At 61.1% G+C, this 42,750-nt stretch carries 39 protein-coding genes and 2 pseudogenes; 17 read left to right on the forward strand and 24 right to left on the reverse strand.

All coding sequences use genetic code 11. The features are described 5' to 3' along the window. The first annotated feature begins 937 nt into the window (after window positions 1-937). Window positions 938-3,127: a calcium-binding protein gene (locus AC0L2X_RS28535; RefSeq protein WP_473600782.1), complete on the forward strand. Its 2,190-nt coding sequence runs from the start codon at window positions 938-940 to the stop codon at window positions 3,125-3,127. Window positions 3,128-3,643: 516 nt separating this feature from the next. Beyond that, complete coding sequence (locus AC0L2X_RS28540; RefSeq protein WP_473600783.1) at window positions 3,644-4,531, forward strand: LysR family transcriptional regulator; 888 nt, start codon at window positions 3,644-3,646, stop codon at window positions 4,529-4,531. An 83-nt stretch (window positions 4,532-4,614) separates the two neighbouring features. On the opposite strand, the pseudogene AC0L2X_RS28545 reads toward AC0L2X_RS28540, so the two are convergent. Together AC0L2X_RS28545 and AC0L2X_RS28550 are read right to left on the reverse strand one after the other, a co-directional pair. Continuing rightward, a pseudogene (locus AC0L2X_RS28545) lies at window positions 4,615-4,674 on the reverse strand (DUF2274 domain-containing protein); the annotation flags it as partial. A gap of 12 nt (window positions 4,675-4,686) precedes the next feature. Continuing rightward, the gene (locus AC0L2X_RS28550; RefSeq protein WP_473600784.1) at window positions 4,687-5,394 is read right to left on the reverse strand and encodes a hypothetical protein; all 708 of its coding nucleotides are present in this window, start codon (window positions 5,392-5,394) and stop codon (window positions 4,687-4,689) included. A 202-nt stretch (window positions 5,395-5,596) separates the two neighbouring features. Between AC0L2X_RS28550 and AC0L2X_RS28555 the strand changes: the two genes are divergently transcribed. From AC0L2X_RS28555 to AC0L2X_RS28575, 5 genes are all read left to right on the forward strand, one after another. After that, entirely contained in the window at window positions 5,597-5,845 is a 249-nt protein-coding gene (locus AC0L2X_RS28555) for a helix-turn-helix domain-containing protein (protein WP_352507667.1), read from the forward strand. A 722-nt stretch (window positions 5,846-6,567) separates the two neighbouring features. Further along, the gene (locus AC0L2X_RS28560) at window positions 6,568-7,755 is read left to right on the forward strand and encodes a magnesium transporter (RefSeq protein ID WP_473600785.1); all 1,188 of its coding nucleotides are present in this window, start codon (window positions 6,568-6,570) and stop codon (window positions 7,753-7,755) included. 488 nt (window positions 7,756-8,243) lie between these two features. Then, a complete protein-coding gene (locus AC0L2X_RS28565) occupies window positions 8,244-9,515 on the forward strand; it encodes a tetratricopeptide repeat protein (RefSeq protein WP_473600786.1) in 1,272 nt (423 codons plus the stop codon). An 11-nt stretch (window positions 9,516-9,526) separates the two neighbouring features. After that, window positions 9,527-10,348 carry a FecR family protein gene (locus AC0L2X_RS28570; RefSeq protein WP_473600787.1) on the forward strand — a complete coding sequence of 274 codons (822 nt, stop codon included), beginning with the start codon at window positions 9,527-9,529 and terminating at the stop codon, window positions 10,346-10,348. Between the two features lie 15 nt (window positions 10,349-10,363). Further along, a complete protein-coding gene (locus AC0L2X_RS28575; protein ID WP_473600788.1) occupies window positions 10,364-12,301 on the forward strand; it encodes a CHASE2 domain-containing protein in 1,938 nt (645 codons plus the stop codon). A gap of 182 nt (window positions 12,302-12,483) precedes the next feature. Here the strand turns inward: AC0L2X_RS28575 and AC0L2X_RS28580 are convergent, their stop codons facing one another. The 3 genes from AC0L2X_RS28580 to AC0L2X_RS28590 are packed head-to-tail and all read right to left on the reverse strand — an operon-like array spanning window position 12,484 to window position 14,954. Continuing rightward, the gene (locus tag AC0L2X_RS28580; protein ID WP_473600789.1) at window positions 12,484-13,275 is read right to left on the reverse strand and encodes a sugar isomerase domain-containing protein; all 792 of its coding nucleotides are present in this window, start codon (window positions 13,273-13,275) and stop codon (window positions 12,484-12,486) included. A 36-nt stretch (window positions 13,276-13,311) separates the two neighbouring features. Next, a complete protein-coding gene (locus tag AC0L2X_RS28585; RefSeq protein WP_473600790.1) occupies window positions 13,312-14,082 on the reverse strand; it encodes a GntR family transcriptional regulator in 771 nt (256 codons plus the stop codon). Continuing rightward, window positions 14,079-14,954 carry an ROK family protein gene (locus AC0L2X_RS28590; protein ID WP_473600791.1) on the reverse strand — a complete coding sequence of 292 codons (876 nt, stop codon included), beginning with the start codon at window positions 14,952-14,954 and terminating at the stop codon, window positions 14,079-14,081. Before AC0L2X_RS28590 ends, AC0L2X_RS28585 begins: the two co-directional genes overlap by 4 nt. Before the next feature lie 448 nt (window positions 14,955-15,402). Between AC0L2X_RS28590 and AC0L2X_RS28595 the strand changes: the two genes are divergently transcribed. From AC0L2X_RS28595 to AC0L2X_RS28605, 3 genes are read left to right on the forward strand one after another with little or no spacing between them, the layout of a single operon-like run. Beyond that, window positions 15,403-16,695 (forward strand): ABC transporter substrate-binding protein, encoded by a 1,293-nt coding sequence (locus tag AC0L2X_RS28595; RefSeq protein ID WP_473600792.1) that lies wholly within the window; start codon window positions 15,403-15,405, stop codon window positions 16,693-16,695. A 43-nt stretch (window positions 16,696-16,738) separates the two neighbouring features. Continuing rightward, window positions 16,739-17,629: a carbohydrate ABC transporter permease gene (locus AC0L2X_RS28600; protein ID WP_473600793.1), complete on the forward strand. Its 891-nt coding sequence runs from the start codon at window positions 16,739-16,741 to the stop codon at window positions 17,627-17,629. Continuing rightward, a complete protein-coding gene (locus AC0L2X_RS28605; RefSeq protein ID WP_473600794.1) occupies window positions 17,626-18,498 on the forward strand; it encodes a carbohydrate ABC transporter permease in 873 nt (290 codons plus the stop codon). Before AC0L2X_RS28600 ends, AC0L2X_RS28605 begins: the two co-directional genes overlap by 4 nt. Before the next feature lie 454 nt (window positions 18,499-18,952). Here AC0L2X_RS28605 and AC0L2X_RS28610 read toward each other — a convergent pair whose 3' ends face one another. Then, on the reverse strand, window positions 18,953-19,189 hold the full coding sequence (locus AC0L2X_RS28610; RefSeq protein WP_473561622.1) for a DUF982 domain-containing protein: 237 nt from the start codon (window positions 19,187-19,189) through the stop codon (window positions 18,953-18,955). A gap of 605 nt (window positions 19,190-19,794) precedes the next feature. On the opposite strand from AC0L2X_RS28610, the gene AC0L2X_RS28615 reads away from it, so the two are divergent. Continuing rightward, entirely contained in the window at window positions 19,795-19,992 is a 198-nt protein-coding gene (locus AC0L2X_RS28615) for a hypothetical protein (protein ID WP_473600795.1), read from the forward strand. A gap of 423 nt (window positions 19,993-20,415) precedes the next feature. On the opposite strand, the gene AC0L2X_RS28620 is transcribed toward AC0L2X_RS28615, so the two are convergent. Beyond that, window positions 20,416-21,288 carry a ferritin-like domain-containing protein gene (locus AC0L2X_RS28620; protein ID WP_473600815.1) on the reverse strand — a complete coding sequence of 291 codons (873 nt, stop codon included), beginning with the start codon at window positions 21,286-21,288 and terminating at the stop codon, window positions 20,416-20,418. Between the two features lie 253 nt (window positions 21,289-21,541). After that, a complete protein-coding gene (locus AC0L2X_RS28625) occupies window positions 21,542-21,841 on the reverse strand; it encodes a DUF1236 domain-containing protein (protein WP_473600796.1) in 300 nt (99 codons plus the stop codon). A gap of 450 nt (window positions 21,842-22,291) precedes the next feature. Between AC0L2X_RS28625 and AC0L2X_RS28630 the strand changes: the two genes are divergently transcribed. Continuing rightward, window positions 22,292-22,483: a DUF3606 domain-containing protein gene (locus AC0L2X_RS28630; RefSeq protein ID WP_473561614.1), complete on the forward strand. Its 192-nt coding sequence runs from the start codon at window positions 22,292-22,294 to the stop codon at window positions 22,481-22,483. 304 nt (window positions 22,484-22,787) lie between these two features. Here the strand turns inward: AC0L2X_RS28630 and AC0L2X_RS28635 are convergent, their stop codons facing one another. The 3 genes from AC0L2X_RS28635 to AC0L2X_RS28645 form a co-directional block, all read right to left on the reverse strand. Continuing rightward, the gene (locus tag AC0L2X_RS28635) at window positions 22,788-22,994 is read right to left on the reverse strand and encodes a hypothetical protein (protein ID WP_473600797.1); all 207 of its coding nucleotides are present in this window, start codon (window positions 22,992-22,994) and stop codon (window positions 22,788-22,790) included. 356 nt (window positions 22,995-23,350) lie between these two features. Next, window positions 23,351-23,677, reverse strand: a complete 327-nt coding sequence (locus AC0L2X_RS28640; RefSeq protein WP_473600798.1) for a HigA family addiction module antitoxin — start codon at window positions 23,675-23,677, stop codon at window positions 23,351-23,353. A 9-nt stretch (window positions 23,678-23,686) separates the two neighbouring features. Further along, window positions 23,687-23,971: a type II toxin-antitoxin system RelE/ParE family toxin gene (locus AC0L2X_RS28645; protein WP_473600799.1), complete on the reverse strand. Its 285-nt coding sequence runs from the start codon at window positions 23,969-23,971 to the stop codon at window positions 23,687-23,689. A 450-nt stretch (window positions 23,972-24,421) separates the two neighbouring features. On the opposite strand from AC0L2X_RS28645, the gene AC0L2X_RS28650 reads away from it, so the two are divergent. Next, window positions 24,422-26,446, forward strand: coding sequence for an adenylate/guanylate cyclase domain-containing protein (locus AC0L2X_RS28650; RefSeq protein ID WP_473600816.1), 2,025 nt, complete (start codon window positions 24,422-24,424; stop codon window positions 26,444-26,446). A 20-nt stretch (window positions 26,447-26,466) separates the two neighbouring features. Here AC0L2X_RS28650 and AC0L2X_RS28655 read toward each other — a convergent pair. The 9 genes and pseudogenes from AC0L2X_RS28655 to AC0L2X_RS28695 all read right to left on the reverse strand — a co-directional run bounded on the left by AC0L2X_RS28655 (window position 26,467) and on the right by AC0L2X_RS28695 (window position 36,439). After that, window positions 26,467-26,899, reverse strand: a pseudogene (locus tag AC0L2X_RS28655) (plasmid maintenance toxin (PemK-like)). 8 nt (window positions 26,900-26,907) lie between these two features. Further along, window positions 26,908-27,207: a type II toxin-antitoxin system Phd/YefM family antitoxin gene (locus AC0L2X_RS28660; RefSeq protein WP_473600800.1), complete on the reverse strand. Its 300-nt coding sequence runs from the start codon at window positions 27,205-27,207 to the stop codon at window positions 26,908-26,910. Window positions 27,208-27,976: 769 nt separating this feature from the next. Next, window positions 27,977-28,855 (reverse strand): SMP-30/gluconolactonase/LRE family protein, encoded by an 879-nt coding sequence (locus AC0L2X_RS28665; RefSeq protein ID WP_473600801.1) that lies wholly within the window; start codon window positions 28,853-28,855, stop codon window positions 27,977-27,979. Between the two features lie 35 nt (window positions 28,856-28,890). Continuing rightward, complete coding sequence (gene kce, locus AC0L2X_RS28670) at window positions 28,891-29,853, reverse strand: 3,5-dioxohexanoate:acetyl-CoA acetone transferase (protein ID WP_473600802.1); 963 nt, start codon at window positions 29,851-29,853, stop codon at window positions 28,891-28,893. Continuing rightward, on the reverse strand, window positions 29,850-30,797 hold the full coding sequence (locus AC0L2X_RS28675) for a 3-hydroxyacyl-CoA dehydrogenase (protein ID WP_473600803.1): 948 nt from the start codon (window positions 30,795-30,797) through the stop codon (window positions 29,850-29,852). Before AC0L2X_RS28675 ends, kce begins: the two co-directional genes overlap by 4 nt. Before the next feature lie 11 nt (window positions 30,798-30,808). Further along, window positions 30,809-31,615, reverse strand: a complete 807-nt coding sequence (locus tag AC0L2X_RS28680) for an SDR family oxidoreductase (protein ID WP_473600804.1) — start codon at window positions 31,613-31,615, stop codon at window positions 30,809-30,811. A gap of 17 nt (window positions 31,616-31,632) precedes the next feature. Continuing rightward, entirely contained in the window at window positions 31,633-33,702 is a 2,070-nt protein-coding gene (locus AC0L2X_RS28685; RefSeq protein WP_473600805.1) for an ABC transporter permease subunit, read from the reverse strand. Then, entirely contained in the window at window positions 33,699-35,237 is a 1,539-nt protein-coding gene (locus AC0L2X_RS28690) for a sugar ABC transporter ATP-binding protein (RefSeq protein ID WP_473600806.1), read from the reverse strand. Before AC0L2X_RS28690 ends, AC0L2X_RS28685 begins: the two co-directional genes overlap by 4 nt. Window positions 35,238-35,311: 74 nt before the next feature. Then, entirely contained in the window at window positions 35,312-36,439 is a 1,128-nt protein-coding gene (locus tag AC0L2X_RS28695) for a sugar ABC transporter substrate-binding protein (RefSeq protein ID WP_473600807.1), read from the reverse strand. 223 nt (window positions 36,440-36,662) lie between these two features. Here AC0L2X_RS28695 and AC0L2X_RS28700 point away from each other — a divergent pair, with 223 nt between their 5' ends. After that, window positions 36,663-37,343 carry a GntR family transcriptional regulator gene (locus tag AC0L2X_RS28700; protein ID WP_473600808.1) on the forward strand — a complete coding sequence of 227 codons (681 nt, stop codon included), beginning with the start codon at window positions 36,663-36,665 and terminating at the stop codon, window positions 37,341-37,343. A gap of 218 nt (window positions 37,344-37,561) precedes the next feature. Here the strand turns inward: AC0L2X_RS28700 and AC0L2X_RS28705 are convergent, their stop codons facing one another. Together AC0L2X_RS28705 and AC0L2X_RS28710 are read right to left on the reverse strand one after the other, a co-directional pair. After that, a complete protein-coding gene (locus tag AC0L2X_RS28705; protein ID WP_473600809.1) occupies window positions 37,562-37,819 on the reverse strand; it encodes a ribbon-helix-helix protein, CopG family in 258 nt (85 codons plus the stop codon). Between the two features lie 71 nt (window positions 37,820-37,890). Beyond that, window positions 37,891-38,130 carry a hypothetical protein gene (locus AC0L2X_RS28710; RefSeq protein WP_473561588.1) on the reverse strand — a complete coding sequence of 80 codons (240 nt, stop codon included), beginning with the start codon at window positions 38,128-38,130 and terminating at the stop codon, window positions 37,891-37,893. A gap of 466 nt (window positions 38,131-38,596) precedes the next feature. On the opposite strand from AC0L2X_RS28710, the gene AC0L2X_RS28715 reads away from it, so the two are divergent. Continuing rightward, window positions 38,597-38,986 (forward strand): VOC family protein, encoded by a 390-nt coding sequence (locus AC0L2X_RS28715; protein WP_473600810.1) that lies wholly within the window; start codon window positions 38,597-38,599, stop codon window positions 38,984-38,986. 231 nt (window positions 38,987-39,217) lie between these two features. Here the strand turns inward: AC0L2X_RS28715 and AC0L2X_RS28720 are convergent, their stop codons facing one another. Beyond that, window positions 39,218-39,517: a DUF1236 domain-containing protein gene (locus tag AC0L2X_RS28720; RefSeq protein WP_473600811.1), complete on the reverse strand. Its 300-nt coding sequence runs from the start codon at window positions 39,515-39,517 to the stop codon at window positions 39,218-39,220. Window positions 39,518-39,801: 284 nt separating this feature from the next. Further along, window positions 39,802-40,005: a hypothetical protein gene (locus tag AC0L2X_RS28725; protein ID WP_473600812.1), complete on the reverse strand. Its 204-nt coding sequence runs from the start codon at window positions 40,003-40,005 to the stop codon at window positions 39,802-39,804. A 146-nt stretch (window positions 40,006-40,151) separates the two neighbouring features. On the opposite strand from AC0L2X_RS28725, the gene AC0L2X_RS28730 reads away from it, so the two are divergent. Then, a complete protein-coding gene (locus AC0L2X_RS28730; protein ID WP_473600813.1) occupies window positions 40,152-40,334 on the forward strand; it encodes a hypothetical protein in 183 nt (60 codons plus the stop codon). Window positions 40,335-41,898: 1,564 nt separating this feature from the next. Then, window positions 41,899-42,423: a helix-turn-helix transcriptional regulator gene (locus AC0L2X_RS28735; protein ID WP_473600814.1), complete on the forward strand. Its 525-nt coding sequence runs from the start codon at window positions 41,899-41,901 to the stop codon at window positions 42,421-42,423. The last annotated feature ends 327 nt before the right edge of the window (window positions 42,424-42,750 follow it).

Genomic DNA, 42,750 nt, shown 5'->3' on the forward strand with positions numbered 1-42,750 from the left:
CTCCCGTTGCAGCATCACTCTTTGATCTGAAAACCAGAGCGGCGGACCTTCAACTCGAGCGTGTCCGCCGCTCCGTCAGTGGCTCGTCTTAGATTGGAACCGGTGAAATGGTTGCTCTTGCCGCTCCGAAGACGCAGCCATTTTTGCTAAAATCCGCGGTGGCGGGACGAACGTCCAATGTCTCTGGATGACGACAGGATCGTGAACTGAAAAACCAGAGCGGCGCCACCGTTAACGCGGGTTGTGACGCTGCTCTGTCCAGTTTTCCGACAGCCCTGCGGGCTGGAAAGATGTTGACGACCAGGGAGCGCCGCTTGATCTCCTAGTTTAGCCGCTTCAGCATGTTTGTCGACCTCATGTGCTTGTGGTGGGCAAACGGCAGGCCCCGGATTTCCTAAAGCTCCCCGGGTCAAATTTCGCGCCTCAGCTTGTCGCGTTTTGCCGGTCGGCCGCAGGCCGCGCAACCTGCCTCTTTGTGACCAACAGAACAGCCGATTCGACGCTTTCGATGTCGCCAACCTGATCTGCCGACCGCGCAGTCGCCTACGAATTGTCCACAACTAATTGCTCGCGACAGTCAGACTGTGGAGGGACGAGAACCTTAGATTAAGGTCAGGCAGGATACCATCTACGAGCGCTATGCTAAATAAAAACACAATAATTAAAATTGTAAACGGCGACGCTAAACGCTTTTTTGAAATTTGTAACCTGCATAAAATCATACTTAACCGATACAGCCGAAGGGATTCGGGCAATCAATAAGGTATTCTTCTCCTTCGTCGTTCTATATGTCACCTGGTTTTGTTATTCATTTTAGAATTCCTATTGAATATCACCCATTCTATCAGGGCGTGCAGGTATGTGATTTGGCGCTAATATACACCTTCTAGTAGGCAGACATCCGCGGGGCGCTATCGAATCAAAAGAGGGATTATGGATGGCGACTCTCCATTACACGTCGGGCGGATCCGGCACGGACATTGCAAAAGCCGGATTCAATCTGGCTAGCGTGCAATATGTTGAGCAGGTCAACGAGCTGCCGGAAGGCATGAAAGGCTTGGTGTACCTCGACGAGGCCAACGGCGTGACCCAGTCCTTTATTGACAAGGTTACTCCTTTCCTCGGCAATCCGAACGTATTTGGATTCTTCCTCGTCGACGAGCCGGATCCCACCGGTCAATGGGGCACTTACGCTTCCGCTGCAAATCTGAAGGCAGAATCCGACTGGATCCATGAGCATTTTCCGGGCGCCAAGACCTACATCACGATGATGAGCTTGGGAACGTCGGCGAATCCGGATTTTTCGGGCACGTACAATCCCGCCAATACGGGTATCGATTACTACGGCGTGGATGTCTATCCGGTCCGCACGGATGGCCCGGTCGACTACAACATGATCGACAAATTCGTCGCTGCCGCTCAGGCATCGGGCATCCCGACGAGCCAGATCGTTCCAGGCTACCAGGCGTTTGGAGGTGGCGAGTATAACACCGACATGGGCGGCAAATATGTCGTGCCCACCGCCGCCCAGATGGAAATCATGATGGAGCACTGGGCCAAGCTGGTTCCGTCACCCGCCTTCGACTACGCGTACGCCTGGGGTTCGCAGCGAGGCGACACAGCGTTGGAGAGCTCTTCGGAACTGCAGGCCGTTTTCCGGGAGCACAACCTCGCTACCACCGGGACCGAACCGCCTCCCGTCGACACAAGCGACACCTTGTACGGCACCAGCGGCGACGATGTGTTCCACGGCGCCGGCGGCCACACGATGATCGGCTATGGCGGCAATGATACCTATTATGTCGAAGATGTCCGCGACAAGGAGATTGAGGCAGCAGGCGGCGGTACCGACAAAGTGTTCGCGTCAGTAAGTCATGCGCTTGCGGCCGGATCGGAGATCGAGTTTCTCGCCACTAATAGCCCCACCGGCACGACGGCGATCAACCTGACCGGCAATGCGTTCGCCCAGACCATCAAGGGCAATGCCGGCGCCAATGTCATCAACGGCCTGGGGGGCGCCGACACGATGACTGGCTATGGTGGAAACGACACCTACTATGTCGACAATGCCGGAGACAACGTGCGCGAAGTGGTCGGCGGCGGTACAGACAGGGTGTTCGCTGCTGTAAGCCATACGCTTTCGGCCGGCTCGCAGATTGAGCTTCTTGCCACCAACGGCCCGTCCGGCACATCATCAATCAATCTCACGGGCAATGAGTTCGCCCAGAGCATCGAGGGCAATGCTGCCGCCAATGTCATCAATGGCCTTGGCGGTGCCGACATGATGACCGGCTATGGTGGCAACGACACCTACTATGTCGATAATGCCGGCGATAAGGTCATCGAGGCGGTTGGCGGCGGCTCCGACAAAGTGCTCGCTTCGGTCACCCATGCCCTTGCGTCCGGCTCGGAGCTCGAGTTTCTTGCCACCGCCAATCCGTCCGGCAAGACGGCAATCAATCTTACCGGTAACGAGTTCGCTCAGACCATCCAGGGCAATGCCGGCTCTAACATCATCAATGGAGGCGGGGGTGCCGACACAATGGTCGGCTACGGTGGCAGCGACACCTACTATGTCGACAATGCCGGCGACAGGGTGGTTGAGGCGGCGGTCCCCGGCCACGACAGGGTATTCGCCTCGGTGAGCTATGCGCTTTCGGGCGGCTCGTCGATCGGCCTTCTCGCCGCCACAAACCCGGCAGGCACGACGGCAATTAATCTTACCGGCAACGAGATCGGCCAGACCATTCGTGGCAATGCCGGCGCCAATGTCATCAACGGGGCAGGCGGTGCAGACATCCTAACTGGTAACCGCGGCAACGACGCTTTCGTGTTCAACAGCGCTCTTGGAGCCGGCAATATCGACAGGATCACCGACTTCAACAAGGTCCAGGACAAGATCCAGCTCGACCACGCCATTTTTGCCGGCCTTAAGCTAGGAGGCCTTTCATCCGAAGCTTTCTTTGGTGGCACAGCAGCGCATGATAGCTCCGACCATATAATCTACAACAGCTCGACCGGGGCGCTCTCTTTTGACAGCGACGGGATCGGTGGCGCAGCTCAAATACAGTTCGCCACTCTCTCTCCAGGTCTGTCGCTTGCAGCAGGTTCGTTTCTTGTGATCTGAATGACCCAACGGTGGACCTTCTGCTCGAGCCGGTCCGCCGTTCCGTCTTTGTTCAAGCTCCGGATTTTCCAGCCGGGGCGTCAGGTTTGGCAGGCAATACAGGTGGGCGGGAAAACTGAGTGGCATCGTTTAGTGAGCGTCTTCCGGGATTTCACTACGATCAGCCGCCGTCGAGCTCACCCGGTCAAGTTCGTATGGGCCCTTCTTATCTGCGGTACTCACCGGCGCGGGGCAGCATGAATCACGTCGAGCAGCTGTGGCTGACCACGAGGCCCGCCCTGGGCTGAAAGCTCTCCTCGGATAAGGCAAACCTAAAGAGATATCAGGTTCGTCTACTCCGATGTATATTCTGGGGCAGTTCGGTTGTCGCGAGGGGCTGTGCTGTATAGTCTTCATTATTGTTCTTGTAAGGAGGGTCGGACTGCTCACCTCGTGTCAATACTGAGATTTGGCGATAGCCGGCAGCGGCCAAAAGCGCTCAAATGCGTCTTGTCGCCAACTTGACCTTGAGCAGAGATGTGGAGCTCCATCCAACTTGCGACCCTCAATTATGCACTTGTGGTCGCGGAAGAGGGCAGCTTTCTTCGCGCCTCGCGACGCACCGGGATCGATCACTCCGCGCTCAGCCGGCGCATTCGCGATCTGGAATACGCGGTGGGTACGAGGATATTTCATCGCCATGCCCGCGGCGTCGGCCCAACCCCGGCCGGCGAGCGCTTCCTGGAGCGTCTGCGCTCCGTGCTGCTCGAGCTCGACAACACGCTCACTCTGGCCAGGTCCGGCATCAAAGATGAACACCAAAAGCTTTGCATCGGCTCCAACGGGATCATCCTCGCCGGGCGAGCCTTGGATGCAATCATCGAGTTCGGGCAATCTCATCCCAATGTGACCGTCAGCTTGACAGAGAGTCCTTACCCTTCGCCTGAGGCTGCTCTGGGTGCCACCCAGGTCGACGTGGTCGTGACCTCCTCCTCTCGGTTTACCGGCGGCGCGTTCGAATTGACGCTGTGGAAAGACACTCTGGCTGTCGTTCTTGCCTCAAATCATTCCCTCGCCAGCCGTTCCGTGATCGAGTGGCACGAGTTGCACCAGGAGACGTTGCTGGTGCGCAGGGGCGAAGCATGTCAGCTCGCCGACGCTGTCGGACGCGGCGTGCAACTTCCTGCAATTGTCGAACATCACGTCAGTGCGGGCATCCTTTTGCGCCTTGTCGGAAACGGGCTTGGAGTCGCTCTGATCCACGATCGAGATGCCGACAGTGTTCCTCAGGATGCGGTCTGTCGCAAGCTGCGGATCGGCGGCAAACCAATCCAGATCTCCAGTTTGGCCCGTTGGCGCCCCGACAACGCCAATCCGGCCTTACCGACCTTCATCTCATTCTTGCGCGATCGGTATTCGTGCTGACAGTGATCCGGCATGACCCGAACAGTCACAGCATCGGCAGTGAGCTGTGCCGGATCGGCGACTATCTGTCCGATCTCGTGGCCGAGCAATTCAGCATAGGCGACGAGATCACGATGAACGGCGGCGTGCAGTTCGACCGTAATCTTGACCGACGGTCATCGGGAATTGCGGAGAGCTTCAGCTTGCCCATGATGGGTTCCTCGACGCCGCACTCGGTGAGCACCAAAGCCTTCGGCGATGCGCACCAGATCGCTGAGCGCTGAGCGGATTTGCGGCCAAGGAAACTCAGAGCATTCCTCCCAGGCTTCGCCCTCGCGCAACACCGCATCGAGCTTGCCCGCCACGCCGGCGAGAGTCGTAGCGGGGGTGATTGAGAAGGCGTCCAGAAGATCCTTGGTTCGCTCGCCAGCTTCGCGTTCGGCTCTGAGCGCCGCAATGTAACCGGATTTCTCGGCAGCCGCTTCCCAGCGTGCCTGATGAGCAGCAAACTCAGTTTCGGCCTTCTCTTGGAGAGTGGCGGTATCCGGCCTGTTGCCGAGTACCTGTTTGACTGCCTCGATTGAGTAGAGTGTTAATTTCTCGCCATCGGGCAGGTGGACGTCTACACAAGGAAAACCGACAGATTCGGCAAGCTTGGTCTCCAGGCGCTGCTGCTTGCGGCAAAGCCGATCGGTCAACTTGCGGGCTGTCTCCCATTCCCGCCGAAGCGCTAGCGCTGAGTCAAAAGGCACATTGGTACTCCCGGCGTCGCCTGCGGACGCGTTACCTTTAGCCGTCCACGCGGTGGTAGCCACCACTGTTGCCGCAAGCACTCGCCTGCGCGTGACGAATAGCAGACTCATGATATTGTCGGAATCAGTCATGATCCGAGCTCCTTAGAAGCTTAGGTTGTGGTTAGGCCGGGTAAGGTGTTGCACCACCTTATTCGGCCGTTTCACACGGGCTCGTTTGCCACCAGTCGAGGGTTGTGGGGCTGAGCGAGCGCAAGATCCACTCTACAGTCTTAAACGAAATCGTCGGCACAAACAAGACTTTTGGCATCAAATGATGCGTCAGGTATAAAATATGATAACGAGTGAGCAGTTGCGAGCAGCCCGCGCACTTTTGCAATGGGATCAAAAGATCCTCGCCGCGAAGTCAAAAGTGTCAGTCGCGACCATTAAGCGGCTTGAGCCACCCGCTGGCATGTTGAAGGCCAACCAAGTGACGATCGAAGCCCTGAAGCGCGCATTGGAGGCAGGCGGCGTCGAGTTCATTCCCGAAAATGGCGGCGGGCCTGGCGTTCGGCTGGCACGCCCTCTGGAAAGCAAATGACTTTCAGCAAACGGGTGGTAAAGGCTTCATCCATCCATGTAAGGCCCAGTGTTTCGATGCTCGCTGAGCTAACGGGCGGTTGGCTGGCCCCTTCCCGCACTCGACAGCTTGCCGAACCGGGCCTACTCTCGAAACGAGTCTTCGTTTGCCCCCAGACGCGATCGAGCGGTCTGTCGCTGCGATCAGTGAGCCTACATTAACTCGGATCGGACCGCAACGACCTCGAGTCTCACAAGCAGACTGCCTGCCCCCACCTGCAAGCTCTCATGCGCACCTCTAGCTCCGGACAGACCTCATATAAAGAATCCGTTTCTCAGGCTAAACTATTACGGTTCGAGCAAATCACCTTGCTATCCTGGCGAATTCATCAGCTTCAGAGCTGGTTTAACTGGCAAAACGCGCCGCCTGAGGCAAATCGATTCGAGCGGCAGAGGCCCCGCCTCCGCGGAATTTCCGGGGTTAAGTTTCATTGCTGCGACGTGCTCGCAGATCCTAAGAAAAGGCCGGTGAAGTTCGCAACACGTTAAGATCTCGGCGACACGCAGACGTTACAGCCTGCCTTTATGTACCCGCAAGGGCTCAGATCTGTCTGGGTTCGGTCCACTCGGCGAGAGGCGAAGATTTCGGGATCGAGGCGCTTGGGCGACTGCGCGCCAGACAGAACGATCCGATCCGTGTCATACTGTCAGAGGCAAGACACTAGCAATTGGGGGCGGCGGCAGATGAAAGAAGAGAACCACGTTCAGAAGTTGGTGCGCACGCTGCGTGCTCGAGCACCTGATGACGCGGCGGAATTGCTTGTCCGAGAGTCTCCCGAGTTCATCCGAGACACACTTAAATTGTTGCCGGACAGGCACGCCCGTAAGGTGGCGGAGCATTTGCCGCTGCATATGCGGCCTGTCAAGCCTGATGCCGGTGGCAAGGACCCCGCGATCCCCGAGTCGCTCGTCGAACTGATGGACCCGGTTCCCGCGAGCGTTCCTGTCGGAACGACGGTTGCCGCCGCCGTGGAGGCCGTCAGACGCACCCAGGTGCCGACCGAGCTCACTTATCTCTACGTCACGGAGGGCGGCGACAAGCTGGTTGGCCTGGTGGTCCTGCGCGATCTGATGCTGAGCGAAGCGGACGCGACGGTCGATCAGATCATGCTGCCGAGGCCCTTCGCCCTTAATGTGGGTCTCTCTTTGAGCGACGCATGCAAGGCGGCAGTACGGCGTCACTACCCTGTCTATCCCGTTGTCGACGAGGAGCTCCGGTTGCTCGGGCAGGTTCGCGGCTGGCGATTATTTGAGCAACAAATCATCGAAATTTCGGCCCAGTCTGGCCAGATGGTGGGTGTGCAGAAGGAGGAGCGTTCTTTTACGCCGCTGTTTTCAGCCTTCTTGAAGCGTCATCCGTGGCTGCAGCTGAACCTGTTGACGGCCTTCATGGCCGCTTTCGTGGTCAGTTCGTTCACAGGCACGATCGAGAAGATCGTCGCCCTGGCGGCGTTCCTCCCGGTCTTGGCCGGGCAGAGCGGAAACACCGGCTGCCAGGCTCTGGCTATGACGCTGCGTGGCCTTGCCCTGGGCGATGTGGACAAACGACCGAAGCTGAACCTGGTGATGAGGGAGGGCGCGCTCGGGATCGCCAACGGCGTGCTCGTCGGTCTTGTGGCGGCTGCGGCGATGTGGTTCTACGCCTCGCGGCAACCGGAGTCGGCGGCCCAGGCGCCCATGCTGGCACTTGTGATCCTGCTCGCCATGACCGGATCATGCCTCATGTCGGGAATCTCCGGCGTGCTGATCCCGCTGGGCCTACGCCGGGTCGGCGCCGATCCGGCGGTCGCTTCGGCGATCTTCCTCACCACCGTGACCGATATCGTAGGCATGGGCCTGATGCTGGGGCTGGCCACCATGCTCGTGCTGTAGCAAGCGCTTCCGGTGACGCACCATGGAGAGATAGGTTCCTATAAGCTGACCTCGTCGCGTTCGACGAAATAGCAAGAGCTGCTGCGCGTCCCGTAGACGTGGTGAGAAGCGCCTCGTGGCAGCTCTCCGATCGCTTGCGCGGTGCCACGAAAGACCCTTGGATGAGCTGCGGGGTGAACTTGATGGCTCATTCAGTGACCAGATACGCGCAGAATCGCGCAAACAATATTAATCTTGCCGGCTGTGCGATCCACGACTGGTGATGATTTGAGTTATTTGCATGTCGTTCCGAATACTTCACTTGTTCCTGCAACGGTGAGATGATTTTCTACAACCAGCGCAGCCGCAATACGAATAACCCCGATGGTTTGTTGCGCGGCTGCAACAGCTGTTGAAAACTCGGGCCCTTTCGTCAAAGTTCAGTCGCCTTTTTTCTTGTGGTCGTGCTAAGTCCTTGGCACTGGTCGGGTTTGGGGTGGGTTCTCGGCATGCAATCTTCGTTTCGAGCGATCTTCGGCTGCGCCGCGGCGCTGCTTTGTACCGGCGTATTGCCGGCCGGCGCACAAGGTCTTTTTACGGCCTATGACGATGCGTTTTCGGCCCGCATCGCCAGTCCGGCCGACAACGGAACGCTCGCCCAGTTCGTCACGGTTGCCGTCAACGCCGGGCAGTACGATCAGGCGATCTCCTCAATCGAGCAGTATCTGATCAAGTATCCCCGCGATGCGCGCGCCCGGCTTGCGGCCAGCCGGTTGTACTATCATGTCGGCTCCTATGAGTTGGCCCGGCGGCAGGTGCAGTACGGCATCGAAGTCGGCGGCCTGACGGCAAGTGAACAGCAGGAAGCTGCTCGCCTGCTTGCCCGCATCGATCGCGCGTTGCGCGGCGTCACCTGGGAACTCGCCCTGACCGGCGGCGTGTTCAGCGCATTTACCGATTTTGAGCCCGGCGGGGCGCAGGACGACGACAGCTTCGTCTCGCCCTATGGGCGGGCGGAAGGCTTTGTCCGATGGGACCTCGGCACGCCAAGTGCCGACGCTCTCGTCCTTTCGGGGTCGTTGACTGCGACACAGCGTTTTTTCACGGAAGACCTGTCGGTTCCGGGTGGCAAGGAGACCTTCATCCATGGCAACGCCGCGATCACCTGGGACAAGGGGCTGCCCAACAGTGGGATCGATTCGCTGCGCCTGCTGCTTTCCGCCTTCACAGTTACGGATCGCTTCGAGAGCGATATCCAGGAAACCGGCATCGGCGTCAGTGGGCGCTTTCTTGTGCGCCCGACAGTCGAGACGACGCTCTTCGCCGGTGGCGGCTACATCGATCTAAGCGCCTCGCAAGGCATTTTCGCCGACAGCAGGGTTTTTTATGAGGCAGGCGGCAGCTACCGCTTCCGCAATGGCCAGGCGCTCGGCCTGCGCTTTGTCGGTTCGAATGACTTCGCCTCCGGATCTGAAATCGGCCGCAGCTACACGGGCGAGGTCCGCTATGGCGGCCTGTTGATGAATGTACCGGATCTGTTCGCATGGTCGCACCAGGTCGCCTTCTCGGCCGGCCATAGCGACGCTCCCGATCTCTCCGTCGGCATCGGCACAAGTATCAAGAGCGACTTCTGGCGCATTGCCTCGGAAAGCGATTTTCAGCTGTCGGAGGCGCAGAAGATCAGCGTCGATCTCGCCTATCGCGAAACCAACTTCGACATCGCCAACCGCGACCGAAAATCATTCGAAATGCTCATGAGCTATACGTTGACGCTCAATTGAAAGAGGCCGCGATGAGGACCCCGTACCGTCAGATCGCCATTTTTGTCGGCTGCCTTGCCTTTGCGGCACCATCCGCCGCTGAAACGGTCGGGTCGATGACGGCCTACCAGACCAACATCGTCCGCAACAACGGCGGGACAATGGACGTCGGTGCCGGCGTCGAGCTCGGCGACCAGTTGCGCAGCGATCCCACCGGTCTTGGAATGTTGGTGTTCCGCGACGAATCGAGCGCCAAGATTGGTCCGAACACCAGCCTGACGATCGATGAATTCGTCTACAATCCGGGCTCCGGATCGGGAAAGATCGACATCGGGATGAACAGCGGCCTGGCCCGTTTTTATGGCGGCCAGGTTTCAAAAGGCGGCGTCATGCAGGTTGCGACGCCGCACATGGTGCTCGGGGCCAGAGGCGGCATCATCGAAGTGCTGGTGGCAGATGGCCAGACCGTCGGCATTCTGCGCGCCGGCCGCATGACCTGCACGATCAATGGCAAACGGCTGGTCATCACAAACCCGGGCTACGCCTGCACGTCGGAAGACGGCAAGCTGCTGACCGGTTACGGCGGAATCGACACCTTCCCGATATTGGACAGCGTCGACCGGATAGCCGGCACCGGCCTGCCAGGCGAACCGGGTCCGGGACTGGACGTAAGCGCGCTTTGTGCGTCGGCACTCGGCGGCTCGCTCAAAGTCTGCGATTCCACCGACGGGGCATTGCCAGGAGTGGTCATGGAGTTCCCCGACAGCCCAACGCCACCTGTGGGCGGCGGCGTGGATAAGGGTGGGTGTGAGGGCGAGGGTGAGGGTGAGGGTTGCTGCTACTACTGCAATTAAGCCCGGCGGCACTACATGAGCCTCTTGGCCGGTTCGCGCTGGGCTGATTGGCGGCACGCTGCCAGGCGCAAAATTTCCGGTCTTGCGGTCGTGCTCCTGCTGCTCGCTTGCCATTTGGCTTTCGACGGGCCGCTGTCGCGCCTGCGCGAACGCACCTACGACTTCTACCAGTTTCTCGCCCCGCGCCAGGCGACGAGCAATCCTGTCGTGATCGTCACGATAGACGACGCCAGCCTCAAGGCACATGGGCGATGGCCCTGGAACCGTGGCCTCTTGGCCGAGCTGGTCGATGGCACCACCAAATCCGGCGCCGCGGTGATCGGGCTTGCCCTGGTGCTGCCCGAGGCCGACACTTCGCCTGAGGGCATCGCCGGAGATAAGCGCCTGGCAACGGCACTGGCGAAAAATCGAACGGCGCTTGCCGTCAGCCTGGGCAACGAGGCGACGGTTTCAGAAGTAGGGCCCAAATCTGGCTGGTCGATCGTTGGGCAAGTACCTGACACACTTCCCGGCTTCACCGGCCTGACCGGCTCGCTTGCCGAATTCTCCAACGCCGCCGCGGGCCTCGGCGTAATTCGCACCTTGCCCGATCCCGACGGCGTACTGCGCCATGTGCCGCTGCTGTGGCTTCGCAATACCGCTCAAGGCGTGCAGCTGTGGCCGTCCTTCGCGCTCGAGCTTCTGCGCCTTTACGCCGGGCAGGACGGCTACATAGCCCGGATGAATGCCGCGGGGTTCGACGCACTCAGGATGGCCGGCGCTATCGTGCCGCTCGAGCCGGAGGGGAGTATCCGCCTCTGGGAAACCGCAACGGATACGCCTCGCATATCTGCCAGCACTATCCTTTCGGGCGGCAGTGATCCGCGGCTGCGGGACGCCATCGTCATCGTCGATCTGTCGGCCGTGGGACTGACGCAGTACCTGCCCACCCCGACGCGTCCAGCGCGACCAGGCGCCGACATCCACGCCGATGCTATCGGCCAGTTGCTTGCCGGGCGCTACCTGGCAGAGCCGACGCACGCGCGCACGGTGGAGCGCCTCTGGTTTGTCCTCACTGCCGTCATCTTCATCGCGCTTTCCGGAGTGCTCGCCGGACGTGTCGTGCTTGGTGCCCTGGCTCTCGCGCTGCTGGCCGTCACGCCGTTTGTGTTCGGCGCTCTCGAATACAGCATGCAGGGTAAACTCTATGACCCGCTGCAGCCGGCGCTTGCGACGATCCTGGTAGCCGGCTTCGAAGGCTATGTCCTCTACAGGCGCAGCGAGCAGCGCCGGTCCACCCTGGCACGGCAGTTCTCCCAGTATCTCTCGCCTTCCGTGGTGCAGCGCCTCGCAAGCTCGGACACCGAAGCGATCCTGTCGGGCGAGAAGCGCGAGATCACGATCCTGCTCAGCGACATACGCGGCTTCACGACGATGAGCGAACAACTCGATACCCAGGAAATCGCAAAGGTGGTCAACCACTTTCTCGGCATTGCGACCGATGAGATCCTCAAGCGCGACGGCACGATCGACAAGTTCATGGGCGATGCGGTGCTCGCCTTCTGGAACGCGCCGCTCGATCAGCCGGATCATCGCGAGCGCGCGCTCGACGCGGGCCTTGCCCTGATCGAACGGGTTAAGCGCGAAGACGACGCCTTCACCGCGGATGGCCACCCCTCCATCCAAATCGGCGTCGCCATCGAGACCGGCGTCTGTTCGGTGGGCAATTTCGGCTCCGAGCGGCGTTTCGACTACACCGCGATCGGCTCGCCGGTGAACCGCACGGCACGGCTCGAGTCGACGACCAAGAAGCTGCACATCCCCCTTGTGCTTGGTCCCGGCTTTGCGGCAGGAGCTTCGATGCCGGTCGTCCAGGCGGGCGCCTTTGAACTCCAGGGTTTCAAGGGCGAGGTGCCGGTTTTCACCGTTCCAGAGATGCACCACGGTGTGCCGCGAGAAAGCGGATCAGCATAGAGCGCAACCTGGCGGCTCAGCCGTGGTCGATGGTTCGTCGCTGCGCCCGGAAACTGCTCCTGATCTTGCACCTCGAACCCGAAGCACAGGCTGACCGACCAGCGGATCGCCGCGTGCCGACCTGTATTACGAACTGATTACCCCTTAGGGAGGCCTCGCGGTGTGCGTGCCCTCCCCGTTTGTCATTCGCCGCGCATGGTCGCCTGGAAGCTCGGCAGATGCTTCCTTTGTGCCTCGAGCATTTTCTCGCGATAGACACCATAGATGACGTCGGTGTCGTGCAGTGTGACGCCGGCAATTGTCGGCGAGGCAAAAACCGGCAGCTCGATACCGCGTTTCGAAAGCGCCTCTGCGGTGCGGGCGATCAGCTCATGTGCCAGGACCATGGCAAGCACGGTCGACGAACCGGAGACCGGCCGGCTCCAGCCCTCGACCGGCACGATGGCATCCTCGATCGGCGAGCAGGTGTCGATGACAAGGTCGGCGGCATCTGCAAGCCGCTTGCCGGAAGAGTGCGTCGCCGGCTTGTCGAGGTTGTTCTTGCTGGTCACCGCAACGACGAAGATGCCACGTTTTTTCGCGTAAAGTGCGGTATCGATGCCTGACGAATTGCGGCCGCTATGGCCGAAGATGATGATCGAATCACCTTTGTTCAGCGGCTGATGATCGAGAAATTTCTCGGCGTATTTCTCGGTCCGCTCCAGCCACAGAAGTTCGCGCACGCCGCCGGCGCCGAGCACGTTGTGCCACATGACGCGCGGGTCGGTCAGCGGATTGAAGCCGACATAGCTGCCATAGCGCGGAAACACCTCCTGGACCGGCAACACCGAGTGGCCCGAGCCGTAGAGATGGACCAAGCCACCGCTCTCGAGCGTGTCGGCAAAGCGGCTGGCCGCCTCGCCAAAGGCTTCGGCATTGGCTTTCGAAGCCTGTTCGATGAGGGCGGCAAGGCGGGGTATGTAAAGATCGGACACGTCGGTACTCCTGTTATGTGTCGGCTTGGGTATGGCTCAGCTTCTTGCGGTTGGCGCGGCGCGACCGGCACGCAGCGTCGAGCGGATTTCGTAGCGGTCGCCCCGCATCACGGAGACGGTGAATTCGAACGGGCCGCGCTCGTCGGTGGTGATGCGCTCGACCACGAAAGCGGGACTCCCCGCGGGCAGATCGAGCAACTCGGCATCCGCCGCCCCGACTGCACCGACACGGTAATTTTCGCGTGCCGCGACCGGCACGATGCCGTAGTGGCGTTCCAGCGCTTCATAAAGCGATCCCTGCAGCAGGCCGGCATCGAGAAAGCCGGGCACGCGCGCGGCCGAGAGCTGCGCCGTCTGGATGCCGATCGGCTCGTTGTTGCCGAGCCTGAGCCGCCGGATGCGCACCACCGGATCGCCCTCCTCGATCTCCAGCGCTCCGGCCGCGGCTTCATTGGCCGTGGTCAGGCTGCAGTCGAGCAAGCGCGAGCCGGCGACCACGCCCATATTGCCCATTTCCTGCGTGAAGCTGGTGAGTTCGCGGGTGCCGGCGACCAGCGTGGTGGAGCGCACGAAGGTGCCACGGCCATGTTCGCGCCTGAGCAGCCCGTGCTCCTCCAGATTGCGCAGAGCGTGGCGCAGTGTGATGCGGCTCACCCCGAACAGGGCGCACAACCTGTCTTCGGCCGGAATCTGGTCGCCGGTCGCCCACTCGCCGCTTTTGACGATGGCGCGGATCGCTTCCTCAACCTGATACCAAAGCGGCTCGGGCCTGCTGCGGTCGGGTTGCTGAAAGCTCGGCTCGCTCATCTTATCTGCCTCCACTGTGCGCCGGCGAGACCGGCCAGCGAGGCGCCGACGAGACCGGCGCGGGAGCCAAATTCGCCTGAGCGCAGAACGATGTCGCGCAGATGCGGCGGCAGCTGACGCCGCAATGCCGAAAGCAACGGTGGCCCTACCACGTCCAGCGCATCGGCAAGGCCGCCGGAAATCAGGATCGCTTGCGGATCGAGCAGCGCGACCGCACCCGCAAGGGCAGTGCCCAGCCGGCGCGCCGGCAGCTCCAAGGCGTCAAGTGCGGCCGTCTTGCCAGCCCGGGCGGCCTCGACCAGCCTGCCGCCATTGGCCAGCCCGATCTGGCGGGCCGCGGCGTCGAATGCGCGGCCGGAAGCAAAGCGCTCGAGCCAGCCGCTGCGGTCCTCGCCTTCATCCTCGATATCGGCGCAGGCCCAGCCGAATGAGCAGGCGCCGCCACCGGCGCCGGCAACGATGCGATTATTGGCCAGAACGGCGGAGCCGATGCCGGTGCCGATCGCCAGCAGGATTGCATCGGACAGGCCCTTTGCAGCACCTTCGACCACCTCGGCCAGCATGGCGATCTGTGCGTCATTGCCAATCACCACAGGCAGACAGGGAAACAAGGCCGCGACATCGATGCCGTCGAGATAGGGCAGGTTCGGAATCCAGCGGCAGACCGATCCTTCGACTAGCCCCGGCACCGCCAGGCCGAGTGCCTCGACTGGGCCTGCCTCGGCACGCAAGGCACCGATACGGTCGACGAACGCATCAAGACTTGCCGGCGCTGGCTCGCGGCTCAGCATCTCCAGCCAGCGAACATCGCCGGTATGGATAGCCGCGCGCAAATTGGTGCCGCCGAGATCGATGGCGAGAACGCGTGTCATCGAGGGCGGCCCGGACTGGCGACCGCCCGGTCCGCGGAGCGCCAGCTCCACAACGCGGTGGTGTCGGCGGCTCTGGTCGGCAGCGTGAAACAGGCCCCGGTGCACGCGGCGCCGAAGCCGGCGATCAGGCTGAGCGCAGCGCGTCGATGAATCATGCTCCGTCTCCCATCCGGCATCGTCGTCCTTTTACGCCTAAGTGTCATTATAACGACATGAACCCGATCGCAAGAGCCTTGCTGCTCGTTCTGGGCATTCCCGGCAGTGAGAAACAGCTCCAACCATCTTAGTTAAGGGGTTGCTTTCAATAGGCCATCTTCCCGTTGCGGGCCAGATAAAAGGAATCGTCCGCAGCACTGGTGGGAACCCTTCACGAAGATAGCGCTTGCGTCGTTGCTTCAAGTTGTCATAACCTCATTCACATCGGTATGCGGCTACGCGGAGGATCCGGATGTCTTTGGCTTGGGTTTCGAAACTGGCACTGGCTGCAGGGCTGCTGGCCTCGCCCACCATTGGTTGGGCCCAATCGGTCAACATCTCCTATCTGACCCACTGGTCGCCTGAAACGGTCGCTTTGCTGGACGCCGCGGCCAAGGACTACGCCAGGACCAATCCGGATGTGACGGTCACCATTCGCGCCGTCCCCTTCGGCGACCTCCTGACAACACTGCGTTCCCAAGGCGGCAGTTCCGATGGGCCGACGATCGGCGGCATCTATGATTTGTGGCTGCCCGAACTGGCGCGGGACAAGCTGGTCGCGCCGGCCCCCGATGCGGTTGCCGGCGAGGTAAAGAGTGCGTGGCCGGCCGGTGTCGTAACTGCAGCCTCCGTTGGTGGCACGCTCTACGGCATTCCAAACGAGATCGACGTCTACGCCCTGAACTACAACAAGGAGCTGTTCAAGCAGGCGGGCATTACGGCCGCGCCGAAGACCTGGTCCGAGTTGAAGGATGCGGCCAAGAAGCTGACCAGGAAAGATGCCGGCCAGCAAGGTTTTGGCATGATCAATTCCTGGGCGGCGGGCGTGGTCCATCCCTTCGCCTCGCTGCTGGTCTCCAACGGTGGCGAGTTGGTCAAGGACGGCAAACCGATGCTCGACAGTCCTCAAGCCGGTGAGACGTTCCAGCTCTACGAAGACCTGATCAAGTCCGGCGTCAGCGATCCGGCGATGGCCACGGCCGACGCCAACACCACCGGCCCCTTCCTCGACAATTTCGTCTCCGGCAAGACCGGCATGATCATCATGGCCAACTGGTGGGAAAGCGCACTAAAAAGCGGCATGGGCGACAAGTTCTCCAATATAGCTACCGCGCCCATCCCGGTCGGTCCGAGCGGCGACAAGCCGCACTCGATCTCCTATTCATGGATGACCGTCGTCAACGCCAATGCCGGTCAGGCCGAACAAAAAGCGGCCTGGGATTTCCTGGCATGGCTGAACAGTCCGAAGTCCGGCAAGAACGGCGCCTCGGCAATGTCGGATATTCTGATGTCGATGGGCATCCTGCCGACGCGGACCTCCGACATCGAAGCCCATAAAGACAAGCTCGGTTCCGAGTTCCTGTCCGGCTATGTCAGCGTGCTTGCCGACGCCAAGCCCTTCCCCGTCGTGCCGGGCGGCCAGGAGTTCAGCGAATCGCTGCAGCAGACGCTCGAAGCGTTGCAGTATGGTCAGCTCTCGGCCAAGGATGCGCAGGCGAACGCGCAGGCCGATGCCGTCTCGATCCTGGAGCGTGCCGCCAAATAGCGAAGGCGCTGTTTCAAGAGCCCTACGCTTTGGAAGCAGAGCAATGATCAAGACCTATCGTGCCTCGGCGGGCATCATGCTGGCGCCCGCCGTGACATTGATCGGCGTTTTCATCCTTTTGCCGATGCTGCTCACCATCTGGCTGTCATTCCAGGACTGGTCGACGCAAACGCCGTTTTCCAATGCGAGCTTCATCGGCTTCGACAATTTTCGCGAAATATTCGGGCCGACTTCGGTCGGGCGGGATTTCAAGCGAGCGCTGCTCAACACCGCCATCTACACGGCAATGTCGGTGATGCTGATCCTGCCCCTTTCGGTAGCGTTGGGCCTGATGGTCTACCAGCGCGATGTCGCCGGCGGCACAGCACTGCGGACCGTATTGTTTTCCACCTACATGGTGCCGATGATCGCCGTGACGCTGGTCTGGTCGAAGCTCTATTCGCCGAGCGAAGGGCCGCTCAACCAGATGCTCGGCCTCGCCGGCATCGGCCCGCAACCCTGGCTCTCCTCGCCAAGATCGGCGTTGATCTCGATCGTCGTGCTTAATGTCTGGCAGCAGATCGGCTATTTCACGGTGCTGGCGGTTGCCGGGCTGACCCAGATCCCGGGCAGTCTTTACGAGGCGGCGACTCTGGACGGCGCCAACCGGCGCGAACAGTTCCATTTCATCACCTTGCCGCTGCTGCGCCGCACGCTCCTGTTCAGCGCCGTCATCGCCATCATCAACGCCGTGCAGGTATTCGAGCCGGTGGCGCTGATCACCCAAGGCGGGCCGGTCGGCTCCACCAACGTGCTGACCTACCATATCCGGCGAGTCGGCATCGAGCGCGCACAAGGCGGATTGGGCTCGGCCATGGCAGTGATGCTGATCCTGGCGCTGATCGTCGTCGTGTGCGCGCTATTTGCGTTCGCCAACCGGAAGGATGACGAATGAGCGCGCTGGGCCGCTCAGCATCAAGCCGGTGGGCTAGCAAACGCCTGGCGGGCCGCAGAGCTCTCCTCGCTACGCTGATGCTGCTGGTTGCGGTGGCCTCCGCCTTCCCGTTGTTGTGGATGGTGCTGTCCAGCCTGAAGACGCCGGCCGAAACCATGCAGGTTCCGCCCGTGTGGATACCGCGCACGCCGAGCCTCGAAGCGTATGAGAAAGTGTCCGGCGTCATCAATGTCGGCCGCTCGATGTGGAATTCGCTGGTGATCGCCACGATCACCACCGCCGGCATTCTGGTCACCAGCATGATGGCTGGCTATGCCTTCGCCAAGCACCACTTTCCCGGCCGTTCGCTGTTGTTTTCGGTGCTGATCGCCACCATGTTCCTGCCGCCGATCGTCACCCTGATCCCACTGTACCGTCTCGTCGGATCGATCGGGCTGAACGCCAGCCTTGCCGGCATTATCGTACCCAATCTCGCCAATGCATTCGGCATTTTCCTGATGCGCCAGTTCATAGCCGGCGTGCCGGACGACCTGATCGACGCCGCGCGGATGGATGGGGCGTCCGAACTCCTGATCCTGTTCAAGATCGTCGCGCCCAGCGTGGCGCCGGCAATCGCGGCACTGGCGCTGTTTGCCTTCGTCTACCACTGGAACAGCTATCTGTGGCCGCTGACGGTTCTACAGGGCAATGCACACGACTATCCTATCGTTATCAGCCTGAGCCGCCTGCTCAGCTACAACAGAGGCGCCCTCAATACGGGACTGGTGATGGCTGGCGCCACGCTTGCTGTGCTGCCGCCGTTGGTGCTCTTCGTTTTCTTGCAGCGCTTCTTCGTGGATTCGATCGTCGGCTCGGCGGTCAAGGGGTAGCGCCGACGCCACGGCCGGCATGGTCCTGGCTATGATGGGAGACGGGCACAGAGCTACGCAGATAGCGGTGTTGTGAAAGCTACCATCCAGAAGGGAGCTTGATCCTCACTATGGTCGTACGCGTGTAATCATGCTCTTCACATGGAGGGGGATGTCATGGCCTCCCACCGAAACGCCGAAGGAGACTGGGGACCAACTTGATCGCCCAGCCGTGCGCCTAGCGGACTCGCTCGTCAGCATCGCGCCTCTGTTCGTACCATCGTGATGGGCCGGCACGCGAAGCTCACTGACCGAGGCCCTGGTCCCGCGCGTGCGTCGTGCAGCCAAGGCCTTTCAGCGCAGATAGTTCCATGGCGTAACGGCGGCGATATCGCTGTTTAACCAGCCACTGGCGATGCGCTCGAGAGGCTGGGGGGCCAGGCGTGCGGGTCGATCTGATTCATCTTGGCGGTGGTCACAGACGTTTTTTAAGAAGCCCCTGTTCCGTTGCCGCCGCCTTGAAGGCATCGAATGCAGCATATTGGCTGCAATGGCCGGCCATGCATTCTTTGATCATCCGGATCGCTTCGAGCCGTCCTGGCTTGGCCCTATATGGCCATGGTTGTTCAAGCGCCTTAGCGGCGTCGGCTATCGTTTTGACCACCGTCGCGTTGCCATTGAGGTATATCGTAATCGGAATGAACGCTGGCATTCTTGTCGCTCCGCGCGTTTGGACGCGGCTAAACGCCAAGACACGGCGGAGGTTGCATTAAGGAATACCGTTTCGGTCGCAACGGGCATGGAGGGCGATTGACTGGCCGGGCGTCCACGCTGCTTTGGCCAACCGCAGCGTGCGTCAGCGCCAGATCGTGCCTGGTAGCTGTGATGCGCGGATGGCCCGAACTCGCCTGAGGCAAGGACGGCCGTGCACCGTTGGGAGGCCGATGAGCTCCCTGTTGATGTTCCGATAGATCACCCGCCATTCAATTAAATGATTATGTATAGAACCTCCTGCACCGTGCGCGTCGGGTCCCAGCGCCTCATGGACGAGCTGTTCGCGGTCAGCGTGCCGGCGCTGCCGGCGCCCGGGTCGCCGAGGGCCCGTTCTGGCGCTGTTTTGGTAGGAAGCGCATTGGCCATTCGGCCGATTGCGCGTTTGTTGCGGCTGCAATGACGGCCGGGCCATATTGGCAGCGCTCATCACTGATACACGAACTACGACACCCCGTTTCGCCTGTTTCGCCCGACATCAGGGAACGATATCGGCCCCCAATGTGTTAAAAGTCCATGGACACTATGGAACCCCAGGGCCACGGGATGGCGGCCAATATTTTGACGTCGGAAGTTGCCAATGCCAGGCAGCGCATCCGCCGGACCGAGCTCGCGCTTAAACGCACTGAAGAAATGCTGGCCGACAATCTCGCGCTGTCCAGCAGGATACGAACTGCGGTCGAGGCCGCAGACCGCTTGGTGAAGATCGATCGCCTCAGCGTTGAAGGACGTCGCGCGGGTTGAACTGGGCCGGCGTTCATTCGTCGCAACCTTCAGTCCACCGGCGCCATCACTCTCGCTCTAGAACTGTGCCAGCCACATCGATCGTCTGGGCTGCACGCTTGCGAACAGCCGGAACCAACGGCGACCACAAGCGGTTTACCAATCGAAGGGACCGCATGGAGCCGACCTGCCCGGCCCGAGTGCTGCCGAGCGAGGAGGAGGTCAAGTTGCTCTATGGACCGTTGCCGGTGCTGAGACTGCCTATGGATCTTCAGGCTCACTGGCCCGCCCCGGTCGCAGCTCGTGCAGACAAGCGTCCCCTCACCGTGCTGAACAGAGCGCCATCGCCGTGCCGACGAACGAGCGTTGGTGCATCGGCCACCCGACGCGCAGCTATAGTGTCGGCCTCCGGCGCCCGCGTCCCCCCTCTCATTCGCAATCTGCTCAGGTGCTCTTGAGCGTGCCGTTCATCCCTTCCGGATAGAAGCCGCCCTTGCTCACTCCGTCCTTGTCGGTGAGGTAGACGATCCTGAGCACCTCCTGCGGCGTTCTGGTGAATGCGATTGCGTCCGGCGTCGAGGGAACGATGTTGGCTTTTCCGTCCACCTGGATGCCCTGGTCCTTATCTTCAGATCCGTCGATCTTGTCGCGGGCATCGGAAACCGCATTGGCGGCCTTCCAAGCCTTCTCGCCCTTCCGGTATAGCGTGGATCGCGCCATACCCATATGGTAGGCCTCGACGGCCAGAATGCCAGCGGCGGCGGCGAGGAAGTCCTTATTTTTCAGAACGGTCGCCGCACCGGCATAGGCGGTGACGCCGACATCCTCGAACAACATCCCGCCGAGAACGAAGTTCTTTTCGTTGCCGAAGGGGTCGAAGTCCGGTCCGAGGCCTGCTGCCTCCGCAACCGCCTTGAACCCTGCGTCGAAATCGATGGCCGGCCGGTCAACGGCGTTGGTTCCAAGCGTCTTGCGGTAGAAGCGAACGTGCGCGAGTTCGTTTTCGGCGACCTCACGCATGAAATCGCCGATTGCGGGCGTGTCAAAGCTGACCTGTTTGCCGCCAACGACAGCGCCGGCCTTCGGGCCAGCATCCGAGTCTTCGATCCCTTTTCCGGTGGTACCGCGCAGGTAATATTCGGCCTCCATATATTCGAGATTGAGGGCGAACCGGAAAATGTCTTCGTCCTTGACCTCATCCTGCGCATAGGCGCGGGAAACCGGGGCAAGGCCGGTGGCCGAAACGAGCGTTGCTCCCAGGCCAAACTGCAATGCGCGGCGGCGCGAAACACGAAATGCAGGCATGACGCGGATCATGGCTTCCTCCCAAAGCCCGCCGGCATCAAACATTTTGGCACCTCAAAAGCGGGCCTGCGCTCCCAACTTCACCAAGGGTGGAATGTTCCTCAAGCTCTGCAACTTAGATGATCTCGCGCGATGGCCACAAAGCGAGATTTCAGCGATCACAATGTCATGGCAGACAATGAGGCGGAATATTTGATTCGAGAGAACGGCAAGTCTCCCGCCGCTCAATTCGGAAACGGCGGGTTTCTCATCCCCAAAGTTATGGTCATTCGATCACTTTGACGATCTTATGTGTGCCCGGGTCGACGACAACGGTCCGGTTGTCGATCACGGTGTAGCGATATTTCACGTTGGGGACTTCATGAAGCTCGACGGTGTCGGGGAGCGTCGAGCCGACATTCAGCTCTACCCCGGGGACTTTCACCGATGCGAGCGGCTGCTTTTTCACGTATTCCTTAATGACGGTTTCCTGCTGCGGGTCAATGACCACGTCCTGAGCGGCGGCGGCACCGACACCAGCCAGCAGCAGAAATCCCGCCGCTGCGGTGGAAAGATGCATTCTCATAGTTATCTCCTTGTGGGCTCGTGGGCGCGAAACATTGCGCCAGGCTCGCCCAAACCTGCAGCTTTCCTAGACGTTCCAAACTGAGCCTTAAGGCTAGCCGTGCGTAGGGACCTAAGTCTGAGTCACTGCGCGCAATGGCCCCCTACGTGTAGCCGTCCGGAACTGCGTCTGTTCGGACTCGTTGCGGTCCCTCAAGGGAGGAGCCTATGGAGAACAGTGTTCACGAAGCTCGCTGGCTGCTTGCACCGGTTTTCGCCATCTCCATCACCGTGTTGGTGATTGGAATAGTCGCGAGCTGATGCTCGTTAGCCAGCAATGACGCTCCAACAATCCCCAGAAATTGGATTTGCGCAGCTAGAGTCCCTTCCTGCGCTGATGGGATCCGCCCGCCAAATCGAGGAGTGGCGGGCGGATTCTCATTGCAGCTGCTGAGCGAGTAGGAAAACGGAAATGAACGAGAACAAGAGCACCCAAGCCTACGTCGACCGAGGCCGCCTCTCGATCGATGCGTTTTATGAAGTGGAACGTTTCGCGCGGGAAAATCGCATTTCGCCAAGTCAAGTCAGCAAGCTGATCAAAAAGAAGGGCAATGACCGCCTGACCCTCACCAAGGCAGTCAAAGAGCTGCGCGATCGACATTGAAAAACCCGTCGCACTCTGCAGCACGGCGGGTCGATCAAGCGTCGCGCCGAGCACGGGGCGTGGGCTCTGGGTTGGGCGGTGCCAGGTGGGGCGGACCGTGAGAAACGACGCGCGCCGCTGCTTTGCGTTCGTCGCATTGAGTAGTTTTAACAACTCGTCGCGTGGACGCGGGATCCCGATATCGAAGTCTAGAATCTCATAACTAAGGTCGTCACATTCTGTTCCGGGCACCCCGCCCCCTTTTGACGCTCCAAGTTGTTTGGGCATGTATTAGTGCAAAGTCTGAAGGACTAGGCTCCAAGTCTTAGTAATTTTCGAACGCCTTAATATCCATCAGTGGAGCCAAGTCGCATTCGTCGCCAAATTCTTTATGTAGCGTCAGCGCGTTCAGCATGCGGCCGAGTATGCCGGCCCGAACCAATGAATCTTGGCTGGCCACGTTCTGATAGAGCTCTCCCGCTAAGCCGGCCGAGGACGCAGAGAGGAGTGGCAACAAAAATATGAGGCGCATTTCGAACTCTTCACGTGAGCGTCGGGGCTGCAGCAGAACCTAGCCCAAGGACGGAGGTGACGACGATTTAGGGTATGAGCATGGGCCGACCCTGGACAACTCGATCCCGTAGACACACATCAGCGCGAGCACGCGTAGTGACGCTTCTCAAAACCGGACTTCCCGAATTTCATCTCCACGGCGGCCAGTTTGCAGGATGGGGACAAGAAGATTTCCGCTTCCGCACGCGGGCTCCAGGAAGCGGGAGTCGATGCGCTCGGTCTCGCCTTTGACGAGATCGAGAATTTTTCGAGTAGCCAAGGGGGGCGTGAAAACCTCCCCGTGATCGGCAACACGTTTCTCGGATCTGACAAGAGTCACCGGCGGCCCTGCACGTTCTGCGGGGTGCTGAGGCCGCCGGTCTCACGCCGCACCGGCAGCTTGGCGATTTCCCTGCCGGCCTTCTCTTCCGCGACGCGGATGTCATAGGCACTCTGGAGATTGAGCCAGAACTGGGCGCTGCTGCCAAACCAGTGGCCAAGCCGAAGGGCGGTGTCGCCGGTGATGCCGCGCCGGCCATGGATTATCTGTGTCACCCGATTAGGCGGGACGTTGATAAGGCGCGAAAGCTCGGTCGGCGAAACGCCAAGCTCCTGAAGCTCGTCGGCGAGAATTTCGCCGGGATGGATGGCAGGTCGGGACATAAGTCACTCCTAATGGTGATCGACTATTTCCACGTTAGACGGGCCGGTAGCGTCCTTGGGCCATTCGAAGCAAATCCGCCATTGCATGTTGATGCGCATGCTGAATTGGCCGCTCCGGTCGCCCCTCAGGGCCTCAAGGCGATTGCTGGGCAAAGCCCGCAAGTCCTCGACGCCGGTCGCGGCGTCCAGAATTTCAAGGCGCTTCCAAGCCTGCCTGTCGAATCCCTGAAACTCCCGGACGAACGTGCCGTTGGCAAAGCCTTCGGTCCGTTTGTCGCGATAGCTTAGAATCATCCGTCAGCATACCCTTGACGATTTACGTCCAGCATAAATTTCACGATCCCATAGGTCAACATTATGAAAATCAGCGCCGCATAGCCTGAACTGGAAGTTCTGACCGTTGCCTTCCGAAACATGGGATATCAGCTTCGCGCCCACGCTTCGGCTGTGGCGGTCAGCATTGCCACCACCTTGGAGGCTGACATAGCCGGCGACCACTCTGGAACTCGCAGTTGCGTCACACGAGCAGAAATTGAGATCATTTTCCCCAGCGGACATTCGGTTGATACGTTAGGCCCCGATGTAAGGAGGCTCGTGCATTGGGGACGCGCCTCTCTTTAAGGCCGTCACCGGGCTTGCAATTCGGCGGCCCATTGCGACATTGGGTGCATGAGCACGTCCGGACAACCAGTGCGTCTGGCCCGCCCCGAAAAGAAGCGGCGGCGCATCCCCATTGCAGTCATAATGGCGTTGAGTTTTGGCAGTCTCGTATTCCTGTCGCTCGGCGGTGTGCTCGCATTGTCGGTCGGTGCCAACTTTCGCAACACGTTCGATTTGCTCGGCGCCCAGTCGACACTCCTCATCGATGCGATGGAGGACTCGCTGCGCGCGGAGATGGGAGACGCCGAGAACGCGGTGGACGGCATCGCACAGTTGTATGCCCAGGGCGAGTTCCAGATCGACGACAAGGCGATGTCCGCAGCCGTTGCGGGCGCTCTGGCTGCCGCTTCGGGGATCGAGGCGATGCTAATCTGCACCCCCGATCTGGTCTGCCGCGGCGCCGCGCGCTCCGTTGAAAACAACGTCGCCACGGGCGCGATCGAGCATTTTCCGGCCGAGCCCGAGAAGTCGCCCCAAATCCGCGCCGCCCTTGAGCAACGCAAACAGGTCGGCGGCCGGCAGTGGGGGGCGTTCGTGGCCAATGAGTTCGGCCTGTACGCGCATGTCTCGGTGCCGCTGGTACGTGATGGCGTGACGCAGGCCTGGGTGATCGCGGCGGTCGAATTGCAGAAACTGTCCGGTATCACGCGGAAATTGTCATCGCGATTTGGCACGCATGCCTTTATTCTTGATGGCGAAGATCGCGTGGTCGCCGACCAAAGGCTGGCCGATCCCGACGCTCTGAAAAATGGTTTCCTGCCGCTGACGCGGCTGGCCACGTATGGCGATCCGGTATTGGCCGCATATAGCTCGCGCAAGGTAGAGCGGGAGTTCGATACGCGCCAGGCCCGCGACATAGAAATCGCCGAGATCGACCCCAGCGTGGACAATGCGTCCGAGTGGAGCGGCGACACCACCTACATCGCCATCACCCGCAAGATCGCAGGCTATGGCGACGAGCCCTGGACGCTGGGCGCCTATTTCGAGACCAGCCAGATCAGCGACGAGATCGAGCGCGTCATAGGATCGGCCATACTTGGACTTCTCGCGATGGCGGTGGCGGTCATCGTCGCGATTCTTCTCGGCAGGCGCCTGTCGCGCCCGATCCAGGCGATAGCCGGCCAGGCTACCCGCGTCGCCGATTTCGATCTCGACGGTGTGGCCCCCTTGCCGCGCAGCAGAGTGCTGGAGTTGGACAATCAGGCTTCGGCGTTCAATGCCATGCTGATCGGTTTGCGCGCATTTTCAACCTATATTCCGCGCTCGCTGGTGGCCAAGTTGGTGCGCACCGGAGAGATCGGCATCGCCGAACCGCGCGAAGCGGTTGTCACTGTGATGTTCACCGACATCGCCGGCTTCACCACGCTGTCGGAGCAGATGGACGCCGCCGCCGCGGCCAGGCTGCTGAATCACCACTTCGCGATCTTGTGTGGCGCGGTCGATGCACATGGCGGGACTGTGGACAAATTCCTGGGCGACGGCATGCTGGCGTTCTTCGGCGCGCCGGATCGGCTGGAGGGCCATGCCGCCGCGGCCGTTCGCGCCGCCGCCGCGATCCGCGAGGAGCTGGAGAAGGACAATTTGGAAGCGGGGGGGGGGGGGGGGGGGGGGCCCGCGCGGGCGCGGGGGGGGGGGGGGGGGGTGGGGGGGGGGGGTGGGGGGGGGGGGGGGGGGGGGGGGGGGGGGTGGCCCCCGCGCGGGGGGCGCGGGCGCGCGCCCGCGGCCCGCGGGGGGGGGGGTTTTCATAAATTTTTGCCCGCGCCGGGCCCGGCCGGCCCTCCACTTCATATCCGCATCGGCATCCACACGGGCTCCGTCATTGTCGGCAACATTGGCGCATCCGACCGCGTGAACTATACGATCGTCGGCGACACCGTGAACGTCAGCCAGCGACTGCAGGACCTCGGCAAGCAGCTCGAACCGGGCGCCATCGCCGCAATCGCCATTTCCGGCGAGACCGCGTCGCGGCTCGACGAAAGGTTCGAAAGGATCCCGGCGGGCAAACACCGGCTGCGCGGCCGCGGCGAGGCGACGAAAGTCTTCCAGCTTGGCAAAGTCGCGACGTCAGAATCGCCCCGTCTGAACGTTCACCGCGCTCAAGCAGGCTAAGGGACATGCCACTTCCATCGTCACGCGGTACGCGACGTGCTCGAATGCGCCTGGCCTGTCGCGATGGCGACAAACCGGCGCTTGACTGCGGCAAACAACGCCGGTGGCAGCGGCCCGTAGTAGCCGCTCTCCGTCTCCAGCGGCCGGATGTCAGGCCCCGGCCAGGCGAATCTGTTACTTTCCGTCAAAACGATCCACGACCGTTCACCGTCAAGGCGCAGACGCAGCTTGACCGCAGCCGGAATCTCGATGGCATCATCGGGATCGGACGGCGGCGTATGGGTGATCGGCAGGACCCGGACGACCGGCGAGCCGTCCTCCTGCATGGCGACTAGCGCGAGCACCAGGCAGGGCCGGTCCTTGTCGGCTTCCTCGCGGCCCTTCGCGGTGTTGCCAATGCCAGAGGTAGGAGTAACGGAAGACGTGGCCGACCTTGATTTCAGCCGGTAGCATTTTTGCAGTCAGGCCTTTTGCCCCGAGGGGTTTCGACCCGAGGGTTTTGACCCAGAGAGCTCGTCGTTGAGATGGTCGAGATGCGGCTCCATTTCAGAGGCTTCGACCGCGGCGATCTCGTCCGAGCCGAGCTCCGCTGTCAGATCGACCCGCCGGTCGCGCTTCGACAGCCGGACAAAATCCTCATAGGCCAGCAGCACCGTGCGCGGGCGACCGTTCTTGGTGATGATGACCGGGTCGCGGACTGCGGCGTCCTGATAGGCGCCAAAATTTTTCGAGACGGCGGCGGCAGTGACGGTGGTGCTCATCGGCGAGACTCCTTTATTCCGGAATATACGGGCTTTCCGGGCTTTCCGCAATTGTCGGGCGCCCGCCAATGGAAACGAGGCAGTGACAGGGCAGCCTCCAAAGGCGCTCGTCCGTTCGCCTGAGTTCATTCTGCGAGCGCGCCGCCGATATTGTGCAAAACGCAACGTCCAGAACACCTCCCCTTGCTGTAGGCAGCCGCAACTGGAAGCGATGCCGGACCTTGCTATGACGACCAGGAATAAGGTTGTCGGTGGCGGCAAGGCCGGTTGAGGAAAGCCCAGACCGTTATGAAGCCAATGACCAAAGAGCATCCCGCGGCACTAGCACAATACGTCCCTCGGCAGCTCTCGACTAGCGAAAGACTGACGACGACGTCTGTTTGGGGTCGAACTTGCCTATTGGCCGCTTGCCGGAGAGTGGACATTCGCGGACCGCCACACTGCTATAGCCAAAGCTGTGGATCGACTCCAGCACCTGGTGCCCGCGTGCGGCGGCTTGATAGGTTTGTCGGGATCGTCGGTCCAGACGAAGGGCTACGACTGCAGCTTGTGCTCCATGACGAAGCGGTTGATGGCGGAAACACAATGCCCTCAACACGGGACTGGTGATGGCTGGCGCAGCGCCTGCCGTGCTGCCGCCATAGGTGCTCTGGGCTCCTGACACGACCACGCCAGAACCGCACGGCACGAGCTTCCAGCGCCGTTGCCCTGCGGCAGGAGGTTGGGGTGGCACCAAGAGGCGGGGAGGATAATCGCCAGTAAGCACCGATTATGCGGCAAATCTTGGCTCGGGAACTCCCGTTACGCCAAGGCCGGTGATGACAAAAAGGCTGCCGCGCAAGACACCGTCGCCCGGAAAGCGCGGCAGCGGCGGTTTGGCCATCGATGTGACGTACAAGGTGTCGAGCTTCGGCCCGCCGAACATGACGCTGGTAATCTTCTTGACGGGCATGTCGATGATACGGTCGACGCTGCCGTCGGGTGCGTAACGCACCAGCCTGCCGTCGTAGACCAGCGCGTTCCAGAGGAATCCTTCCGTATCGACCGTCGAGCCGTCGGCTGCCCCTCCCCGGCTGGTATCGACGCGCGCGAAAGTGCGCCGGTTGGTGGCGGCACCCGTTTCGATATCGTATTCGTAGGCCCAGATCTCGCCGGTCCAGGTGTCGGAGAAATAGAAGGTGCGGTCGTCGGGACTCCAGCAGGGGCCGTTGGAGCAGATGATGCCGGAATCGATCCTGGTGACGGAGAAATCGGGATCTAGCCGGTAGAGCCCGCCGGAGGGTCCCTCTTCCATGGTGTCCATTGAGCCGGCGAAGAAGCGGCCGCGCCGATCGACCTTGCCGTCATTGAGCCGGTTCATCGGCCTGTCCGGCTCTGGATCGTGGATCAGCGTCACCTCGCCGGTGGCGAAATCAAGGAGATGGAAGCCGCGCTGCAGCGACACCACCGCGCCACCGCCGTCCTTGCGCAATGCCATTGAGCCGATCTTCATCGGCACGTCCCAGCAACGGATTTCGCGGCCGTCGGCGGTCGCGCGAAACACACGCCCGTCGAAACTGTCGATCCAGTAGAGGCGCTCCTGTTCGACGTCCCACAGCGGTCCCTCGCCCAGCGTGGTCTTCACGTCCACCACGACCTCGATCTTCATGCCGTCCTCCTCTGTTCGAATCTTGTAGAAACCGGTCAGAACGCGACCTGGTCGCCGCCCTTCAATGACAGGATTTCGCGGGCCTCGTCGGGCGTCGCCACTTCCATGCCGAGGCCTTCGATGATCTTGCGGGCAAGCACCACCTGCTCGGCGTTCGATTTGGCAAGCTTGCCCTTGCCGGCCCAAAGACTGTCTTCAAGCCCAACGCGGATATTGCCGCCAAGCGCTGCCGATTGCGCGGCAATGCGCAACTGGCTGGCGCCCGCACCCAGCACCGACCAGCGGTAATGCCCGCCGAACAGGCGATCGGCGGTGCGCTTCATATGAGCGACGTCTTCGGGATGCGAACCGATGCCGCCGAGCAGGCCGAATACGGACTGAACGAAGAACGGCGGTTTCACCAGCCCGCGATCGGCGAAATGGGAGAGATTATAGAGATGGGCGATGTCGTAGCACTCGAACTCGAAGCGCGTGCCATTGTCGTAGCAGGTCTCGAGTATGTACTCGATGTCCTTGAACGAGTTGCGGAAGACCAGGTCACGCGTCGCTTCCAGGTGCGGCCTTTCCCAGTCGAACTTGAACCTTTCGTATTTGGCGACGAGGTGATAGAGCCCGAAATTGATCGACCCCATGTTGAGCGAGGCGACTTCCGGCTTGAACTGGGCGGCGGGGCGCACACGCTCCTCCACCTTCATGTAAGGACTGCCGCCGGTGGTGATGTTGATGGCGGCATTGGTGCCTTGCTTGACGCGCGGCAGGAAACGCGAGAACGCCTCTGGCGTCTGGTCGGGCTTGCCGGTCTCAGGGTCGCGGGCATGCAGATGCAGGATCGCCGCACCGGCCTCGGCCGCCGCGATCGCCTCCGAGGCGATCTGGTCCGGCGTGATCGGCAGATAGGGCGACATGGTCGGCGTATGGATTGCCCCCGTCACCGCACAGGTGATGATGACCTTGCCCTTGGGCTGCTGAGCGCCGGGCCTGCGGCTTGTTTCCGTCATCGTCCAAACTCCTGATCCGATTTTTTCTTGTGCGCCGCCAGCGCCATCAGCCGACGGTCGCGCCAGACCTGCCGTTCGCCGAGTGCTTCCCGCGGCAGCCGCTTGCGGCGCTCGGCCTCGATCGTCTCCATGACCTCGCCGGCCCAGTCGACGCGGCGCAGCATCTGCGGGAAGATGTTGGAATAGATCGTCTGGTAGCGCTCTACATAGTCGCGCACACCACCAGGCGCGTTGAGGTCGATGGTTTCGAACGGACCCATGAACGACCAGCGCAGCGCCAGCCCCTCGCGCAGGCCCGTGTCGACGTCCTCTACGCTGGCATAGCCGTCGGCGACGAGCCGGAACGCCTCCTCCAACAGCGCGCCCTGCAAGCGGTTCATGATGAAGCCGTCGAGTTCGCGCTTCATCACCAGCGGCGCGTGGCCCGCCTCGACAAGAAAAGCGCGGGTCCTTTCCACTGTCTCGGCGGAGGTCCATGGCGCCGGCACGACTTCCGCTGCCGGGATCAGATAGGGCGGATTGATCGGGTGCACGACGAGGCAGCGATGGCGCCCCTGAAGGTGATCGGTGAATTTCGACGGCAACAGCGCCGAGGTGGAACTGGCGAGCACCGCCTGCCGACCGGCAAGGGCGTCGATCCGGGAGAACACGTCACGCTTCACCTCGAGGTCTTCGGGCGTGTTTTCCTGGACGTGGACGGCATCGGCCAGGGCCTCGCCAAGCTCTGCCGCAATGGTGATGCGGCCGAGCACGGCATCCACCGCCTGTCCCCGCAGCAAATCGTTGGCGGCGAGGTCGCCGAGCACGCCGGCGATATAGTCGCGCGCACCGCTGGTCGCGGCAGGCGCCTGGTCCCACATCCGCACAATATGGCCTGCACGAGCGAAGCTGATCGCCCACGCCCGCCCGATGAAACCGCTTCCTACAATTGCTACCTTCGCCATGCTCGCCCTCCTCAAAGTGTCTCGACGTTGCCGTCGACGCCGAGCGACTGGCCGGAAATGTTGACGCCCGCATCGGAAAGCAGGAAAGCCACCATTGCCGCGACATCGTATGGGCTGGTCATGCGGCGCAGCGAGATGTTCTGCAGATAGCGTTGTGTCATCTCCTCGTTTGAAAGGCCTAATTGCTTTGCCCGGTCGGCAATGACCTTGTCGATGCGCGGCCCTTCGATGATGCCGGGCAAGATGGCATTGACCCTAATCCCATGCGGTCCGAGTTCCTTGGCAAGGCTCTGGGTCAGGCCGACAACGCCGAACTTGGCAGCCGAGTACGGCGTTCGGAACGCGTAGCCGTGTCGGCCCGCGGCCGAAGACATCGAGACGATCGAGCCGCCGCCTGCCGCCTTGATCAGCGGCACGGCACGCCGCGCGCACAGGAACTGGCCGGTCAGACAGATATCTATGCAACGCCGCCAGTCTGCCGGATCGATTTCATCGACGCCGCCGGTCGGGCCGGCAATGCCGGCATTGTTGATCAGGGCGTCGAGCCCGCCGAGTTTCTCCTTGACCGTCTCGAACAGCCGGTCGACATCCTCGTCGCGCGAAACGTCGGCTTTGATTGCGGCGGCGAGCGTCATCCTCTCTGGAGCAGCGGCCAGCGCCTCGTCGGAAATATCGCAGACCACGACACGCGCGCCGAGCCGCGACAGCGTCTCTGCAATGGCAAAGCCGATGCCGCCGGCCCCCGCCGTGACCAGCACGCGCTGGCCCTTGAGCCCGGTCAGGAATTCGTCCGCCGATGCCGGTGCGCTTGAACTCATTGTTCCATCCCTTTCACTCAAATCCGCCTTTCGCGCAGCGCCATGACGGCACCGAGCACCACCAGCCCAAACAGGATCGCCCGCGTCGCATAAGGCAGCGTCGTGCCGGCAAGCAGCATCTGCAACGCGGTCAGGAGCAGCACCCCGCCCAGCATGCCGAGATAATGGCCGCGCCCGCCGGTGATCAGCGCACCGCCGACCACGACGACGGCGATGGAGGGCAGCAGATAATCGTCGCCCATGCCGAGGCTGGCCTGGCCGGAAAAGCCGGTCAGCATGATGCCGACCAGCGCCGCGCAGACCGCCGACAGCACATAGACGAGGATGAGCGTGCGACCGACCGCGATGCCGGAGAGCTGGGCTGCGCGCAGGCTGTTGCCGATGCCGTAGACGCGGCGGCCGAAAGCGGTGCGGCCGAGCAGCAGCACGGCAAAGGCGACGAAGGCGATCATGAACAGCACCACCGGTGTGATGGCGAATACCTTGCCGGTCATGAACCAGCGCAGCATCGGCGAGGAGAAGCCGGCCGGCGTGCCTTGCGAGTAGAGCAAAGCGAAACCTTGTAGAATGCCGTTGGTGGCCAGCGTCATAACGATCGGCGAGATGCCGAGAAAGACGATGCCGATGCCGTTGGCGAGACCGATCAGGCAAGCGACGACGAGCACCGCCGGTAGCGCATAGGCAAGGGCAGCGTCGGATCCGTTGACGATACCGGCAAGCAGGATGCCCGACAGGCCGATCGTCCACGGCACTGACAGGTCAAGCCCGCCGGTAAGAATCACGCTGCCCTGGCCAAGCGCCAGGATGGCGAGAAAGCTCGACAGCACGAACAGCGAATTCCAATAGCCAAAATTGACGATGGCGCGTCCGAGCCAGATCTGAGTGACGATCACGACGATGGCAAGACAGACATAAGCCGGCATCGCATAGCGCATCGTCTCGGCGTTACGGACATGGAAGGCAGGCTGCGGCGCCTGCTGGTCGCCGGCGCTGCCCCGCGCAATTCTCAGCCGCCTATCGGTGCGATCGATCTGCGAGGGCAGCATTCCGGCGCGCCACGCGGCCAGCCGAGCCCGCAGCGCACGCAGCTGGCGGGCCAGCACGGAGCCATGCGACAGCGAGCCGGCAAGCACGGCAAGGATCAGGATCGTGCCCTCGGCGATCGTCGAATAATAGGCCGAGACGTTGAGCACGAGCAGGATATTGACGACCATCATCAGGATGTAGGCGCCGAAGACGGTGCCCACCGGCCCGCCTTGGCCGCCGCCCAGCCTCGTACCGCCGACCACGACAGCCGTGAACATCGACAGCAACAACGGGTTGCCGACCAGCGGATCGCCGCTGCCCGTCTGGGCGCTGATGAAAACGCCGGCAAGCCCGTAGCAGCCGCCGGCGATGACATAGACCAGGAAGCGTACGAGAACGACGCGCACACCGACCGCGGCGGCGGCATCCGGATCGCTGCCGACCGCATAAAGCGCTGTCCCGAAGCGTGTGCCTTTGAGCCAGAACCAGCCGAGCAGGACGACGCCGATGACCACCAGCGGCATCGGTATCCAGCCGGCGATAGCATCACCGAGATAGAAGGCGCCAAGATCGGGCGAGACGAAGCCGCCCGGCTTGTCCATGACCAGCAGCGTCACCCCCTGCAGGATGAACATGGTCGACAGCGTGACGACGATAGGCTGCATGCGCAGGACGGCAATGAAGAAGCCGTTGAAGGCGCCGACCAGCATGCCGACGCCAATTCCGGCCAAAGTCCACAACGCGACACTCGTGCTGGTCGCCATCGGATCCATGCCGCTTGCCAGGACGACATTGACCAGCGAGATCACCGCCCCGGCGGACAGGTCGAAACCGCCGGACAGGATGACCAGGGTCTGGCCGATCGCCGCCAGTGCCGAAGTGGCGCCGCCGCTCGACAGGAACGAAATGTCGAAATAAGTGAGCCGCCCGGCACTGACCAGATCGACGATCAGCAGGAGCGCCGCAAAGACGATCGCCGCGATGATGGCGCCGCGATGCCGCGAGAGGAGACGCGCCAACGTCGCAGCGGGTGCCGCGGCGGCCAGGCTCGTCACACTCATTCCGCCGCCTCCCGGACCAACTCGCCATGGCCAAGCGCCGGCCGCATGATCGCGCCTTCGGTGATCTCGCCGCCGGCAAGCTCCGCCACCAGATGGCCGTCATAGAGGACGAGCACCCGGTCGCATTGATGGACCAGTTCGGGAATTTCGGTTGAATGCAGCAGGATCGAGCCGCCGGCCGCCACATAGTCGCGCATCATCACGTAAAGCTCGTGCTTGGTGCCGACATCGATGCCGCGGGTCGGATCGAAGAGCAGCAGGATCCGGCTTTCGGCGACGAGCCATTTGGCAATGGCTATCTTTTGCTGGTTGCCGCCAGAGAACGCCCCTGCCCTCGTCCACAAGGCACTGCGGTCGACCTCCACGGTCGAGAAGGCGGACTGTACGGCGTTTGCCTCCTCGTCTGTTCTGATCAGGCCAAACCGGGTGAAGCGTGCGACGACCGGCAGCGATGCATTCTGCCGGCCCGAGAGCTTCAGGAACAGGCCTTCGGTCTTGCGGTCCTCCGGCACCAGTCCGATTGCCATATTGGGCCTGAGCGCATCGGCGGGCGAGCCGAGCCACACTTCGCGCCCGTCGACCAGGATGTGGCCGCGCTCGATCTCGGCCATGCCGAAACAGGCGAGGAACAGGTCGAGCTGACCCATGCCCTGGAGTCCGGCAATGCCGAGGATCTCGCCCTTGCGCAGGTCAAAACTGACGCCGTCGAGCTTCCTGCCGGCCTTGAGATCGCGTACGCCGAGCACCGGCGGACCAAAGGCGGCCTCACTTTCAGGTTTCGGCGGGAAGGTTTGGGCGATGCTGCGGCCGATAATCTTTTCGATCACCTCACCATCCGAAACATCGGCAACCTGCGCGGTCACGATGTGGCGGCCGTTCCTGAGAATGGTCAGCGTGTCGCAGAAAGCCCGCACCTCGCGCATGCGATGGGTGATGAACACGACCGTGGTACCGGCCGCTTTCAACTGCGCGATGATGGCGCCCAGCCACTCCACATCGCCACCCGACAGCGTCGAAGTCGGCTCGTCGAGCAGAAGGATGCGCGGCTTGCGATAGAGCGCGCGCGCGATTTCGATCTTCTGGCGGACCGCGAGATCGAGCGTCGCTACCTCGGCATCGAGATCGACGGTAAATCCCAGATCGGAGATGTGCTTGCGGACTGCCTTGCGCGCGCTCAACCGCCTGATCAGGCCGATCGGCCCAACGGGAGCGTAAGGCAGCAACATGTTATCGAGAACGCTGAGATCGCGTACCAGGGTCATTTCCTGGAAGGCTGTCTGCACGCCTTTGGCGTGCGCGGCGCGCGGCGAACCGAGTGGCGCCGGTTCGCCAAACACAGTGATTTGCCCGTCGTCGGGCCGGACCAGTCCCGACAGCAGCTTGACGAGCGTTGACTTGCCCGCACCGTTCTCGCCAAGCAAAGCATGCACCCTGCCGGAAGCGATCTCGAAGGATACGTCATCGAGGGCGACTGTCGCGCCAAACGCCTTGCGGACGCCCTCTATGCCGACAGCTGTCGAATGCGCTGACATCATGGTCCCAGTCCCGGCCTGCATGAAGGTGCGTGCGTGGAGTGACTCCAAAGCACCCCACGCCCACTTCGGAGGGCCTACTGCTCGGGCTGGCCTACAAGGGCAGCCGCGAGACCAATTTCAGGTGTCTGGTCGGAGAAGATCGAGGCGAACCAGCCCGGGTTCGAGACCAGCGACGGTTTGAACGCGTTGCAACCAGCCTTCATCTCCGCCCAGGTGCCCTCGTCGCAAAGTTTTATGGTCTCGTTGGTGACGACCGGCAGCGGCAGGATCGTCTTCTTGGCAACGTCCTTGCCTTCAAGCGCCTCGACGGCAAGCTTGAGAGCGAGCGCCCCGGAATAAGGCGGCGAGGCGTAGGAAATGCGCGAGGCGCCGAGCGGCGCATAGGGAGACGTGGCGCCCTCGACCTCCGTGCCCTCCGGCAGCATCTGGATACGCCCGCCATTGGAACCCTCGCCCGCGCAAGGCAGGAGTTCGCTGCTCTTCTTGCCGGCCTCGAGCTGCATGGAATTGGCGGTGAAGCAGCCGACCTGCATCCATAGCCCGTTGATGTCGTCCCAGCTGCGCGTCGCTAATATCTTGGAAAGTTCGGTACGGGCCACCGCCTGGCTCCACATGCCGACAGCCTCGCCGACGATCTTGATGTCGGGATGCTTGGCAAACACCTCCTTCGCGGCCTTGGTGCGCAGATCATCGACCGAAGTGCCGGGGACGCCGGTCACCGCGATGATGTTGCCTTTGCCATTAAGCTTCTTGACCAGCCACTCCGCCGTTACGCGGCCAGCCTCCTCCTGGTCGATATGGACATTGTAAGCGCAGGGCTCGGTGATCTCGGCATCATAGGCAAACACCTTCACGCCCTTATCGCAGGCGTTCTTCACCACCTGGTTGAGCGCTGTCGGCGAGATCGGGAAGATCACGATGGCTTCGGCGCCTGCCTGGACCATGGCATTGATCTGCTGGATCTGGCGCTGTGCGTTCGGCCCCGCAACCTGGACCTGGAGGTCCACCTTGTCGGCCATGCTCTTGTGCGACGCCATCGCCTTGACCATGTTGGCGGCCTCGGCCTGCCAATCATTGCCGATGAAGCTCATGCTGAGAAATATCTTGTGCTTTCCGGCCGCTTCGGCGGCGGACGTACCAAGAACGCAAACAGCCATGCCGGCAAGCAGCGCAAGCCGCCGGGCTTTCGATCCGATACCCATTCAAAACTCCTCCCAGTTCAGACGACCGAATGCCTCCCAAGGGTAGGAAACGTGCTCCTTGTCATTCGATGCGGCTGACCGTATCATGATTTGATCAAAGATCAATGATGAAATGGCTAAAAAGCAAAGCAGGATCGCTTGACGCGGCAATTCGAACCTTGCATTCCGGGCACAGGCGGCAGGGTGACAAGAGCGTCGCCCGAATGGGGGAAGGTTGGCAGAAATGGCTGGGGCGGCATTCAGGAAGCCAGGCGTCGAGATCACGCCGCTGTCCAGGGAAACCCTGCAGGACAGGGTTTACCGGCACGTTACCGAGTTGATCCTCGACGGCAGCATCGTTCCAGGTGAGATGGTGACGGTGCAGAGCCTCGCTGACGCTTTCGGCGTCAGCCCGATGCCGGTTCGCGAGGCACTGCGGCGTCTGAGCGCCGCCAACGCCCTGATGGTGGTTTCCGGCCGTTCGATCGGTATTCCGGCATTAAGTCGTGCGCGGCTTATCGATCTCAGGAACGTCAGATTCGAAATCGAGGCGATCGCCGCCGCATGGGCCGCAGAACGCATTGACGACCACGGCGTGATGCTGCTGGGCCAGCATCTGGAGGCACTCGAGCAGGCCAATGCCGCCGGCGACGTCAAATCCTATTTAAGGGCCAATTACGCGTTTCACTTTTCCATCTACCGGGCCGCGGCCTCGGAAAACATGCTCAGCATCATCGAAAACCTGTGGCTGCAGATCAGCCCCTATTTCAACATGCTGCACGATTCTGGAAACTATTCGACCGCCAACCAGCACCATCAGCAGATGTTTGCAGCGCTGCGAGACCGCAATGCGGAAGCGGTCCGGGCGGCGGTTCGCGCCGACATCGACGCGGCCTTCACAGTGCTGATCAAACTGCTGAAGTAACATTCCTCGAAGTCGCTCCGGTACAGCGGCGAGCCGCCCCTAGGCACGAATATGTCCGTCTGAGCATAGCGGCCGCCGGCCAGATCGGCTTTTGCGCCCACTCACTTCCATCCAGGTGATAATACTGACTGCACGGCTTTCGAACCGCTCGATTTCCTCGCGAGTCTTGGGGACGGCGTTCAGATAGTCGATGAGGATATTGGTGTCGAAAATCGCGCCTACCATTCGCGGCGCACTGTCTCCTGATGAGCCAGCCCATCAACTGTGCGCTTACCCCACAGGCCGAAGCCATCTTCGACCTGTTCGCGATGATGGCGGTCGAGATAATCGTCTATTGCTGCTCGGATCAGGGCCGCACGGGATTGGCGCGCCCGTTTGGCAAGACGGTCGAGGGCTTCAACCTGGGCATAGTTCAAGTCGATAAGGGCTCGCATCGCACACTCCAATGATATGCCTCGCAAGCTGATGACTACCATGCGCGGCCGGCTCTACACGCACATGGCTGGCGCGCTCGATCTCGGCAGTCCGGATAAAACGGCTCCCGATTTTACCGATGTTCATGACGCGCCTCCTTTTCCTGGCTGTTCTGTTCCTCACCACCGTCCGTGCGGTTGATTGTCACCGTGCACGTGATCAGGGTATTCCAGTCCGGGCCGTGTTCAATGACGTTATGAAGCTCGGAGATCTCTTCTAGAAAATGCTCGATCGCAATGGGGCCGTTCTGGTGGGCGTAGACTAGAACCGCCTTCCAGCGCTTGTCACCATGAAGCGTTACGACGTTACTCATGCCGAGTGTCTCCTGGGTCACGAACAAATTCCGCTGGATGCCCGCAGGGCCAAATGCCTTGAGCACAGCTCCTATAGCACGCGTCGAGTGCGAACCTCAGTGGAACGACGCCGCGAAAGTCTGGGCAACAATCGCCGGCGCGGCGCTCAATTTTCGCCGGGCAAGCTCGCACCAGCCTCAGGCGGCGGATCGACAACGTGACGCAGAAGGAAACGCCAAGGTCACGCAGATCGTCATTGCTCGCGCGACGATGCGCATACGCCGGCCTTGACGATTGCCAGACGGGCGCCAGATGGGGCCACATGAAACGCGTCAGGATTGACAACCCAAGCATTTCATCCATTGCCCGGTGTGCGGGCAGAATTTCGACGCGCACGACTTCTGACAGATGCCTCACCACGCCGAGCCGCTGCATCAGCCGCTAATAGCGGTAGCTGTTTTACGCGCGGCTAAAGAGGTGGACATAATGGCCAGACCGATCATCCACTTTGAAATAATAGGGCGCAGTCCAGCGAATCTGCGGCGCTTTTACGCGCAACTCTTCGGATGGGAATTCGAGGTCGGCGGAGCGGTGTCGCCGCTTGTTTCCGACGCAGGCGACTATGGCTTCCTCCCCCCACCATCCGGGGCTCAACCGGTGGCAGGGGGTGTTGGAGGAGGCAGGAATTTTGATCCACACACCATCATTTACGTCAGCGTAAGCGATATCGAGACATACCTGGCCAAAGCAGAGCAGTTGGGCGGGTCACGAGTTCTTGGGCCGGAACGCTCGCCCGGCACCCCGCTGACGATCGGCCAGTTCCGAGATCCGGAGGGTACCCTCGTCGGTCTGGCGCAAATTGACGAAAACACCTGATCTCTTCAACAATCGATCCGGTGGCAGCACGGCGGCCAACTCGTGCGAGGGGCCATCGAACTCACCTGTCCAGCTGGAGTTCTGCCGAGCGAGGATGCGTTCACTTGCTTTATCGACGCACGGGTGCATGAAGACGAGGCGTTTTGCAAAGGCGATTGTCGAAACTGTCGAGCGGCTGACCCGGACTTGACGATTGCCACCGCTATCCGGGCCAGCGCTCCCAAGATCAGCTCAGTCGTAGACCTTGATGATCTTGCGCGTGCTCGGATCCACCAGAACGGTCCGGTTGTCGACGACCACATAGCGGTATTTGACGTTCGGCACTTCATGAAGCTCGACTGTATCCGGCAGAGGCGAGCCGATATTGAGCTCCACTCCAGGAATTTTCACCGAAGCGAGCGGCTGCTTCTTTACATATTCCTTGATGACGGTTTCCTGCTGCGGTTCGATGATCACATCCTGGGCGGCAGCGGCACCAATGCCGGCCAACAACAGAAATCCCGCAGCTGCGGTGGAAAGAGGCATTCTCATTAGCCGTCTCCTTGTTGAGATTTTGCCCGGACGCATCTCCATCGCGCCAAGCTCACCTTAACGCGAGCCAACCCACGAACGTTCCTCGACGGGGGTGAAACGACTAGACCGTAAGACTTAAGTCTGGCCCGCCTGCGCAATGGTCCGTGCACAGGACGCGGCGGGAACAACCGTAGCCATTGCTTGTTGGTAGCGTCATCTCCGGGAGGAGATTCGGCGCGTAAAAAGTCCCTTCATGCGCTGATAGGGTCCGCCGGCCATTGCTGGATTTGGCAGGCGGACCCTTAGTTCCCAAGAAGCCCCGGATTGTCGTCGAGGCCTAGCAGCGAAGCGTTTAGCCACGAGGAAACGCCAAAGCCCGCCGCCTGTTGGGCGCGGTCGGGCCGATCAAGCGCTGAATGCACCTCGTCGAGAAGCGTGATCTTCACCGTCGGCTTGCAGCGGCTGCAATCGAACTTCAGCTTTAGGGGATCGACGCCAAACTGCACTCTGCCTTCACAAGCATGTTGTGCCGGGTCGCCTTGCCCAGCGTGTCGATCGGATCGTGCGCCATGAGAACATAAAAGGAACATTTTCCTTGATCGTCAAGGCCGGCTGTGGAATCTTTCGACCAATCTGAGCCGAGGAACTACCCATGACGGATGAACTGATCCGCCTTCCAGGTGCCTTCGAGCCAGTCACACGCCCGGGCATTCAGCATCACGGATGCGAACACCCCGACTGCGGCAAGGATGCAGGATGGGGTTTCGCCAAACCTAAGCAGGCGTCGCATTGGTTTTGTTTCGCGCATCGCGCTGAGGGCGAAGCATTTCTCTAAGGAGCGGATGATCAGATGATCAGAGCGCCGAAACGACCCGGCCCAGGAAAGCGCGTCAACACTCTACGCGACGATTGCTGGCTGCCCGTCGTCACGGCGCCTATGCGACGTTCCGTCAGCCCGCCGATCGCGTTCCTATCCACGACAATCGCGTCATGGTATATATGCTTGATTTGGCGAATGTTTTTTGTCGTCAAACTCACCGGGAAACCGGGGAGGTGATCATGAGAATTATTACCACTCTAGCATGTGTCGCGTTGCTTGCAGGTTGCGCAATGGCGGGCCCCCCAGGGCCCCAAGGGCCTGTCGGTCCACCAGGTCTGCCCGGCAAGCAGGGACCTAAAGGTGCAATGGGGGCTGAGGGTCCAGCGGGGAAGGACGGCGTCAGCGGTTGGGAAATCACCCACTATGCAAGTGCGAGTGATACAAGCCCAGACAAATCCGCACAGGCTTGGTGTCCCAAGCCAAAAGTCGTGATAGGTGGCGGTGCCAGCGCGTCAAATTCAAATGCTCTAATTTCTAGGAGCTTGCCGGTTACTTCCCCAGCTCCGGGGTGGGTAGCACAAGCGCATGTAGCCACTACGCTCCCAACAGCTTGGACGCTGACAGCATATGCCATTTGCGCGCTTGTCAAATAGTCGGCGCTTGGCCGGGCCGGTGAACTTTGCGTTGTCGCGCCTCTGAAGGTTAAAACCTATCGCGAGTTGCGTACGCGTGAGCGCGACAGGCGCGTCCCGGTGCTTAGGATGGGATCAATCTATCTGATCTGGTGGTCGAGCAAGCAACACCCGCACGACAATTAGCTGGCTTTCTAGCTAGCAGCGATGTCTACCCCCTGAGGGAGAAGCGCAGTCTGGGGAGGAAGCATGCGAGGCAAGCGTCGCACCGTCATGGTGGCGGGGGTTCTTGGGTCGTTCTTTGGGTTTTTTCTGTTGATGCTAGTCCTGCAGACCGTAGGCAGATCGCTTACTATGCTGCCCCCTGAGGGTTGAGCTTTTCGGGAAATTGACTTCCGCCGTCCGCGATACGGCTTGGCTGACTCGGTGGTGCTCGTAGCGCTCGTTGAGCGGGGCTTGGTGGCGGTGGTGGTCATGGGGATCTCCCATATTTATTGTCAGTTTTGAGATAAAAGAGCTGTACGAAGTTCTGATAATCTTGCCCTTTCGTGGGAGGGCTGAGTGGTGTCGGAAACAGGTTAGCAGGAATACTATCGGCAGCTTGGCGTCATGAAGAAATCTTGAGAAATGCATTCCGAGATAAGTTTCTGGATGCGAAGCTAACGACATTCTTCAATTTGGTTCGTATAGAATCGCGTATTGTGGAAGCGTGGTTGAGGAATCCATTTGCTTCGGGCTGGTGAACCTTTGGGCAGGGGTAGAAAATGACTCTGATCGATAGACACACTGAAGCTGCAGCTGGCAACCGATACATTGTGATCAGGACCAAGTATGACCCTGAGGCGCATACGAAGGCGCCCTCTTATGCCTATTCAGATCGTGCATCGGATCGACTGGGCGCAGGGGTCGGGGAGCCAAGAGCACGCAGCCTGGAATCCATAACCGGCATGCTTGATCGGATCGGCTGCGGCTATCTCGTGCTGAACCGCGAGAGGAAAGTGGTCGAATGGAACGCCGCCGCTCAAACCACGCTGGAGCGCCAGGGCGAAGTGGCCGATACGGCCAGCGGGCTTTCGGTGGCCTTGAGGCGGCTGATCGCGAATGTTCCGGCCCATTTTCTGCCGGGCTCACTATCGTGGGTAGTGTTCCGCAGCAGCGGCGACAGGCCGGTGATATTGGACGAGAACGGGTTTATCGCTCCTGACGGAACGAGCATTGTGGCGTTGCTGGACCGCGAGAACAGGTCGGGGCCAAATCCTCAGACACTGCAAAAGATGTTTGGCTTGACGAGCGCGGAAACGCACCTCGCGTTGCGTTTGGCTCAGGGCGATGCGCCTTTGGAGATTGCCCGCAGTTGGCGCCTCAGCCGCACGACGATCCGCTCCCAGCTTGCCTCGCTGTTCGCCAAGACCGAAACGAAACGTCAGGCGGAACTGGTGGCTCTTCTTGGGCGCATTTCAGTCTTGCCATAAGGGCGTCGTTTGGATCCATCTCAGCAAACAGCCAATCCCGAAACGCTTTTGACTTCATGGGATTCGCGGTGTCCCCTAACAAGCGAGAAGTTCCGCAAACCCCGGATGCCAGTTGGCTCCCGGAGGGTACAGCCTATCTCCCGTTCGGGGCACCTACGAACTGGACCCGCATCCTTGGCCAGGCGGAGTTTGGTGTCCCCCATCTGGGAGGGAGGCCATGCGTCGAAAAGAACGCGGTCGAGCGACTGACCCGCGGGGCGAATTGACCGGGCGCGCTGATCAAGGCCGAATTACCACTCCCGTGCCGTACAGTTGCACCCCAAGGCG

The sequence above is a fragment of the Mesorhizobium sp. WSM4828 genome (assembly GCF_055811175.1).

Excerpts from the sequence above, each read along its gene's own strand:
- AC0L2X_RS28535 (WP_473600782.1), top strand. The coding sequence starts at position 938 with ATGGCGACTCTCCATTACACGTCGGGCGGATCCGGCACGGACATTGCA.
- AC0L2X_RS28540 (WP_473600783.1), top strand. The coding sequence starts at position 3,644 with ATGTGGAGCTCCATCCAACTTGCGACCCTCAATTATGCACTTGTGGTC.
- AC0L2X_RS28550 (WP_473600784.1), bottom strand. The coding sequence starts at position 5,394 with ATGACTGATTCCGACAATATCATGAGTCTGCTATTCGTCACGCGCAGG.
- AC0L2X_RS28555 (WP_352507667.1), top strand. The coding sequence starts at position 5,597 with ATGATAACGAGTGAGCAGTTGCGAGCAGCCCGCGCACTTTTGCAATGG.
- AC0L2X_RS28560 (WP_473600785.1), top strand. The coding sequence starts at position 6,568 with ATGAAAGAAGAGAACCACGTTCAGAAGTTGGTGCGCACGCTGCGTGCT.
- AC0L2X_RS28565 (WP_473600786.1), top strand. The coding sequence starts at position 8,244 with ATGCAATCTTCGTTTCGAGCGATCTTCGGCTGCGCCGCGGCGCTGCTT.
- AC0L2X_RS28570 (WP_473600787.1), top strand. The coding sequence starts at position 9,527 with ATGAGGACCCCGTACCGTCAGATCGCCATTTTTGTCGGCTGCCTTGCC.
- AC0L2X_RS28575 (WP_473600788.1), top strand. The coding sequence starts at position 10,364 with ATGAGCCTCTTGGCCGGTTCGCGCTGGGCTGATTGGCGGCACGCTGCC.
- AC0L2X_RS28585 (WP_473600790.1), bottom strand. The coding sequence starts at position 14,082 with ATGAGCGAGCCGAGCTTTCAGCAACCCGACCGCAGCAGGCCCGAGCCG.
- AC0L2X_RS28590 (WP_473600791.1), bottom strand. The coding sequence starts at position 14,954 with ATGACACGCGTTCTCGCCATCGATCTCGGCGGCACCAATTTGCGCGCG.
- AC0L2X_RS28595 (WP_473600792.1), top strand. The coding sequence starts at position 15,403 with ATGTCTTTGGCTTGGGTTTCGAAACTGGCACTGGCTGCAGGGCTGCTG.
- AC0L2X_RS28600 (WP_473600793.1), top strand. The coding sequence starts at position 16,739 with ATGATCAAGACCTATCGTGCCTCGGCGGGCATCATGCTGGCGCCCGCC.
- AC0L2X_RS28605 (WP_473600794.1), top strand. The coding sequence starts at position 17,626 with ATGAGCGCGCTGGGCCGCTCAGCATCAAGCCGGTGGGCTAGCAAACGC.
- AC0L2X_RS28610 (WP_473561622.1), bottom strand. The coding sequence starts at position 19,189 with ATGCCAGCGTTCATTCCGATTACGATATACCTCAATGGCAACGCGACG.
- AC0L2X_RS28615 (WP_473600795.1), top strand. The coding sequence starts at position 19,795 with ATGGCGGCCAATATTTTGACGTCGGAAGTTGCCAATGCCAGGCAGCGC.
- AC0L2X_RS28620 (WP_473600815.1), bottom strand. The coding sequence starts at position 21,288 with ATGATCCGCGTCATGCCTGCATTTCGTGTTTCGCGCCGCCGCGCATTG.
- AC0L2X_RS28625 (WP_473600796.1), bottom strand. The coding sequence starts at position 21,841 with ATGAGAATGCATCTTTCCACCGCAGCGGCGGGATTTCTGCTGCTGGCT.
- AC0L2X_RS28630 (WP_473561614.1), top strand. The coding sequence starts at position 22,292 with ATGAACGAGAACAAGAGCACCCAAGCCTACGTCGACCGAGGCCGCCTC.
- AC0L2X_RS28635 (WP_473600797.1), bottom strand. The coding sequence starts at position 22,994 with ATGCGCCTCATATTTTTGTTGCCACTCCTCTCTGCGTCCTCGGCCGGC.
- AC0L2X_RS28640 (WP_473600798.1), bottom strand. The coding sequence starts at position 23,677 with ATGTCCCGACCTGCCATCCATCCCGGCGAAATTCTCGCCGACGAGCTT.
- AC0L2X_RS28645 (WP_473600799.1), bottom strand. The coding sequence starts at position 23,971 with ATGATTCTAAGCTATCGCGACAAACGGACCGAAGGCTTTGCCAACGGC.
- AC0L2X_RS28650 (WP_473600816.1), top strand. The coding sequence starts at position 24,422 with ATGGCGTTGAGTTTTGGCAGTCTCGTATTCCTGTCGCTCGGCGGTGTG.
- AC0L2X_RS28660 (WP_473600800.1), bottom strand. The coding sequence starts at position 27,207 with ATGAGCACCACCGTCACTGCCGCCGCCGTCTCGAAAAATTTTGGCGCC.
- AC0L2X_RS28665 (WP_473600801.1), bottom strand. The coding sequence starts at position 28,855 with ATGAAGATCGAGGTCGTGGTGGACGTGAAGACCACGCTGGGCGAGGGA.
- kce (WP_473600802.1), bottom strand. The coding sequence starts at position 29,853 with ATGACGGAAACAAGCCGCAGGCCCGGCGCTCAGCAGCCCAAGGGCAAG.
- AC0L2X_RS28675 (WP_473600803.1), bottom strand. The coding sequence starts at position 30,797 with ATGGCGAAGGTAGCAATTGTAGGAAGCGGTTTCATCGGGCGGGCGTGG.
- AC0L2X_RS28680 (WP_473600804.1), bottom strand. The coding sequence starts at position 31,615 with ATGAGTTCAAGCGCACCGGCATCGGCGGACGAATTCCTGACCGGGCTC.
- AC0L2X_RS28685 (WP_473600805.1), bottom strand. The coding sequence starts at position 33,702 with ATGAGTGTGACGAGCCTGGCCGCCGCGGCACCCGCTGCGACGTTGGCG.
- AC0L2X_RS28690 (WP_473600806.1), bottom strand. The coding sequence starts at position 35,237 with ATGATGTCAGCGCATTCGACAGCTGTCGGCATAGAGGGCGTCCGCAAG.
- AC0L2X_RS28695 (WP_473600807.1), bottom strand. The coding sequence starts at position 36,439 with ATGGGTATCGGATCGAAAGCCCGGCGGCTTGCGCTGCTTGCCGGCATG.
- AC0L2X_RS28700 (WP_473600808.1), top strand. The coding sequence starts at position 36,663 with ATGGCTGGGGCGGCATTCAGGAAGCCAGGCGTCGAGATCACGCCGCTG.
- AC0L2X_RS28705 (WP_473600809.1), bottom strand. The coding sequence starts at position 37,819 with ATGGTAGTCATCAGCTTGCGAGGCATATCATTGGAGTGTGCGATGCGA.
- AC0L2X_RS28710 (WP_473561588.1), bottom strand. The coding sequence starts at position 38,130 with ATGAGTAACGTCGTAACGCTTCATGGTGACAAGCGCTGGAAGGCGGTT.
- AC0L2X_RS28715 (WP_473600810.1), top strand. The coding sequence starts at position 38,597 with ATGGCCAGACCGATCATCCACTTTGAAATAATAGGGCGCAGTCCAGCG.
- AC0L2X_RS28720 (WP_473600811.1), bottom strand. The coding sequence starts at position 39,517 with ATGAGAATGCCTCTTTCCACCGCAGCTGCGGGATTTCTGTTGTTGGCC.
- AC0L2X_RS28730 (WP_473600813.1), top strand. The coding sequence starts at position 40,152 with ATGACGGATGAACTGATCCGCCTTCCAGGTGCCTTCGAGCCAGTCACA.
- AC0L2X_RS28735 (WP_473600814.1), top strand. The coding sequence starts at position 41,899 with ATGCTTGATCGGATCGGCTGCGGCTATCTCGTGCTGAACCGCGAGAGG.